The following is a 56,726-nucleotide window of genomic DNA, read 5'->3' as shown; positions in this document are numbered from 1 at the left end:
CCACTGCCGCGACCAATGTGAGTGTCGAACTGCATGGTGACACCGCCACGGTCGAGAACATGGCGGTGACCACCCTCGTCGGCGAGCGCGACGGCGTCCCGGCAATGCGCGTGCGGGGCCTGCGTTTCTATGACGAGGTGGTCCGTCGCAATGGGGAATGGAAATTCGCCCGTCGCCGTCACAGTCTGTTGTGGGCGTTTGCGCCGACGCCGACCGGCGCGGGCGAGTAGTAACGCTTCTTCACCGCTCCCCGAGCCGAATTTCGATGCGGGCCAGTGTATTCCGGCTCGTTCACCGGCATCATCGGATGCCTGCCGTGAGCACAGCCCCTTCACGCGCATCACGGCCCTGCAGGCGAGCCTACGTGATCGTGCTCGTCCAATCCCCACGATGTGTTTCACCGTGAAAACGACGACAGAATGTCGGCCACCGGAATTGGTTGGCCTGCATCGCATTTGGAGCTAATCATGACAGACATCAAGCCCAGCCTCGGCCGGTTCGGCGTATTCGTACCACAGATGACCCCCGACCAAGCGAAAGACATCGAGGCGCTGGGCTACGGCGCAGTCTGGGTGGCCGGGTCACCGCCTGCCGAGCTGGACTGGGTGGAACCGATCCTGGAGAACACCACCACGCTGCAGGTGGCGACGGGTGTCGTCAACATCTGGAGCGCGGAGGTGGGACTGGTCGCCGAGTCGTTTCATCGAATCGAGAAGGCCTATCCCGGGCGCTTTCTGCTCGGTATCGGCGTCGGCCACCCCGAGGCGGACCAGGAATTCCGCAAGCCTGTCGACGCGGTCGATGACTACCTCGACAAGCTCGACGAATACGCAGTACCGAAGGGGCGCCGCGTGCTCGCTGCGATGGGACCCAAAATGCTCGAGCTGTCCGCGAGCCGCACGGCTGGTACGCATCCGGCCAACACCACACCCGAACACACCGCACAGGCGCGTCAATCGCTCGGCCCCGACGCGTTCATCGCACCCGCACACAAGGTTGTGTTGAGCACCGACGGGGAGAAAGCCCGCGCAGTCGGCCGCAATGCACTCGATATTTACCTCGGCCTGAAGATTTACCTCAACAGTTTGAAGCGACTCGGCTTCACCGACACCGACCTCACCAAGCCCGGCAGCGACCGTCTCGTTGATGCACTCATCTTCCACGGCAGCGCTGAGGCGGTCGCGAGTCGGCTGACAGAGCACCTCGACGCCGGCGCCGACCATGTGCCTGTGCAAGTGCTCACCGAACCTGCAAACCTCGTCGCGGCCCTCGCCGAATTGGCCGGACCGCTCGGCCTGAGGTAGGTGGACGCCAGGTCGCGGTCAGCCGGGGTGGGTATCGGAACGTTGTACGGACACTTCCCGACCCGCCGCGCACTGATCGCCGCACTACTGACCGACCGCAACGATGCGCTGTTCGCCGAGGGTGACCGGCTGCTCGAAAGCCCGGCCGACGCCGACACCATCAAGACGTGGATCCGTAACGTCGTCGAGCACGCCGCCACCTACCGAGGTCTGGCGGCCGTGCTTGCCGACAGCCTCGACGACAACGCCAGCGAACTGCACGAGTCGTGCCTGCGCTTGAACCAGATCGGCGAACAACTCCTCGAGCACGCCATCCGGTCGGCAGCCATCGGACCCGATGTCACCGCCGCTGACCTGTTCACCCTTATCAACGCCGCAGCTTGGACTTGTGAGCACGGCGGCCAGAGCAAGCACATCGCCTGATCGCCATGACCGTCGACGGCATGCGCACGCACAACCCCTGGCCGAGGTCAGAATAGGGTGTCGCGGACGCGTAACGGCCGGTAGCCGGTCGGGCCCAGCTGGGCGAGTTCGGCGTCGATGTCGACCTCGATCGCGCCGAAGAAGTTGATGTTCTCGCTGTGCGCCGGACTGATGTGCGCCAGGACATCGTCATCGATCCGGCGTCCGGCTCGGCGCATCTGATCGACGGCGAGCCCGTAATACTCTGTGGTCCAGGCGATCACAGCATTGGTGGCCAGGGTCAGGGACCAGGCTTGCTCGGTTTGGTCATCGAGCTGGCGGGCGCGGATCATGCCCTCGTGCGCGTACAGCAGGTCCCGCCGGAGAGCGTGGAGGGATTCGCCCTTGTTGAGCTGGCGGGAGATCTTGCGCCGGTAGTCCGGGTCCGACAGGTAGCGGGCGGCGTAGACGGTACGGCGCAGGGCCCCGTACTCCTTGAGCGCGGTGGCGAGGGTGTTCTGGCGCCCGGAGGCGGACAGCTTGCCGACCAGAAGCGAGGCGGTGTCGTGCCCGAACTTCAGCGATCCCGCCAGCCGCAGCAGATCGTCCCAGTGCTCGGCGATCAGCTCGAGGTTGGCCCGCCGCGCCATCAGCGGTCCGGCGTGCGGGAACCGAGCCTCGGTGTCGCGGCGGGGGCCGGGCCGGTACAGGGTGATCTTCCCCAGATCCCGGATCCGGAGCGAGAGCTGCATACCGAGCAGGTCGAACAGCCCGAAATTCACCAGGGTCACGCCGTGAGTATCTGTTGCGTGTTCGGTGATCGGCAGATCCGTTGCGTTGCCAAGGATTTCATCCAGCACGTAGTGCGCTTCGCGTTTCGTGGCAACGATGATCTTCGTGCCGTACGTGGCGTGCTGATCGGTGACATGCGTGTAGGTCGACAGCACCCGGCCGCCGTGGATGACCATCTCCCGGGCCGAGGTCGACTTGCCCCGCACCGGGAACCGCTGCCCATCCGACGACGACAACGTGCCGACACCGAACACCGCGGTCAGCGGCAGCCGCTGGTGGTAGTCGATGATCGCCAGGTTCGCCGCGCGCAGGGTCTCTTCCCGCACATACCATTCCGCTGTCCACGCCAGAATGTCGTAGGAGATGCCGCAGGCTTCGGCCATACGGGTCAAACCGAGGTTCGTCGAGTGCGCCAGCAGCACCGGGATGAGATTGCGTTTGAGTTCCGGGGTGCGGGTCTGCTTGCCCGAGGCGTGAGTGAAACAGTCCAGGTAGCCGGTGCGTTTGTCCAGCTCGATCAGCAGCGACACGATCGGCGCGAACGGCAGCATCTCGGTCAGCTCCGCCTTGAGCGAAACCGCCTCCGCGGGAACGTCTTCGGCGGTCAACGGCGAGATCACCAGATCCCGGGTCTCGTCCAGGCGCACCGGCCCGTCCCCGTCGGCCAGCACCGCCTCCAGCTCACCGATCGTGCAGCTCGTCGGTCACCGCGGCCAGGGCCTCGCCCGGGTCGGAGGGTTTGCCGACCAGGCGGCAGAACTCGGCTCGCTGCGGCGTCCATTGTTCGGCGGTGAGCAGGTAGGCGGCCGGATCGGCGTAGCGGCGCGAGCCCGGCACGTACACGTCCCCACTGCGCAGTCCGTCCCGCAGCCCCAGCAGCACGCACAGCTCCCAGCAGTGCCGATACGCGGTGGCACTGCCCGATTTCCTGGCCTCCTCGAGGTAGCCGCGCCACTTGGCCGGAACGAACCCGTCCGGCGCTTCGTCGAACACCTTGCGGCGGCCGGTGGCGTTCATCTCACGCAGCATGTCCACCGCGATCAGCAACTCCGTCGCCGCGGTCCCACCCGCGAACCGCACCGCCGACAACACCGCCGGAGTGAACTGCCGCAGATAGTTGTACGACGAATCCAACGCGGCCAGATGCCCGTGATCACGCGGAAGCCGCGGCTTGGCCTGCGCGATCGCCGCCCGCAACCGATCCCACCCGATCGCATCGCCGCGGATCAGGCCACCGATCTCCTCATCGCCGATCTGCGGATCGGTGACAATGGCCAGCAGCTCATCGAGGAGGGCTTGACGGTCCTCACCGGATTTGCCGCGCTCGGCCAGCTCCTGTTGCATGCGCCGCTCCGCTTGGCCGAACTTCGCCGAGATCGCCTGATCGAACAGCGCCACCACCTCATCGAGCACGTCGGTGGCCGACTGCGCCAGCACCGTCAGCAGGATCGGATACCGGCGCTGCGGCTCTCGCCGCTCCAAAGCCTGCGGAGTGAGGCGGCGGCCCATCGTGGCCAGGAACCGGCGCCGCTCGGCAGGCAGCACCGACATATCGAGGCGATCCGCGCCCATCCCGCGCAGGAACCCCAGCTTGTCGACCTCGGCCTTCACCGCCTGCGCGGAAGCCTCCACCGGGCCGGTCGATAGCCACCGCAACCGCGATACCCCGAGCGAAGGATCGGTGACCACCAGCGAGTCCAGCTCCGTGCACCGCGCAGGGGTGAACTCGTGCGCGAGCCGGTCGTAAGTCTCGGTCTGGGCCTGATGGCGAGCATGTGCGACTCGTTCCACCACCGTCACCGGGCCCGGCCGGATCACCCGAGCCGAAATCAAATACTCACACGCCAGCCGGAACAGCAGCGTCGGGGAATCGTGCTCCATCGCCCGCGCCAACAGGAACTCGTCCAGCTCCTTCGACTCCAACGGCCCGGCCGGCCGCCAGCCCAGATACTGCGCGGCCAGCCGCACATGCTCGGTGCGGGTCTTGGCACGCTTGCCGTACGAGCCGATCTGGACTGGATCCACCCGAAGCTGCTCTGCGAGCCGGGCCACCGCCACGGGCGGTGCCGTGGTCAACCGGTCCGGAACGAAACCCAGCCACGGCAACGTGCACAACGCAATCGACAGGCCCAACCGATCCGCCGGACCCCGGCCACGGCCCGGATCCACGAACGCCAGATCAGCCGGAGTCAGCGTGAAATACCGGAACAACTCCTCCCGGCTGATCTCCGGGAACCCCCGCAGACGCTCCAACTCCTCGTCCGCGAACACCCGCGTCGCCACGAACCCCAACCTCCAGCACGCTGCCGATCAACCCTCATCGGCAGCCAAGCCAAGCACCAACCACCCGACCCCGCATCCCGAACGCGAAAACCCTGCCCTACCAGCCCACTACGCCATATCCGCCCGAAATTCGGCCGATACTACGGCGACCCCGGCACCCGAATCGAGAGCCTCGATTCGCCGCCGCCACGCCGTTCGCCGTCGTCCAGCAGCTGATGCGACCATGCGCTCGGTGCGTTTCCGCATCGACCGCAACACCCCAGTTAACAGTGCGCCGCTCCCCGCGACGAGAATGGTCTACCGTTCGGCTCACCAGCCGCGACCGACCGATCGTTCTCGTAAGGGAGTCATGACCACCGCATCAGCCCGGCGATGGCGCCGCCGCCTGCCCGACACGACTACCCAGGCAGGCGCGCCCACGCTGGCGCGCAGGCTGGGACGACTCGACCTCACCGCCATGGGCGTCGGCACCATCGTCGGCGCGGGAATCTTCGTGATCACCGGCGTGGCCGCCGCCGAGAAGGCCGGGCCCGCCATCATGCTGTCGTTCGCGCTGGCCGGAACGGTCTGCGTGCTGGTGGCGCTGTGCTACAGCGAACTCGCGGCCATGGTGCCGATCTCCGGCAGCGCCTACACCTACACCTATGCCACGCTCGGCGAAGGGCCGGCGTTCCTGGTCGGCTGGAATCTGCTGCTCGAGTTCGTGATCGCGGGCGCCGCGGTGGCGATCGGCTGGTCCGCGACCACCGTGTCGGCACTGGATTCACTGTTCGGCGTCACCATCCCCCACACCCTCACCGCAGGGCCCAGTGAGGGCGGCGTGGTGAACCTGCCCGCCGTGCTGATCATCGCCGCCGTGGTCGCGGTGCTGGTCGGCGAGGTGACGTTCACCGCGCGCATCACCAAGGCGCTGGTTGGCGTGACCATCGGTGTGCTCATGCTGGTGGTCGCCGTCGGCGCCCCACACGCGGACGTGGGCAACTGGACGCCGTTCGCGCCGTTCGGGATCGGCGGCGTCATCGGCGGCGCGGCGATCGCGTTCTTCGCCTTCCTCGGCTTCGACGTCGTTGCCGCCTCGGCCGAGGAAGCCCGCAACCCGCGCCGCGACGTGCCGTTCGCCATCATCGGCACGGTGCTCATCGCCACCCTGCTCTACTCCCTGGTCAGCGCCGTGCTCACCGGCATGACGCCGTTCGCGACGCTGAACAACAGCGCGCCGATCGCGACCGCGTTCAAGGCGGTGCGCATCGGCTGGATCGGCGACGTCATCGTGATCGCCTCGATCATCGCGCTCACCAAGGGCCTGCTGCTGATCGTCTACGCGCAGGTGCGGCTGATGTTCGCGATGTGCCGCGACCGGCTGCTTCCCTACGGGCTCGCGGCAACCGGAAAGCGCGCGACGCCCGTGCGGCTGACGCTGCTGCTCGGCGCGGTCGGGGCCGTCATCGCCGGTCTGCTGCCGATCGACATCGTGGTCGAGCTGGTGAACATCGGCGCGCTGTCTGCGTTCGCGGTGGTGTGCGTCGGGGTGCTGGTGCTGCGCCGCGTGGAGCCGGATCGTGAACGCCCGTTCCGCACCCCATTCGTCCCGCTGGTGCCGATCCTCGCGCTGATCGGCTGCGTACTGCTCGCAACTACCCTCGAAGGACTGACCTGGGTGCGATTCGGCGTGTGGGTGCTGGTCGGCATCGCGGTCTACGTCGGGTACGGGCGCAAGCGCTCCACGCTCGCGGGGGCCTAGATCTGCGCTGGGTCTGCAGCATCCACGTTGGACGTTGCAGACCCGCCACCCCGCGCATCGAATCCGCGTCAGTCCCACCACAGGCGCCACCACGGTCTCATCAGCGACTCGGCCAGTTCGTCCACCGAATCGCGATCCTGGGTCGCCGCGTCCGGGCAGTACAGGGATACACGATGTCGAGCAACCCTGATTGGGAACACTGCCCCGGCTCGAAAGACATCCCAGACTTAATCTTCTACGATGCTCGGGATACCGGCGACGACAGCCGCGCTACTCACCTCCGGCTGGCTTCCGTCCGCGATCTCCTCCCCGCTGCGCGCCGGAGAATGGCTCGCGGCGGCCCAAGCGGCAGACCGAGAGCTGACCCGCCCGGAGCTGGATGCCACCACACGTGGTCCGCTTGCGCTGATCGGCGCGTACTGCCTCGCGCGGTCCGGGCGACCCCTGGGCGTCCTTCGTGCACGCCTACTCCTGGCCGAGGCGATAGCCCACGGTGTCAGCGACGACATCGGCCTTGCCGAGGCGCTCGCACACGAACCCGCCGTGACCAAGAGTTGGGCACAGGCCGCAGCCTGGGTACGGTCCGACGACGAGAAGCAGACCCAGTGGGCTATCAATTTCTACCTTAAGCTGCTCGTCGAGCATGGTGACGACCCGAGCGGTGACCTGCCGTACACCGCGCTTCAAAGCGTCGGCGCGGAAGCGCTCGTCATTCATGACCACAACAAGCTTCTCGCGATTCCACTGCTGCGCGAGGTAGTTGCCGTGGTTCCCGCTCAGGTGCTGCCGTTCTCACTGCAAACGCTTATTCGTGACGCATGGATCGCGCTCATCGACGCGACGAGTCTGCATGAGCGCCACACCGAAGCGTTGTCGGTCCAAGCAGCGGCTCGAAGGTGGCTGCCGGAATACCTGCTCACCGGACCGCAGGCGTGCCACTTCACCGACCCGATCTCACTACGACCGCCCGACCCCGTCGACGACGACATAGCCGGCCCGGAGCCGTACGCGCTGACCGCGTTGATCGAGTCCGGTCGCCTGCCCGCAGAACTCGCCGCACTCGCCGACCGCGGCTGGGGTTATCTCGCCGAGGACATCGACGCAGCGCTGGCCGCACCCGACCTGGACCCGGACGTGCGTGGTCCGCTCACGCTCGCGGGCGCGTACGCCTACGCCTGCTTCGATTCGCTCATGAGCGGCGACACATACCTGCGCGCCTCCCGCGCGATGACCCTGCTACGGGCGGTGCCTCGAGGTGTGGACAAGGATGCGCCCGGCGACGGTCCCTCGCTGTACTTGAACATCAAGTGGCAGGTCGACAGCCGGCACCGAGAGCAGGAGTGGCCCGAGCTCCTCCACCGCGCCGACTCGGCGTCGGACGACGGCAACCTGCCACTAGCTGTCGATCTCTACAACTACGTGCTGCGGGCCCACACGAGTGATCCCGCACCGGAGGGCCTGCTCTACGGGACATTAGAGCACATCGCCAAGAAGGCAGAAGGGCTCCACTACCGCAACAAGGAACTGGCACGTCCGCTGCTGCGGGCGGTGGCGGCCGCGATGCCTGCGGCTACGCTCCCCTACTCGGTGCAGCTCGTCATCCGTGACGTCTGGGAGCGTCTCGACGACCCGGACGCAGCCCGCGCCTGGCTGCCCTCGCACCTGACGGCGTAGCTCACCGGACCATTCAGGCGGTCGAAGCATCGTAGTCATGTCAAGTGGTCGATCCCGGCTGGTGCACGTATTTCCATCGCCTCGGTGTGCCACGGGTCCGGCGCCGACTCGTCCACGATGCCGAGCAGTTCGATAGAGGAACCGCCGAACAGGGCGCATCGGTTGGCCGTACAGCCCTGCACGGGCGCTTCGCCCGGACGCACGCTCAGCAGGTGTCGTGAGCGTGGGCTCAGGGTGAATCCGAGGTCGAGGTAGCGACGTTCGAGATCGTCCAGATCGAGGGTCAGGATTCCGGTGTGGTGAATGGCATCAATCGTTTTCCGCACGCCGACGATGTTTCCTCGATGTGCCGGGCACAGTGCGTCACCGCGGGGAATGCACCGGATTCCGACACTGCCCTACCCTGACGTGGTGGATTCGGTCATCTTGGACGACGTCGACCGGAGACTGCTGCACGCATTGCAGCTCGACGGGCGCGCGCCGTTCAGCAGGCTGGCATCCGTGCTGGACGTCTCCGAGCGCACCCTGGCCCGTCGCTACCGGCGGCTGCTGTCGACCGGAGGACTTCGGGTGACCGGGGTCGCCGACAGCGAGCGCGCAGGCCACGCCGAATGGCTTGGCCGCCTTCGGGTGCGGCCGGATGCCACGGCCACGGTGGCACGCGCGCTCGCGCGCCGCGCCGACACCGCCTGGGTAACGGTTATCTCGAGCGGGGCCGAACTCGCCTGCCTGTTCCGCGTCCCGGCGGAAGCGCCGCTGCCCGAGCTGGCTCGCCACCCCGCCGTCCTCGCCGCCGACGCACACCGAGTGCTGCGGCATGTCATGCGAGGCCGCTGGCAGGGCCGGATGTCGGCGCTGTCGCCAGAGCAGAGCGCGGCGGTGTGCGCGCCCGAGGCGGACCCGCCCGCGCCGCTGGTCCTGAGTGAACTGGACAAGCGCCTGCTGCCCGTGCTGGCCGCCGACGGCCGCGTGGCGTATCCGCAGCTCGCGCGTGCGGTCGGCTGGTCGGAATCCGCGGTGCGGCGGCGCGTCGAGGAACTGCGTCGCGCCAGGTTGCTCGGGTTCGACGTCGAGATCGATCCAGCGCTGTTCGGATTCACTCTGCAGAGCCTGCTGTGGTTGACGGTCACCCCCGGCCGTCTCGTCGCCGTCGCGAACGCGCTGGCCGCCGATCCCGAAGCGGCCTTTGTCGGCGCGATTACCGGGCCACACAATCTGATGGCGTGCATCGTGTGCCGTGACACCGACGCCCTGTTCCACTACACCACCGAGCGGATCGGGGCGCTGAGTGGCATCGAACGGATCGAGATCAGCCCGATCAGCGGCTACGCCAAGCGCACCGCACCGCCACGACCAACCTGATGCCCAGTCGCACCCGACTCGTCACCACAGTCCGCCTGGATCGCGGTCGGCCTGGCCAGCCAGAGCGGGTAGTCGCTCACACTTCCCGACCGGTTGGCGAGCCGCGCAGGGAGCGCATCGAGCGCGAGACTCATGGCGAACTCATACTCTGCGGCACCGTCGAATCGGGCGAGGTGCTGCGCGGCGGTGGCAACCGCGGGTAGTCCACTGTTCTCCAGGATCGACTGGCGTCGGGCTATCCCGGCGGTGTCCGTGGTGCCGTAGGTGGGCCCGGCGTTGACCTCTCGGAGCAGAGTGCCGATGAGCGTGGCGACGAACGCTCGGAGGAGGTGGACGGACTCATCGGGGGGACAGCCGACGTCGCGTAGGACGACCAGGACCGCCTCTACCGACTGGAAAAAGGTCCAGGCCAACCACCGCCGACTCACCGAACTACGGCAAGCGGCCGACCCCGACCTGCTGCTCGTCAACGCCCACGACCCCAGCCTGCTGCACCTCGCCCAGAAACGTGGCTGCCCGACTCACACACATGAAGATCGACCTGCCCTGCGCCACCGATCAGCAGCCGAATCTGCGCGCGGCAGCACCGGCATCTAGGGTCGAGTGGTGACCTGGACCGTGGGCTTCGACCTCGACATGACGCTGATCGACTCGCGGCCCGGCGTCGCGCGGGCCATCGACACCCTCGCCGCCGAATTCGACCTGCCCCTGAGCGGTACGGCGTTCGCCGATCGGCTCGGACCACCGCTGGCTACGCTGCTTGTCGAAGCGGGCGCTCCCGAGAGCTTGGTCCCTGATCTGATCATCCGGTACCGCGCGCTGTATCCGACGCTGGTGTCGACCATCCCGCCTATGCCGGGCGCGGAGGCCGCGCTGGCGGCGATCGGGGCCCGCCGCGGGCGGGTGCTCGTGGTCACGGGCAAGCACGCCCCGCTCGCACGGCTGCACATCGACGAACTCGGTTGGCGGATCGACCATCTCGCGGGCGATCTCTGGTCGGCGGGCAAGGCGGCGACGCTGCGCGAGCAGAGGGCCGATCTGTTCGTCGGCGACCACGTCGGCGACATGCAGGGAGCACAGGCCGCGGGGGTCCTCGCGGTCGGCGTCAGTACCGGGCCCTGCACGGCGGACGAACTGCGTTCGGCGGGCGCCGACGTGGTGCTCGCGGACCTCACCGAGTTTCCCGGCTGGCTCGCAGCGGAGTTCGGCACGGTCGCCGCCGGTTAGACAGTGCTTGCCGACCGGCGGCTCGGTCGAGCAGCCTGCTCAGTCAGCTGATCAATTCGCGTCAGCGCAGCGCCTCGAAACGCAGCGTCAGCCCGTCCAGTAGCGCCTGCAACCCGGTGTCGAACGCGGCGTCATCGATCTCCCGCTGCCGACCCGCCAGCAGGTGCGCCTCGTCCAGGTGCGGATACGCGCCGCGGTAGACCGCCGCGTCGTCGGGGAATCCGCCGCGAACGACCCCAGCGTCGAGCCGGTGACGAAGAAGCGCAGCAGCGCACCGACCTCGGTGGCCGCTCGCCGTGGCCAGCCTGCCGCGACCAAGCCGCCGAACACCGCGTCGGCTTGGCGCAGCGCGTTCGGGCGGCGGCCCATCCCCTGGTTCAACGCGGGCACCAACCGGGGATGCCGTGCCAGCGCCGCGCGATAGGACCGCGCCCAGACCTCCAGCGCGCCGCGCCAGTCCGGCCCGCCGGTGAACATCGAGAGATCGACCTCGGCGACCACCGTGTCGACCATCGCGTCGAGTAGGTCGTCCTTGGTGGCGACGTGGTTGTAGAGCGAAGGCCCGCGCACCCCGAGTTCTGCGGCCAGTCGCCGGATCGATACCGCGTCCAGGCCGTCCGCGTCCACCACCGCCAGCGCGGCCGACACGATGCGCTCCCGGCTGAGCAGCGGTTGGCGCGGTCTTCCCACGCGACCTCCTCTGAAAAACTTGCACTGTTAGTTTATTTGCCGTTAGCCTACCGCCCGTGAACCTCGAACTCTCCGACGAGCAGACCGCGGCGCGGCAGCTGACAGCCGATTTCGTCGATCGCGAGATCGCGCCGCACGCCGCACGATGGGATCGCGAGGAGTCCGTCGACCGGGCGATCGTCGGCCGGTTGGGCGAACTCGGCTTCCTCGGACTCACCATCCCCGAGCAGTACGGCGGCAGCGCGGGCGACCATCTGACCTACTGCCTGGTCCTGGAGGAACTCGGGCGCGGCGACTCGGCCGTGCGCGGCATCGTGTCGGTCTCGCTCGGCTTGGTCGCCAAGTCGATTCACCACTACGGCACCGAGGAGCAGAAGCGGACCTGGTTGACGCGCCTCACCGCGGGCGAGGCGCTCGGTTGCTTCGGGCTGACCGAGCCGGGCAGCGGGTCCGACGCCGCCCAGCTGCGCACCCGCGCGGTGCGCGACGGCGACGACTGGGTGCTATCGGGCACCAAGATGTTCATCACCAACGGCACGTGGGCCGACGTCGCGCTGATCTTCGCCCGCACCGGCGGCGAAGGACATCGGGGCATCACCGCTTTCCTGGTTCCCACCGACTCCGTCGGCTTCACCGCGCGAGAGATCCACGGCAAGCTCGGGTTGCGCGGACAGGCCACCGCGGAACTGGTGCTCGACGGGGTACGCGTACCCGACAGCGCCCGGCTGCACGCCGAGGGCAAGGGCTTCACCGTGGCGATGGCGGCGCTGGCCAAGGGCCGCATGTCGGTCGCGGCGGGGTGCGTCGGCCTGGCGAAGGCGTGCCTGGACGCCGCGGTCGGCTACGCCACCGAACGCGAGCAGTTCGGCAAGCCCATCGCGGGACACCAACTCGTGCAGGAACTGCTCGCCGACATCGCGCTGGACGTGGACGCGGCCCGGCTGCTGGTCTGGCGGGTCGCCGACCTCATCGACCGCGGCAAGGAGTTCGCGGTGGAGTCCTCGAAGGCGAAGCTGTTCGCCTCCGAGGCCGCGGTCCGCGCGGCGGACCGGGCCGTGCAGGTGTTCGGCGGGTACGGCTATATCGACGAATTCCCCGTCGGCAAGTACTTGCGCGACGCCAAGGTGATGACCCTCTACGAGGGCACCAGCCAGATCCAGAAACTGCTCATCGGGCGCGCGCTGACCGGCGTGGCCGCATTCTGAGAGGACCACCGATGGAACGCTTCACCGATCGAGTCGCCGTCGTCACCGGCGCCGCCCAAGGCATCGGCGCGGCCACGGCGCTGCGCCTGGCCGCGGAGGGCGCGGCCGTCGCCGTGCTGGACCGCAACTCGCCCGACGAGACCGCCGCGCAGATCACCGCGGCGGGCGGCGTGGCGCACAGCTACGTCTGCGACGTCACCGATCGCGCGTCGGTCCAGGCAGCGTTCGACAGCGCCGCAAGCGATCTCGGCAACCCGCAGATCTTGGTCAACAACGCGGGCATCACCCGTGACGAGCTGTTCTTCCGCCTGTCCGAGGACGACTGGAACGCCGTGCTCGCGGTCAACCTGACCGGCGCATACCACTGCGCGCAGGTCGCGCAGACGTTCATGGTGCCCCAGCGGTACGGCCGGATCGTGTCGTTGTCGAGCCGGTCGGCGCTCGGCAATCGCGGCCAAGCCAACTACGCGGCCGCCAAGGCGGGCATCCAGGGCTTGACCGCGACGCTCGCCATCGAACTCGGCCGCTACAACATCACCGTGAATGCGGTAGCGCCCGGCTATATCGCCACGGCGATGACCGCGGCGACGGCGAACCGGGTCGGCATGTCCGCCGAAGACCATCAGAAATCCGTCGCGGAACGCACGCCGCTGGCCCGAGTCGGGCAGCCCGAGGAGGTCGCGGCGGTCATCGCCTTCCTCGCCAGCGACGAGGCGAGCTACGTCAGCGGCCAGACGTTGTACGTCAACGGCGGCGCGCGCTAGCTGAACTCGCGACCTTTGCGGCGTGGTCGTGGTCCTGCGGATTTCGATGCTCGCCGACTGGTGGGGGTCTTGCTGTGCGCGTCGCAGTGTGCTCGGGTGCTCACTGCGGCGACCGGGTGGTCGGCCGCTCCGGGGCAGAGGGTTTCGGTGCACTGGCTGACCCGCCGCATGTGCCGTTGTGGCGCAGCCGGTTACCCAGCAGCGGCATAGGCGGCGGCGTCATGATCGCGAGGTTTCGGGATTGCCCCGCTGGACAGCCGGGAGACGCCGAGGCGCCGAATTCCCAAGACTGGCAGGCGCGTTCGCCGGACGTCGATGCCCCTTGCTAACTTGTCGCGTTCTGATCCGACACAGCAGGGAGGCGAGTATGGCAATCGGGAACAACACCGATCTCGGTCCGTCCGAGGAGGTGATGCCCGCGCCGGTGCTGTGGAGCTTCCATTCCGGCGCAATCGCCTCCGGTATCGTCGTCGGCGAACGCGGCTGCTGGGTGGGCACTGAGAGCGGTGACGTGTTCACCCTGACACCGGAGGGCGTGGTCACCGGCCGCTTCCGACTGCCTGATGCGGTCAAATGCCTTGTGGCCGACGGCTTCTGGATCTACGCCGCGTGCGACGACAACCGAGTCTACGACCTGTCCGGCACAGTGCCGAGAGTCGCCTACGAAATTCCGGCCGAAATCGACATCTGCTCGCTCGATATCCATGAAGGCCTCCTCTGTGTCACCGACCGGAAAGGTGGCATCACCGCGATCGAGTGGGACGGGGAATTGCTGTGGAGTAATCCCGGCGACGAGGGCGGGGTGATCCAGATCGACTCGCACGCCGTCTACCACGGGCATTCCGCTGGGGTCACCGGATACGACGTGGAAGGCGGATACCGCGTGTGTCACGAGGACACCGATGGCGCGGTCCTGTCCGGCTGCCAGGACTCCAACGCGATCTACGCCGGCACCGATGACAACTGTGTCGAGGTGGTCGGCAAGAACGAATGGGCGGGGATCAGCTACCTGTGCGATGCGCCGGTACAGTCCTGCGCCACCTCCCCGGACGGCCGCGTCTTCGCCGGGGACGACTGCTCGTCGGTGTACTGCTGGGACATCTCGCGATGCGGTGCGTGGAAATGGGCCACCGGCTGCGGTTCGGCCTCTTCCATGCAGTACCACGACGACAAGCTGTACCTGGTCACCACCACCGGTACCCTCGCCTGTCTCGATGTCAGCGAAGCCGCCATCCGCGACGCCGAGCAGAGTGTGCTGCCCGAGACGGTGTCGGTGACGGCTCCAGAGATCTCCGCCGTGGTGCCCAGCAGCACCGTCGAGGTCACCTCCGACGCCGGGACCGGCATTGTCGTCGAATGCGTGCTGCAGAACGGCGAGCAGTGTGTAATCGCCGTCTCCCCTGATCACGTGTTATCCTTGGATGTCCAGTTCCCCAAGGACCTTTGGCGTTCCGGCGCCCGCTACGTGGTCGACGACGTGGACGAGCCTGAGCGCGGCTTTTTCTACCGACTCCGCGGCGACATCCGACAGTTGATCTGACCTCCTCGATGTGGCGTCTCGACTCACCACGGCACCGGTCCGGTGCGGTCGAAGAAGCCGCCGGTCGGACCGTCCGGTTCGAGGGTCGCCAGACGAACGATGGCGTCGGTGCCCTCGGTGACGGTTTGGAAGCCGGAGTGGCCGTTGAGGTCCGTCGCGGTGTAACCGGGGTCGGCGGCGTTCACCTGGATGCCCGGCAGTGCGCGGGAGTACTGGGAAGTGATCATGTTCAGCGCCGTCTTCGACGCCGGATAGGGCAGGCCGAGCAGGGTGGATTCCACCCGGCTCGGATCAGAAGTGCGCACCTGCGACCCCATGCCACTGGAAACCATCACGACGCGGGGCTGCGCCGCGGCGCGCAGCAGCGGCAGGAACGCATTCGTCACCTGGACCGGACCGAAGACGTTGGTCTCGAACACCGCGCGAAAATCGGCGGCATCGACCTGTTCCGGCGTTTTTCGCGTCCCCGCGATGCCAGCGTTGTTGACCAGCACGTCCAGCCGGGCCGTGCGCTGCCCGACCGTTTCCACCGCGGCCGCGATGGACGCGGCCGACGTGACGTCGAGCTGGACGAACTCGACCGCCAACCCCTGTCCGGCGAATTCCGCCGCCACTGCCTCACCCAGCGTGACATCGCGTGCGCCGAGGAACACCCGCCAGCTCAGAGCGGCGAGCCTGCGCACGGTTTCGCGTCCCAATCCCTTGTTCGCCCCGGTCACCAGGGCCGTTGTCGTATCTGCCACAGTCCTAGCGTCGCGTTCGGGGCACTGGCGTACCAGGGCCACCGACTCCTGGGAGCGCCGATCCCACCCCAACGGTATCCAGCTGCGGCATGATCGGGACGTGGATCGAACCGAACTGGCCGCGCTGCTCAGGCAGGCGCGCGGCCGGGTGCGGCCGGAAGATGTCGGCCTGCCCGCTGGACCGCGCAGGCAGGTGGCGGGGCTGCGCCGCGAGGAAGTCGCCCAGCTCGCCGGCGTCAGCGTGGATTACGTAGTGCGACTGGAGCAGGGGCGCGGTCCGCATCCCTCCAGCTCCGTGCTGGCCGCGCTCGCCCGCGCGCTGCGGCTCAACGACGAGGACCGCACGCTGCTGTTCCAGTTCGCGGACGCGGCGCCGCCACGGGAGGGCCGCATCGACATGGTGGTGCGGCCGAGCGTGTTACGCCTGCTGGACCGGATCGCGGACCTGCCCGCTCTGGTGCTGTCGGCGAAAGCCGACCTGCTGGCGTGGAATTCGATGGCGGCCGCACTGCTCGGTGACTTCTCCACCTGGCCGCCTGCTCAGCGCAATATCATCTGGCAGCGCTTCCTGGGCACGGAGCGCGGACGGGTCGCGATAACGCCCGCCGAGGCCGACAACGCCGCGGCGCTCTCCGTGGCGACCCTGCGCGGCGCACGCGCCCGCTACCCCGACGATCCGGGCTTGTTGCGGCTGATCTCCGAACTGCGTTCGCGCAGTCCGCGATTCGAGCAGCTGTGGACCGCCCGGCTGTCCGGGCAGTGGCGCAGCGCAACGAAGACGATCGATCATCCCGATATTGGAACGCTGCGCCTGGACTGCGACACCCTGCTTGTTCCGGACACCGACCAAGCGGTCGTGGTCTACTCCGCGGCGCCGGGCACCCGCGAGGCCTCGGCGCTGGAACTGCTGCGGGTCACCGGCACAGAACGGTTCACGGTGCCCGAGTCCGCCGACTAGCCCTATGCCGCCTTGTAGCGGCGCAGGTATTCGCCGGTCAGTGAGGTCGGGTGGGCGAGTAACTCGGCAGGCGTGCCGGTGAAGACGATCTCGCCGCCGTCCTTGCCCCCGTCGGGTCCCAGGTCAATCACCCAATCGGAGTGGGCGACCACGTCGAGGTTGTGTTCGATCACCACCACCGTGTTGCCGCGCTCGACGAGACCGTCCATCAGCGCCAGCAGCGTGTCCACGTCCGACATATGGAGGCCGGTGGTGGGTTCGTCGAGCACGTAGACGCTTCCGGTGTTCTGTAGCTGAGTCGCCAGCTTGATCCGCTGCCGCTCGCCGCCGGACAGCGTGCTCATCGCCTGACCGAGGCTGAGGTAGTCCAAGCCGACCTCGTTCATGGTGCGCAACTTGGTGTGCAGCGCCTTCTCCGCGAAGAATCCGAGCGCCTCCTCGGCCGTCATCTCCAGCACGTCGGCGATCGACTTGCCGCGCAGGGTGAGAGCGAGCACGTCCTCGGAGAAGCGGCGCCCGTCACAGGCGTCGCAGTGGGTGGTCACCGGATCCATGTACGCGATCTCGGTGATGATCACGCCGCGGCCCTCACACTGTTTGCAGGCGCCCGCGGAGTTGAAGCTGAACAGGCCGGGAGACTCTCCCGTCGCCTTGGCGAAGAGCTTGCGGATGGGATCCATCAGGCCGAGATAGGTCGCGGGCGTGGACCGGGACGACGCCGCGATCGGGGACTGGTCGACGAAGATCGCCTCCGGGTGCTCGACCACGAACACGTCCCGGATCAAGCTGCTCTTGCCGGAGCCCGCGACGCCGGTGATGGATGTCAGGATGCCGGTGGGTATCCCGACGGTCACGTTCTTCAGGTTGTGCACCGCCGCACCTTGGATGAGCAGCTCGCCCGTGGCGGGGCGGAAGCTCTCCTTGACGCGGAAGGGGCGGCGCAGTCCGGCGCCGGTTGGGGTGTCCGCCACGCGGAGGTCGGCGAAACTGCCCTGGAACACCACCTGTCCGCCGTGCACGCCCGCGCGCGGGCCGACGTCGACGACGTGGTCAGCGATCTGGATGACATCCGGATCGTGTTCCACCACGATCACCGTGTTCCCCTTGTCCCGCAATGCCTTCAGCAGATCGTTCAGCCGTCCGACATCCCGCGGGTGCAGCCCGACGCTGGGTTCGTCGAAGATGTAGGTCAATCCGATCAGCGTGCTGGACAGGTGCTTGATCATCTTCAGCCGCTGTCCTTCTCCACCCGACAGGGTCGAGGTGGGCCGATCCAGGCTGAGATACCCCAGGCCGATATCGGCCACGCGCCCCAGCGCGGTCCGGATGGCGCCGGCCAGACCCGCCGCGGCCGGGTCGGTGATCTCGTCGAGCACCGCCATCAGGTCGGTGACTTGCAAGCGGGACCAGTCGGCGATATTGCGGCCGTTGATCTTCGTGGCCAGTGCTTCCTGGTTGAGCCGGGCGCCCGCGCAGCTCGCACAGACGCCCTCGGTGAGGAATTGTCGTATCTGCTCACGGGTTTTCTCGCTGAGCGTGGAGGTGTCCCGCTGCAACCGGGTGCGGGTGAACTTGGTGGCGATGCCTTCGTAGTTCGCCTTCCAGGTGCCCTTGCTGAAGGTCAGCTCGACCTTGCCGCCGGTGCCGTAGAGCAGATCGTGGAATTCCTCATCGGTGTAGTCCGAGAGCCTCTTGTCCGGGTCGAAGCGGCCGGACTTGCCATACAGTTGCCAATCACCGCTGCCCACACCGTAACCCGGCAGGAGGATCGCGCCCTCGTTGAGCGACTTCGTCCGGTCGAGCAGCCGATCGGGATCGGCGCGCACGGTGACGCCGAGACCGTCGCAATCCGGGCACATACCCTGCGGCACGTTGAACGAGTAGTTGTAGACGAAACCCGCCGAGGGCGAACCGAATCGGGCGAACATGGCCCGCACCATCGAGAAGATGTCGGTCATCGTGCCGACGGTGGAACGCGGCCCGCCGCCGACCGGCTGCTGATCGATGATCACCGGCGCGGTGAGGTTCTCGATCGCTTCCGCGTGCGGGCGCTCGTAGCGGGGCAGGAAGTTGAGGATGAACGCAGGAAAGGTGGCGTAGAGCTGGCGCTGCGATTCGACGGCGATGGTGTCGAAGACGATCGACGACTTGCCGGAACCGGAGACACCGGTGAAGACCGTGATCTTGTTCTTGGGGATCTCCAGCGATACGTCACGCAGATTGTGCTCGCTGGCCCTGAGGACGCGGATGACGTCGGGAACTACGGCTGATTCGGCGAAAGACATGCCGAACACCTTGCCATCGAATACCGACAAAATGCGCGGTGCAATGTGATGAAGATCACATAATCTGCCAGGGAATGCTCGGCCGGCCGAGCAGCCCGTAGTGGCCAGTGGCATCAGCCGCCCGCGCTTCAGCGGACATGGCCGCCGAAGCTCCCCCTCTAAGGTGAAAAACGTGCGCGACGACCCCTACTGGAACCACAACACCCACTACCACCCATGGCTGCTGAAACAGGTTCCGCACTCGGCACGCACAGCGCTCGACATCGGCTGCGGTGACGGTCTGCTGGCGCGGAAGCTGGCCCGCGGCGGGCTCGCGGTCACGGGGATCGATGTCGACGCGGGTATCCTCGCGCAAGCGCCCGCCGCCACCGGCGTGCGGCTCCAAGAGGCCGATTTCCTGGATTATCCAGGTACTTTCGACGTCGTTACCACCGTGGCGACGCTGCACCACGTCCCGCTGCGCGCGGGTATGTCCGCGCTGCGGCGCCTGGTCGCACCGGGCGGCACCCTTGCCGTCGTCGGCTTGTGGAAAATGACGCCCCGTAACGACTTTCACTACATACCTTTGCTGCCCGTCATCCGGGCGATGGAGGTCATGCGCGGGAAGAGCGGTCCCGGCGCACGGATACGCCATCCCGAGGAGTGCTACGACGAAATCCGCTCGGCCGCAGCGGAACTCCTGCCCGGGACCCGGCTGCGACGGCGACTTATGTGGCGCTACACCCTGCTCTGGCGCAAGCCCGAGTGATCGACCCTCCCAGCGGGCGCGGCGCCGGGCTAAAGTCGTGGCATGCCGTCGCCACGGGAGCATAGAACGCGAAAGGTCACCGTCACGATGCCCGGCGACGCCGTCGCTCGGCCGCGTCGTGCGCACGCGCGGATCTTCGGCGCGCGAAGCTCTTTCCAGCTGATCCGCCGCGCCCAGAACCTACCCCTACTATCCGGGGAGGAGGTCGGCGAACCGCGTCCCGGCGCGGCGTGACCGCCCCGGCGCTGAGCGGCGTCGTCTTGGACGCCGCCGCGGTCGTCGCATTCGTTCATCGCGCCAGCTACGCCCAGGCGGTCGTCTGGGCGACGGTCGACGCGGGCAACACCATCATCGTGCCGAGCACCGTCCTCGCGGTGGCGCGCACCCACATTCCCGACGACCGGCTCGACATCCTGACCGTGCTGGTCGACCTGCCACACACCGTTATCCCGTCGTTCGATCGAGCGCCCGCACACCGGCTGCATGTGGCGCACGGCGCGGCAGCCTTGACCGCGGCGGGCCACGCCACCCGTGAGGCGGTCTGCCGGGACTGGCCTTGCCTGACCAGTCGCCCGAAGCGGCTGCGCCAGATCGACCCCAGGGTCATCATCGACGCACTGCCTTGACCCTCGCCCGCCCGGCGAGGCGGGTCAGCGCAGGAGTTCGATGACCGGCGCGAACTTCTCCATACTGTCCTCGAGGACGGTGATGTAGCTGATGCCGTAGCGGTCGCGACGATCGCGCAGGCGTTCGGCCATCTCCTCGGGGGTACCCATGAGCAGGATGGGGTGATCCTCGGGACAGTCGGCGACGTCCGGTGGCAGCGCAGGGCCGAAGACCTCCAGCACGCTCGCGCGTTCGGCGGGCGGAACCACACGCTGCACAAGGATGTTGAACTCGACCCGGTCCAGCCGCGGACCGAGCAGCTCTCGCACATAGGCGACGCGCTCCTCGGTTTCGGCGAGTCCGGCCATCTGCAGCGGTCCGCCGTTGCGTGCGGCCGCCGCGCCCGTGAAGGCGATGATGTCGGCGTGCCGCGCGGCCACGCCCAGCAATCGATCACCCCAGCCGCCGATGAGCACGGGCGGGCCCGACGGCTGCGCGGGCTGCGGCTGATACTCCGGGTCGCAGAACAGGCTGCGCAGCGTGATCACCGTGTTCTCCAGGTGCTCGACGCGTTTGCGGCCACTCTCGAACGCGATGCCTGCGGTCTCGAACTCGGCCTGCACGTAGCCCGCGCCAAGGCCGAGTTCGACTCGCCCGTCGGTGAACTGATCGGCACCGGCCACGTCCCGGGCCAGCAGCACCGGATTGTAGAACGCGGTGTTGAGCACGAACGTGTTCAACCGCACCCGCTCGGTCGCCTCGGCGGCCAGGATCATCGCGGGGAACGGCGCAGGCAGGCCGAGATGGTCGGCGACGCCGACCACGTCGAAGCCGAGTTCCTCTGCCCTACGGCACTTTTCGATCCACTTCGACCGGGACTCGGGGACCACCATGTTGACACCGAACCGGAAGGGGCGCTGCGCAGTCACGCGTCTTGTCTAGCGAACCGGGCAACGCGCGTTCACTCCGGCCCCCGCCTAGGGGTTGTTCAGCACTGAGTGATCGCGCCCGCGGCAACGGCGATCCCGAGCAGCGCCACGATGCTCGCGGCCAGGGGAACCGAACGGCGCAACGCCCGCCGGACCGGCCCGGCAGACCGCCGTTCGGCGGCGTTCGCGCCCACGGCCCGGCGTCCCAACCAGCGTCGCACCATGGCGACCGTGGTGATGATCAGTGCCGCGATCAGCATGACGTGCTCCTCACACGCGCGCGGCCGGCGCGGCCGCTGGGCGCGACCCGGTCTTCCGCTGGGTCGGCGCCCCGACGATCCCGTGCTGGAGCAGGCTTTCGGCGGTGTCCAACACCGTCTCCCGCACCGGGCGGGTGGTCCAGCCCAGGTCGCGGCGGGCCTTCTCGACGCTGAACCGTTCGGTGCGTCCCAGCATCGGCAGGGTCAGCCGAATGCCCTTGTCGAAGATCGCCACCGCGCGCACCACCCAGTCCGGCAGCTGCCTGGTCGGCACCCGGAACCCACGCGGGCCGAACTCCTCGGCGAGGATGCGCGCAATCTCTCCCATCCACAGGTGCTCGCCCGCGCAGATATAGCGGTTGCCCGCGGCCGCGGGCGTCTCCAGCGCAAGACGGTGTGCCACCGCGAGATCGCGCACGTCCACCGGAGCCCAGCCGACCCGGATTGTGCCGGGCATGCCACGGGCCAGCAGTCTGCGCACCGGTTCGTGCGAGGTGCTCGTCGCCGTGGACAGCACCGGTCCGAGCACCATGCCGGGATTGATGACGACCAGCTCGAATGCGTCGCCGGCGGGCAGCTTTCCGACGAAATCCCAGGCGGCCCGCTCCGCCAGCGTTTTACTTTTCGGATAGGCCGGGCTGCGTTCGACCACCGTCCAGTCCGCCTCCGTGCGCAGCGCGTTCTCTGCGTGCCCGTACGCGATCGCCGAGGTCGAGGAGGTCAGTACCACCCGGCGCACCATGTCCGCAGCGGCGCAGGCGCGCAGCACGCGCAGGGTTCCCTCGACCGCGGTGTCGATGAGCTCGCGCTCGTTGTCCGGCGGAGTCGCCGGGAACGGCGAGGCGACGTGCACCACCTCGGTGCAGCCGGAGACGGCGGCCGTCCAGCCGTCATCGCGGTCCAGGTCAGCCTGGATGAACTCCAGGTCGCCCCCGGTTCGCTCGGCCAGCTCGATCAGGTGCGCTCGTTTGCCGGTGGCGCCGAGGTCGCGGACCGTTGCACGCACGGCGTAGCCGTGCTCCAGCAACTCGGCGATGACCTGACCGGCGACGAATCCTGTTGCGCCGGTTATCAATACGCGTGTGCTCATCTGTTCATCCGTCTCGTGGCGTGGATACCGCGGCGAAAATCTGAGCGCCGCTCAGATCATCTAAGCACCGCATAGTTAGGTTGTCCAGGGCACGTCGAATACGCTCGGATGGTGACGCGGACCAGTTATCACCACGGCGCCCTGCGCGACGCGCTCTTGGCCGCCTGCCTGCGTTTGATCGAGACCGAGGGCATCGCCGCGGTCAGCCTGCGCCGAGTGGCACGCGAAGCCGGGGTGAGCACCGCCGCGCCGTACCATCACTTTCCCGACCGGGCCGCGCTGCTGGCGACGCTGTCCACCCAGGGCTACCAGTTGCTCGCCGTACGCCTGGCGGCCGCCCGCGCCGAAGCGACGACGCCGATGGGCGCGCTCACCGCGCTGGCTCGCAGTTACTTCCGGTTCTCCCGCGAGCAGCCGGCCTACTTCCGGTTGATGTTCCGGCCCGAGCTCTCCCAGCCCGACAAGCACCCCGCCGCCATGGCGGCGGGCGATGCCGCGTTCGCGGTCCTGACCGACGCGATCGCCGAATGTGTTCGTGCGGGGGTGCTGCCCGCCGACAAAGCCGACACGCTGGCCGTCATGTACTGGGGGCTGAGCCACGGCTTGGCCTCGCTGCGGCTGGACGGACAGCTGGAAAAACGCGCGGAACAGTTCGGCACCACCACGTCGGATCTGGCGGACGACGTGATGCGGACCTTCGCCATATTGATCGAGCCCGGCGCGCCGCCGCTGACCTAAAGTAGACGCCAGAGGTTTGCTGTCTGATTCTTCCCCCATCGATCCGAGAGGACGACACGGATGAACGCCCAGCTGGATCCGACGGTGCAGGAGTTCGTCGACGCGCTCAACGCCAACGATCAGGACCGGTTCTACGCGGTGCTCACCGACGACGCGACCATGTCCGACGACGGCGTGGAACGCAACCTCGCCCAGTGGACCGAAGCGGAGATCTTCGACAGCAACGCCCGCATGCGGATCGAGTCCATCGGCGACGACGGCACCGAACTGGTTGCCGACTACACCAATTCACGGTGGGGTTCGATGCGCACCAACTGGCGGTTCGTCGTGCGCGACGGCAAGGTGAGCCGCTTCGAGACCGGACAGGCCTGAATGCCCTTGCCATCCGGCCGCCGACGTTGACATCCTGACGTTCGTGTTCGTCGCGCCTCGTTACGGTACGGGTTCCCTGGCCGATCTGTTTCCCTCGGTTCTGGCCGGACTCGGCGTCCCGGGCGCCGACGACCGCCTCGGTCTCGGGCTCGGCGTCGACCGGGTCTGCGTCCTGCTGATCGACGGGCTCGGCTACGAGGCGCTCGCCGCGAATCCCGCCGCGGCGCCGTTCCTGTCCGGCCTCGCGCCTGTCTCGCTGACCGCCGGGTTCCCGACGACGACGGCCACCAGCCTGGGCTCGCTCGGCGTCGGCTCGCCGCCCGGCGAGCACGGGATCGTCGGTTACCTGCTCAACATTCCCGGCTACGATCATCTGTTGAATCCGCTGGCCTGGCGGCTGCACGGCGACCCGAGCAGAGCCGATCTGCGCACCGAACTCGTGCCGGAGGAGTTCCAGCCCCTCCCAACGGTTTTCGAACGCGCCGTAGCCGACGGGATCGCCGTCGCCCAGGTGTCGCCGCGCGATCAGGCGGGATCGGGATTGACCAGGGCGGTCCTGCGAGGCTGCGAGTTCCGCCCGCAGCTATCCTTCGGTGATCTCGTCGCCAACGTGGCCGACGCGCTGCGGTGCGGGCCGCGCTCGCTGGTCTACACCTATCACGGCGAGCTCGATCTGACCGGACACGTGCGCGGCCCCTCGTCCCGCTCCTGGGAATTGGAGCTCACCAACGCCGACCGGCTCGCCGCCGCCTTGGCCGAACAGTTGCCGCCCGGCGCCGCGCTGCTGGTCACCGCCGACCACGGCATGGTGGAACTGAACGGACGCGTCGATTTCGACACCACGGACGCGTTGCGCGAGGGCGTCCGCGAACTGGGCGGTGAGGCCCGCGCCCGGCACGTCTACACCCTGGCCGGCGCGGCCGCCGACGTCGCGGCGATCTGGCAGGACACGCTCGGTGCCGATTTCGAGGTGCTCACCAGGGACGAGGCGGTGGCCCGCTGCTGGTTCGGTCCGAGGGTCACCCGCACGATCGCCGAGCGCATCGGCGATCTCGTCGTGGTCGCCCGGGGGCGGCGTGGCGTCATCCGCAGCGGTATCGAGCCGATGCAGTCGCGGCTGGTCGGCCACCATGGTTCGCTCACCCCGGCGGAGATGAACGTCCCGCTGTGCGTCTTCCGCGCCTGATCGGCGCGGCCGGGCCTTAGGGTGTACTGCGATCGCGGCGTATGTCGCCGTGCCCGAACCTTCAGGAGGAGCCCATGAACGCCACGCTGTCAGGGACCGGCCGAACCGGCCTGGGGATCGCGGTGGTCGCCATGGTGCTCGCGGGCTGCACCGATATCGAGCGCGCTCTCAACCGCGGCGGCGACACCCCGTGCAGCGAGTACATCAAGCAGGATCAGGACACCAAGCGCACGACGATCACCAAGTTCGTCAAGCAGCAGAGCAAAGACGACCGCGAACCGGCGGGCACCGCGGTGGACGCCACGATGGTGTCGGTCGACCTGCTGTGCGGCGCTCAGGCCAACGCCGACACCCCGATCAAGAACGCCGATGTAGCAGGCATTTTCATCCGCAAGTGACCGGTGCGGGTCAGCGCGGCGGATGGGTGGCGAGCCAGTCCGCCGCGAAGCGGTCGCCAGGGACAGCAAGCTCAGGTCGCGGCGCGTGCCCGAAACCTATAGCGACCGACCGGTCTGTGACCATTCGACACACTCCTCACCGGCGTCCGCCACAATGAGAGAGCGAAGATGAGCTCACACGACGACGATGGGTCTTCCACGTGGCGCAGTTCCGCACCCTTACCGAGCAGCGGACCGAACTGGAACGAGAATGGGAGCGCTGGGCGGCGGCTCCACACACCACACCCCCACCCGCACCCCGAAATACCGTGCTCCGCAATGACGTGGCGCAATCCTGGCGGCGTTCGCTGCGCACCGTCGATCCCGGTCGCACCGTCGCACCGGGAGTGGACGACGTCGGAGACCGATGGGCTGCCTCCCCGCTGCGCGGACCCGTGACAACGCTGGCGAGCGAGCTGCGCGCCATCACCGAGGACTCCGGCTACCTGGCCGTGGTCACCGACCCCGACGGCACCGTACTGTGGTCCTGCGGTGATCGCGCGCTGCGCAAGCAAGCCGAGCAGGTGAACTTCGCTCCCGGCGGCTGCTGGGACGAAAGTCATATGGGCACCAACGGTGTGGGGCTCTCGCTGCACAGCGACCGCGCGGTGTCGGTGTTCTCCGCCGAGCATCTGGTCGCCGCGCTGCACGGCTGGGTGTGCTACTGCGCGCCGATCCACGGGCCCGACGGCAGAGTGATCGGTGTGCTGGATCTGTCCAGCTACTGGGACCGATCCCACCCAGCGGTGCTCGCCTCGGTGCGAGCGCTGGCCACGGCGGCGGAGACGATGCTGCGCAGCGCCGAGCCCGCGCCGGCGCCGGGAGTGCGGCTGGAATGCCTCGGTACCGCTCGCCTGTCGCGCGACGGCAGACCGCTGCGGCTGCCGCCCCGGCAACTGGAGATCCTTGCGCTGCTGGCGCTCCAGCCGGAGGGCTTCACCCCCGAGCAGTTGCACGACGTCATCTATGGTGACCGCTCGGTCTCCACCAGCACCCTGAAGGCCGACGTCTCGCATCTGCGCCGTGCCACCGGCGGCGAAATCAGCAATCGCCGTTACGTTTTGACCGGCGCGGTGACCTGCGACGCCGTCGACCTGCTGGCTGCCATCAGGGCGGGCGACACCACCTCGGCGGTCTGGCTGTATCGCGGTCCGCTGTTGCCCGGATCGGAGACCCCGGGCGTGCTTCAGTGGCGCCACTATCTCGACGTGGGCGTGCGGACCGCCGTGCTCGCCAGTGACCGCGCCGAGCACGCGGTGGCGTTCGGCGAGCGCGCACCGGGCGATATCGAGGTGCACGAGCACGCGTTGCGGTTGTTGCCGCCCGACGATGTCCGCCGTGCGGTTGTTGCCGCCCGGCTGCACACCGCCTTGCACGACTAGCCTTTTCGCACCAACCTCGCACCAACCTCGGCCGACCATAGTGGGCCCGATCCGAGAGATCTGCGAGGAATCATGACCTACACCAGAGCGGGGACGGGCCAGCGGCATCGTCGGCTATCCGACCCCCTACGCCCACGCCATCGACACCTGACGGACGGCGCGGCGATGGCGCGGCGAATCCGCCGGGTGGATATCACCGACCGCGCCAGGGTCGTGTTGCGCCGCATGATCGAACAGCACGGCGCGGTGCTGTTCCACCAGTCCGGCGGATATCGCGACGGGAATTCGCCGAGGTGCCTGCCCATCCGCCAGGCCCGAATCGGCAGCGCGGACATGCTGTTGGGCAGTCTGCCGTGGCACACCGAATTCTGGGTCAGCGCAGAACAATACGAACGTTGGAAGCACACCCATCTGACCCTGGACGTGGTCGAATGCGGCGGCCGCGCGACCGAGGACACGCACTTCGTCGTCAGAACACGGTTGCTCACCGACGAGGAAGCAGCGGCGCTCGCGGACGGCGGGCCGCCGCGCACCGGAGCCGACCGGTTGGCTTGAGCTGCGTCAGCGAACCGGCGGGGCGTCCGCCCGGGTGGGCACGACCACCCGGGCGGACATCGTGCCTCAGCGTCCGGGCAGGAAGCGCAGGATGCGGGCGATGATCATCAGGAACGGCTGCCACTTGCCCTTCGGGAACAGCTTCGGCGCATCGAGATTCAGGAACCGGGTCACCACGATGGACTGCGGTTCGGTGAACTTCAGCAGGCCATCGGGGCCATGGCGGCGGCCGACACCGGAGATGCCCATGCCGCCCATCGGAGCCGCGGTGCTGCCCCAGGCCGGTGCGTAGCCTTCGTCCACGCACACGGTGCCCGCGTGCAACCGCGCCGCGATGCGTTCGCCCTCGGACTTGCTCGCCGCCCAGACCGAGGCATTGAGGCCGTAGTCGGTGTCATTGGCCAGCCGCACGGCCTCGTCGACGCTGTCGACGGGGTAGATCGACACCAGCGGGCCGAAGGTTTCGTTGCGGCCGCACTCCATCTCGGCGGTCACCTCGGCCAGCACCGTTGGCTCGAAGAACAGCGGACCCAGGTCCGGCCGGGCGTTGCCGCCGGTCAGCACCTTCGCGCCCTTGCCGGTGGCGTCCGCGACGTGCTTGGACACCGTCTCCAACTGTGCTTCGGAGATGAGGCTGCCGATGTCGGCCGAAAAGTCATAGGATGCACCGAGTTTCGCGGCGTTCACGGCGGCGACGAATTTCTCGGTGAACGCCTCCGCGACGTCCCGCTCGACGTAGAGCCGCTCGATGGAAATGCAGAGCTGTCCGGCGTTGGAGAAGCAGGCGCGCACGGCGGCCTTGGCGGCCTTGTCCAGGTCGGCGCCCTTGGCGACGATCATCGGGTTCTTGCCGCCGAGTTCGGCGGAGAAGCCGATCAGTCTGCGGCCACACTGCTCGGCCAGGTGGCGGCCGGTGTGCGAGGACCCGGTGAACATCAGATAGTCGCACGCGTCGACGATCGCGGTTCCGACCACGGCCCCCGGGCCGGGCACGACCGCCAGCAGCTCACGCGGCAGACCCGCCTGGTAGAGCAATTCGGCTCCGGCCAGCGTGGAGAACGGGGTCTGGCTGTCGGGTTTGACCACTACGGCGTTGCCCGCGATGAGCGCCGGAATGGAATCGCCGATCGAGAGCAACAGCGGGTAGTTCCACGGTGCGATGACGCCGACCACGCCCTTGGGCTGGGAGCGAACGGACATGCGGTTGAGCACCGGGAAGGCCCCCGGTACCCGGTGGGTGTCCAGTAAGCGGGGGGCGACCTTGGCGAAGTAGCGGGCCGCGAACATCAGGCCCATGATTTCTTCCTGGGCCGCCCAGCGTGCTTTGCCCGTCTCGGCCTGTAGCACGTCCATCAGGAACTCGCGGTGCCGCACTACCAGCGCCCGATAGCGGTCCAGCACCGCGGCGCGTTCGGCCACCGGCCGCGCCGCCCAGCGCTCCTGCGCCACGTGGGCCTTGTCGAAAGCGGCCGTGACGTCGGACGCGGTGCCCACCGGCACGCTGCCGAGCGGGTTGCCGGTGAACGTCTCGGCGATCGTCTTGTGTTGCCGTTCGGCGGGTGCCTCGATCGCGGCCAGCGCGCTCAGGCGGTCGAATACGTCGGCTTCCGGCGCGGGCATCGTCGCCTCCTACTTGTGGGTAACTTAGGGATACACACAATCTACGCCGCCGTCGGCCAGATATCCGCGGTACGCGGACGGTCCACCGCGGCGAGCGCCGTGGGGCGGACGCTGCGGATCCGCGCCGCATATCGCATACTCCAGTTATGCGCTGAGGCAATCACTTTGGCGACCGAATCGAGCAGCGTCCACAATGACACGCCTTGAGTCAAATCAAGTCCCACTCACCGGGACAGGACGCCCGGATGGCCTGAATTGTCGATTACGTTGTTCCGATGTTCAGAGCGAGGCTCGGCGTCCGCACCCGGATTCTGGCAATCGCGCTCATCCCGAGCCTGACTCTGCTTGTCGTCGGCGTGGGCGCTGCGAGCTATCTGGTGGCCGAGGGAACGAAAGCGAAGGACTGGGCCGCGGAGAACCAGAAGGCCATCCCCTCCACCAGGGAACTAATGGAGGCGGTCCAACTGGAACGCCACCTCACGCTCACTCAGCTCTCCGGCGACGGCACCGTCGCGCCCGCCCTCGGCGCCGCGCGGATGCGCTTGGACGCCGCCCTGCGCGGCCTCGTCGAGGCTTCGGAGGGCCTCCGCGACGTCGACGACTCGAAGCTCGGCGACAACGTCGCCAATTTCACCACGCTCACGCAGAACATGACCGCGGTACGTTCGGGCGTCGACGCGGCCGCGCTACCGCCCGCGGACGCCTATATGTTCTTCAACCGGCTGCTCGACGTGATCTCGGTGGGCACCAAAGTCGCCGAGCAGACCGCGCCGGACAGTGAGATCGCCGTCCGCATCGCCACCGGCATGCGGTTGTTCAACGCCAGTGAGGCGATGGCGCGCAGCAACGCGCTCGGCGCGATATTCGGCGACGGCATCCATCCCTCACTCATCCCGGCGGAGGAATACCTCCGGCAGATCGGCTTCTACCACACCGAGATCACCGCGCTCAGCGCCGAACTCGAGGGCGCGGAGCAGCAGCACCTCCAAGCGCTGACCGCGGGGACGGCCTGGCAGCAGCTGACCGCGATGGAGAACGCCATCGCCCAGCGCGCCATGGCACCCGTCCCGGCCGCTGCCCCCACGCCAACCGGTTCGACCAGCTCGAGCACGTCCGGCAGCGGCGCGCGTCCCACCGGCCCGCCCCCATTGCCCTTGAGCACGCAGGAATGGCACAGCGCCGCCACCGAAGTCAGCCGGGGCCTCATCGACGCATGGACCGCGCACAACCGGGCCTCGCAGAAACTCGCCGAGGACAAGGCCGCAGCCGCCGCGACCAGGTCCGCCGTGGCGGGCGGCGGCGTGCTCGTGGTCAGCGGGCTGGCGTTTCTCGTCGCCGTGGTGATCGCCAACCGCGTCATTCGCCGGCTGAAGCGGCTACGCGGCGAGACACTCGCGCTGGCCGACGAGCGCCTGCCGGACACGATGCGCAGGCTGCGCAACGGCGAAGCCGTCGATCCCGCGGCCGAATCCCCCGACCTGGACTACGGACACGACGAGATCGGCCAGGTCGCCAAGGCGTTCCAGCACGCGCACTCCGCGGCCGTCGCCGCCGCGGTGGCCGAAGCCCGCACCCGCGAGGGCGTGAAGGCGGTGTTCCTGAACATCGCGCACCGCAGCCAGATCGTGGTGCACCGGCAGCTGGAGATCCTCGACGAGGCCGAGCAGCGGCAGGAAGACCCGGTCCTGCTCGACACCCTCTTCCGCCTCGACCACCTGGCCACCCGGGAGCGCCGCAACGCCGAAAACCTCACCATTCTCGGCGGCGGCAAGCCGGGCAGACAGTGGCGCAACCCCGTTCCGCTGGTGGATCTGGTGCGCAGCGCGGTCGGCGAGACTCTGGACTACGCCAGGGTCCGGGTGGCCCGGCTACCGGAGACCCGGGTGCTCGGCGCCGTGGTCGCCGACCTCATCCACCTGCTCGCCGAACTGGTGGACAACGCCACCTCATTCTCCCCGCCGCAATCGCGTGTCGAAGTGACCGGCAACGTGGTCGGCAAGGGCGTGATGGTCGAGATCACCGATCAGGGCATGGGCATGTCCGAGGACGAGGTGATCAAGACGAACGAGATGCTGCGCACCCCGCCCGACTTCGGTGTCGCCGCCTTGTCGGCCGACTCCCGGCTCGGGTTGTTCGTGGTCGCCCAGCTGGCCGCGCGCCACGGCATCGCGGTGCGGTTGTCGGATTCCGACTACGGCGGGATCAAGGCAATCGTGATCATCCCGACCGCGCTCATCACGGGCGAGCCCGACACGCCGCCGGCTCCAGCGCAGCTCACCGATCCGGGCAGTCGCCGCGGCGTCACCGCGACGCTCGCGGGCGCGGCGGATCCGACGTCGACCGGCACGTACTCGGTGGCCACGCTCGCCGGCGAGCCGGCGCCGCCGCGCTACGCACCTCGACCGTTCACCGAGGCGCCGCCCGAACCGGGCCCGGACGGCCGCCCCGCGCTGCCCCGGCGGAACCGACAGACCAATCTCGCACCGCAACTGGCGCAGCCGATCCAGGGGCAGGCCGCGTCCACGCAGCCCGCACGCTCCGCCGAACAGGCCCGCGATCTGATGTCCGCCATCGAGAACGGGACGCGGCAGGGCCGCCGCGCCATCATTTCCGATGAACAGGAAGGCTAGGGGTGTCCATTTCTCCCGCAGGTGATCTCAACTGGCTGCTGGACGATCTCGTCGACCGGCTGGCGGGCGTGCGCCACGCGGTGGTGCTGTCCACCGATGGTCTACTACTCGGCCGCTCCAGCGGCATGAGCCGCGAGGACGCCGAACACTTCGGCGCGATGTCGTCGGCGCTATACGGGCTGGCGCGCAGTGCGGGCAACCGGTTCGACGGCGGCGGCGTCCGCCAAGCTGTCATCGAACTCGACCGCGCGGTGCTGTTCGTCACCTCCGCGGGCGACAACGCTTGCCTCGCATTGCAAGCCGCCGAGTCGGCGAATCTCGGCATGGTCGCCTACGAGATGAACCTGACCGTCCAGCGCGTCGGCAGTTACCTGTCCACCACACCGCGGCAGGACCTCGTCGGACAGGTCGAGCCCAACCTGCCATGACCAACCCGCGTGAGCCCTGGTTCGACGAGGCGGCAGGCCCGCTGGTGCGTCCCTACGCGCTCACGCGCGGACGAACCACCGGCTCCGGACCCGAACTGGATATGCTCACGACCGTGGTCGTGGACAACTCCGCAACCGCCCCGCGACGTTTCGAACCGGAGTACGTGGATATTCTTCGGCTATGCCGGGTTTCACAGACCGTCGCCGAAGTGTCCGCCCAGTTGCGGTTTCCGCTTGCGGTGACCAAGATCCTCGTCGGTGATCTGATCGGCGATGGGCAATTAATCTTCCGCGCCCCCGTTCCGACGGAGGCCGGCCCCGATGACCTCAAGATATTGCGAGCGGTACTGGATGGAATCCGTAAAATTTGACCCGAGCGGCACACCGCAGCTGGCCGCGTCGGTCAAGATCCTCGTCGCCGGTGGGTTCGGCGTAGGCAAGACCACCATGGTCTCGGCGATCAGCGAATGCGCGCCACTGCGCACCGAAGAGCTGATCACCGAGATGAGCACCGGCATAGACGACCTCTCCGGCGTCGAGCAGAAGTCCACGACCACGGTCGCGCTGGACTTCGGCAGGCTCACCATCGACCGCAACCTGGTGCTCTACTTGTTCGGCACCCCCGGCCAGGACCGGTTCTGGTTCCTGTGGGACGAGCTGGCGCGCGGCGCGCTGGGCGCCGTGGTGCTCGCGGACACCCGCAGGTTGGGCAATTCCTTTGCCGCCGTGGACTTCTTCGAGCGCCGCGGCCTGCCGTTCATGGTCGGGGTGAACTGCTTCGACGGGGCACCGCACTACACGATCGATGAAGTGCGCGACGCGCTCGACCTCGACGCGGTCACTCCGGTGATGCTGTGCGACGCCCGTGACCGCGGCTCGTGCAAGACCGTGCTGCTCACCCTCGTCGAGCATCTGATCCAACGCGCGCAGCGCGTGCACCGCGCGCAGGTCACCACCTGAGCGGACCGCGCCCATCCTCGCCCGGTCTGTTGTCGAGTTGCCCTGGCGGCAGTGCTCCGGGGCTTCGGCTGAGCTTTCACACCTGCCGCAGCCAGGCCAGGAACAGCAGTGCGCCGCCCCCGGCCAGCACCACCGCGACCGGAGCGGGCCACCATAGACCATTTCGGCCGAGCAGGCCGCGGGTGAGCCGCACCTGGAACGCGCCGAGGCCGGCCGAGACCAGCAGCCAGACCGGCAGCAAACCGACGCCCAGAACGGCGTGCACCGCCCACGCACCCGCCAACGACGGACCGCCCCAGGACCCTTCGAGATTGTCGCCCGCGATCAGCGGATAGCAGATCCCCCGGATCGCGGCGACGACCGCGAGAAACGCCAGGAACCACGCCAGCAGGCCCATCGCGCCGCTGAGCACCGAGTGCGACACCGACCGTGCGACCGAGAATTTATGCGGAAGAACGGATTCGCCGAGCATCCGCCGCGGCACCCGCAACCGGGTCGGAATCCGCCGTATCGCCAGCGGCAATGCCCACAGCGCATACCCCGCATACTGAAGGAGTGCCCGAAGCCACGACATAGCGCCGACGGTAGCGCTGTTCGGCCCGCAATTCACCCCAGCAGACCGGCGTTCACCAGATCGTCGAACAGCAACTGGTCGACCGGCGGAACAAGAACGCGGTCGGCGTAGCGGAACCACGCGACCTCTTCGATTTCGCTACTGGCGGCGAGCGTTCCGCGATAGTCGGCGGTGTAGCAACTCATCCGCACCACCGCGGCGTCCGCGGGGCCGTCCGCGGCTTCGTAGGTACCCACGTGCGCGGCGGTCTCGGGCAGCAGCGCGACGGTGAGTTCCTCTTCGATCTCGCGTACCAGCGTCTGGATATCGCTCTCAGTACCCTCGCGTTTGCCGCCGGGAATATAGAAGACGTCCTTGCCGCGCGGTCTGGCGCACAGGATCCGTCCGTCCTCGATCCGCACCCACGCCACCGTGTCGATCAACTGCCGCACTCGCCCGTCCGCCACCGCCGCAGCCTAACGCCGCATCGCCTGCCGTGCCGCGCGGCCTGGCGATCAGCCGGACGGAAGCAGGGATGCGTCCTTGGCACCCGGCCCGAGGACCGGACGCAGATCGCGGGCGCCGACATGCTCTCCGCACTCGGAGCACACCGGCTCGATGGTCATGAGGTTTCCGCAACCGGTGTGCCGCGTCTGCACCGGCGGACCGTCCGGGGCGGCCCATTCGTCGCCCCATTGGCGCATCGCCGTGACCACCAGCCACAGCGAACGCCCTTTCGGGGTCAGGCGGTAGTCGTAGCGAACCGGGTTGTCCTGGTAGGGCTCCCGGGTGAGCACGCCGTGGTCGATCAGATGCTCCAGGCGCTGGGTCAGCACATTGCGGGCTATGCCGAGGCGGGCGCGGAAGTCGTCGAAGCGCGTCACGCCGAACAGCGCGTCCCGCACGATCAGCAGCGTCCACCACTCCCCGACCACCTCGAGGCACTGGGCCAGCGAGCAGTTCATGTCCTCGAAGCTCGTCCTGCGCATACCCGTCAGCATAGTCAGTTGCTTCATGGAACTCACTACCTTTATGGTTCGTTGCATGATGCAACTCACTGCGCGGACGCTCGCCGATGAATTCGCGCTGACCGAGACCGGCGACGGCTGGCAGGCGCGAGTCGACCGGACCTGGCGCGGCTGGACCGGACCACACGGCGGCGTGATCGCCGCTCTGCTCGTCGAGGTGGCACGCGAAGCGGCTACCGATCCGCTGCCGGTGCGGGCGGTAGACCTGCGTTTCCTCGGCCGTCCCACCGAAGGCGCACTGTCTTTCCACGCGACGGAGCACACGGTCGGCCGCAGCACCGCCGTATTGGAGGTGCGAGCCGATCAAGACGGCAGCCCGATCGCCGCGGCCTCCATCACGCTCGGACGCACGGTGGCGACGGGCGTCGACGACTACGCAGGCGACCCCGCACCGGAGGTGCCCGGCCCCGAAGCATGTGCGAAGTTCCTCCTGCCGCCGGAAATCGTGCCGGTAGGAGCTCATTTCGACATCCGCCCGTGCGCGGGACCGCTGCCGCTCACCGGCGCGGACGAACGCATGATGTGCGCGTGGATCAGCCTGGTCCCCGAGCTGCCGACGAATGCGGCGACGCTTGCCATCCTGGCCGACGCGCTGCCGCCCGCCGTGTTCCCCACGCTGCGCGCGCCCGTCGCCGTCCCCACCGTGGCGCAGTCGATGTACCTGCACCGTGAGCCCGCCGGACGCCAGCCCGTGCTGATGCGTGCCACGAACGCCTCCACCGGCGGCGGTTGGTCGGTGGACGACATCTGTATCTGGAACCGGGAGGGCAGGCTGCTCGCCTCGGCCCGGCAGACCCGCCGCGTACTCGGCTGAAAGGGAGACAATCGTGAATTCCCCTGCCGCGGCCGTGCATCGGCCCGCCGCCGACTTCCGGATCGTGCTCGCGCTTGTCTCGGTCGGCGTGCTGCTGTCGAGCCTGGACTTGTTCATCGTCAACGTCGCACTGCCGGACATGGCCGCCGACTTCGCCGGAGCGAAGCTCTCCGGACTGTCCTGGGTGCTCAACGCCTATGCGATCATGTTCGCCGCGCTGCTGGTCCCAGCGGGGCGACTCGGTGACCGCGGCAGCATCCGCACCACATTTCTGCTCGGGCTCGCGGTGTTCGTCATCGGATCGGCGCTGTGCGCGACCGCGTGGGACGTTGGATCGCTGGTGGTGTTCCGAGCGATCCAGGCGGTTGGCGGCGCCCTGCTGACCCCGGCATCACTCGGTTTGGTGCTCGCGGCGAGCCCGCCGCAGCGGCGAGCCGCCGCGGTTCGGCTGTGGGTTGCGTTCGGTGGACTCGGCGCGGCGCTCGGGCCCGTCCTGGGTGGCGTTCTAGTCGAATTCGACTGGCGCTGGGTCTTTCTGGTGAATGTGCCGATCGGGCTGGTCGCGGTCGTTCTCGGACTGCGGATGCTGCCCGACCCGCCCGGCGACGGAGGCAAGCTGCCCGATCTGGTCGGTGCGACGCTGCTGGTCGGTGCGATCGCCGCGCTCGTGCTCGGGCTGGTCAAGGGCGAGGACTGGGGTTGGTCGGCGGACGGGGTGCTGGGCGCCTTTGCCGTGGCGGCGATTCTGACTGTGGCGTTTGTCGTCTCCTCAGCCCGCCACCACAGTCCGGTGGTCGACCCGGCGCTGTTGCGCGCCCCCAATTTTGCGCTGATGACCGGCAACGCGGTGTTCTTCAATGTCGCCTTCGGGGCGATGCTGCTGTCGGTGGTCTTGTGGGCGCAGAACGTCTGGGGTTGGTCGGCCCTTCGCACCGGCTTGGCCATCGCGCCGGGACCACTGATGGTGCCGGTGGTGGCAGTCCTCGCCGGGCGCCTGATCGGCAGGATCGGCGCCGGGCCGGTCATCGCGGCGGGCGGGATCGTCTTCGGCGCGGCAATGCTGTGGTGGGCGCAGGCGATCACCTTGCAACCCGACTACGTGGGCGGGCTGCTCGGCGGCATGGCGGTCAGCGGCATCGGTGTCGGGCTGACACTACCGACCGCCTTCGCGGCGGGAACCAGCGGATTGCCACCCCAGCGATTCGCCACCGGGTCCGCGGTGCTGAGCATGGCACGACAGATCGGCCTCGCCGTCGGAGTGGCGGTCCTCGTCGCGGTGCTCGGCTCCCCCTCTGGGCCGGAGGCGACACTCGACGCCTTCCAGCGCGGGTGGTACGTGACAGCAGCGGTCGCCGTGATCGCGGGCCTGATCGGAACTGCCGCGCGGATGCCAGGATCCCCTGTCGCACAACATGATCCGGCCACCGAACCGGCCGCCACCTGATCTGCTGCCTATCGCGGTGTCGTGGGCGATGACACCTGGCCGGTTCAGCTGACCAATTTGCCGAATCACCAGACGACCTCCGGGCAGCCGGTCATCGGGCGTTCCTGGTACCTGGACACCGGCGTCACCATCACATAGCTGATTCGTCCCGCCCAGTTGCCCGAGGAGTCGCCGGCAGCGATGTCGCGGGGCCCGGGAAGCCGATCCGCCACGCCCCGGGTCGTGCAAGTCGACCTCGGCTCCGGGCGCATCGTTTTCACTTAGCAACGGCAGTGGCGTCCACTTCCCCTGAATTCACCGGGGTGACGACCCTACCGGGAACCCGCGAATATCGAATCGCAGGATTGGCCACCCGTTGTGGCGACATCGGCAGCCGGCTCAGCGCCCGATCTCCGGCGAATGCTCCCTTACCCCGTCAGCGTCAGAGCCGATGTCGGCATATCATTGAACAAGTGCGGCACAGTTGTTGTCGAACGCGGCGCCGTCGAAGCCAGCCTGCAGGAAGCTCTGCGCGGCCGGCGGGAACAGGATTCCGTCCACGAGGTGATCGGCGCCCGGATATTCCATGAAGCGGACCGCGACGTTGCGACGGCAGTAGTCGGCGGCCAGTTCGCGGGTGTCGGCGGCCACTATTACCCTGTCGCCGGTGCCGTCCGCATTACCGGTACCGAGGAGGAGCGGCCCCTCCCGGGTGCCCGTGCTACCTATTCGCATTCCGAGCCGTCACTATCACGGACTCATATGTCTTCATCGTGTCGCTGCTACTGTGCTGATGACATGGTTGATGGTCCGCGACGGATTCCGCGGCAGCAGCGTTCCCGGGAGATGGTGGATACGTTGCTGGAAGCGGCCGCGCAAATGTTTTCCCGGGAGGGCTTGGCCGCAACCACCAACCGTATTGCCGAACGGGCCGGGGTTTCGATCGGGACGCTGTACCAGTACTTCCCGAACAAGCACGCTCTGTTGCGTGTCCTGGCCGAACGGCATGTCGCGGAGGCCGGTGCCCGACTCGACAGGGTGTTCACGGAGTTGCGGACCGCCAGGCCATTGCTCGACGAGACCCTGCGGGTGATCCTCGACGCCGTTGTCGAACTGCACCGGGACCGGCCCGCGCTGCACGCGCTCATGCACCGGCTGGCACCGCAGGCAGCGGCAGACCTGGACGCGCTGCGGGCCTTCGAGGACCACCTTGTCGATGAGGTTGCCTTCCACCTCGACCGGTGCGGGCGCGGCGGCGAGAACATCGAGCTGACCGCGCGAATGCTCGTGCACACGATCGACGCCCAGGTGCACAGAGTGTTGCCTCGGCACACCGGTTCGCGCTCCAGCGCCCGCCCGGTGGCTGGATGCGCGGCGGGTGAACCACGACCTGGTCACCGGTGGCTGGCAGCGCCTGGTCTACCCGCCCGATCGGCCCGAAGGGACGGTGGACCGTGCCGCCTACACTCTGTACCTGTTGGAGCATTTCCATCGGAATCTCAAGCACCGCAACATCTTCGCCGAGCGCTCTTCGAAGTGGCGGGATCCGCGAGCACATCTGCTGTCGGGGGTGGCGTGGGAACAGGCCCGCGAAGCGGGCATGAACGCGCTCGGTCTGCCCGACAACCCGCACCCGCTGCTGGTCGGCCACGCCGCCGCACTCGATGCCGCCTACTGTGAGCTGGCCGCCCGGCTCGGTGACGATGCCCCGGCCAGCGTGGACGCCGACGGGAAACTGCATGTCGCCGCGTTGACCGCGACACCGGATCCGCCGTCACTGATCGACCTGCGAGTTCGGGTGGAGGCGATGCTGCCGCGGCTGGATCTGCCGGAGTTGGTGGTGGAGGTCATGTCGTGGCATCCGGAGTTCATCGAGGCGTTCACCCACGTGTCGGGCAATCCGGCCCGCGTCGGTGATCTGGGGTTGTCGGTGGCCGCGGTGCTGTGTGCGCACGCGATGAACGTCGGCTTCAAACCGGTTGCCTCCCTCGGGGTGGAGGCGCTGACCCGCGACCGGCTCCATCATGTCGATCAGCACTATCTGCGGTTCGATACCCTCGCCGCCGCCAACGCCGTGCTCGTGGACGCCCAGGCCGACATCGGCCTGGCGCGGTTGTGGGGCGGCGGCCTGGTCGCCTCGGTGGACGGGATCCGGTTCGTGGTGCCGGTCCGCACCCACCACGCCCGACCGAACCCGAAATATTTCGGCAGGTCGAAAGGGGCAACTTGGCTCAACATGATCAACGACCAAGCGGCGGGCCTGTCGGCGATGGTGCTGTCGGGCACTCCCCGCGATTCGCTGTACGCGGTCGATGTGGTGCTGCGCCAGCAGAGAGGCAAACTTCCCGACCAGATCATCACCGACACCGGTAGTTTCAGCGATATCGTGTTCGGGCTGCTGCACTTGCTGGGCCGCACATACCGGCCCCAGCTGAAAACCTTCCCGACCAACGGTTGTGGCGTGTCGACACGGCCGCCCACTACGGGCCGCTGGACAAGGCCGCGCGCGGACGCATAGACCTGGACCGGATCTCGCAGCATTGGGAAGACATGTGCCGCATCGCGGTATCGATGCACGCCGACGAGGTGTCCGGGCACGAAGTTACCCGCATGATCTCCCGCGACGGCAACCCCACCTCGATCGGCCAAGCCATCGCCCACTACGGGCGCATCCACAAGACCCTGCACATCCTGCGCCTGGCCGACGACGAACCCTATCGGCGCGAGGGCAAGGCCCAATCCAACCTCACCGAAGGCCGCCACGACCTCGCACGCCGGATCTTCCACGGCCGCAAGGGCGAAATCTACCGCGCCTACCACGACGGCATGGAAGATCAACTCTTGCTCGGCCTGGTCCTGAACTGCGTGGTGCTATGGAACACCGTGTATCTCAACCGCGCACTCAACGAGCTGCGTAACCAGAACTATCCGGTCGACGATGCCGACGCGGCCCGGTTGTCGCCGTTCGTGCGCGAGCACATCGGACTGGACGGGCACTACAGCTTTCACCTGCCCGACCTCGGCGGAGAACACCGGCCCTTGCGTGATCCGGATGTTGCCGACGAAACCGAATGACGTGGTCAGCGGCCTGGTCGTCGGCGAGGCGGCCGGGCCGCTGTCGGCTTGATACCGGCGCAACCCACCGTCGGACACCCTTGCGTACTTCGCGAGGCTGCGCACTGAGGTATGCCGTATATCCGTGTTGCGTGCCACCTCAACCACCGACCGACTCTCCTACAGAACGAACACTACCGTCTACGCCTTGGGCTCCTCGGTGGAGATACGGCGCGCCGTAACTAACTATGAACCCCATACTACTGGGCGACTCCAAGCTTATTTCTACTCAACCCGGGGAAACGGGTCCAACTACTAAATAGCTAGGTGTTTCTATTGGCTCGGATTGGTGCGGCGGTTGCCTGAATTCGGATTGGACCTTCGCTGTGGAAAGTTTGGGCTTCGTCGATTCTGCCCCTGCCTTTGCCGCGTTTCAATTCGATCGATTGTATCTGAAACATCCTCGATTTTGGCATCGACACATACGACCTTATGCTCAAGTCGAGCGATTCGTCCATCGATTCCTTCGACCTGCTCAGCGCTAGAATTTCTCCTACTTAGTAGCGATTGAAAGAGAGCAAAAGTTACCGCAGCGCCAGCGAAGCCAGCACCAAGATTGATGAAGGAATCGGATAAGAACGAACTTGGAGACGCGCCTTCTGCGCGCGCAAAGAAGTATCCGATACCGCAGGATACGATACCGGCCCCGAGGGTGACGCTGATGATTGAAGCATCAAAGATACGGGGATGTCGCGCAGCTGTATCCTGAAGTCTTTCACTCCCAGTCCAAAGAGTTATGAGGAGCATCGAGAATGCTGTACCCAGGACGAATAGTGATTCAAATATCCCTGCGATAGTCGCTGATGAGGGTTTTAGATAGTCGCTCCTGATGAATCTTGTCGAGTCTCCGTACTTTACTTCTGACCATTCTTGGTCGGTATCAGATTTGGCTCTTCCTACCACGGTGACCTGTTGCCCGGGCGAGTATAGTCCGCTTGAGGCACACTCGACCGAGGGGCAACTTCGTATGTTAGCTTCACCGCTCAGGTATGAGACCTCTTCGCCTCCCACTAGTGTGTCGTTCGTGGTCTCGTAGAACAAGATTCCAAAACCGCCAAGTAGCAAAACTGGAAGAAAGCCCGCTCCGAGGTAAATTGCAATCCGTCGCAACATCGATAGTCTATTTTCTCTCTCGGTCCACCTTGTGTCAGGCGTCACCTACGTGCGATGTGATGTATATGGCAAATGAGCTTTGCCGGCGGGCAGCCGGGTCGCTGTCGGCTTGATACCGGCGCAAACCATCGTCGGACACCCTTGCGTACTTCGCGAGGCTGCGCACTGAGGTATGCCCCGACAGCTTCATCAACACCGGGGTCGACGCGCCCTCCTCCGCAGCGTGTGTGAGCCGGGAATGACGCAGTTGATGCAGCGTGTAGGGGCCATCGGCGTAGCCAGCGGTGTGGGTTTCGAACAATTCGGCTGCGCGCCGATATGACAGGCGCGCCCGCCCTGAAGCCGGGTCGATGTCGTTGGTGGCCACCGACGGGCGGGCTTTGCGGTCGGTCAAGAACAGCGGCCCGGACTTGCGGCCAGTCAGCATCCGTGGCAGCAATCGGGCGGTGCCGGTCTGCCATGCGATGACCTCCCGCGCGCCGCCTTTGCGGGTCACCACCGCGCACCGGTTCGTCGTATCGAGGTCGGGCACATCCAGCATCAGCACTTCCTCGGCGCGGGCGGAGGATTCGTAGAGCATGTGCCACAACACTCGTTCCCGCAGCGGCGCATCCGATCCCAGGATCTCGGCGACCCGATCCCTGCGCAGCGCCCGGCTAGTGTCCGGCGGCGCGGGCCGGGCCCGCAACCGCACCAAAGGATCACCGGTCAGCCAGCCCTGCTCGCGCCAGTACCCGCACGCCGAGCCCAGTGCGGTCAGCCGGATGTTGAACGTCTTGGCCGATTTCGCGCCCCACACGAAGGTGAACCAGCCGCTGACCCGGTCCGGCTCCCGATCCAATTGCGCCACATCGGTATCCGCACCGAAATCGGCGACGAGGCGGTCCAGCGCCGCCGCATACGTCGCGCGGGTGTTCGCCACCGTGATCGTGCCTAGATAGATCCGCACCGCATCGGCCAGCCGCACACCACGCGCGGCGGCCGGAAGCACATGAACCCGGCCCATTCACCGGCCGCCGGTGCCGGGCTTGGGTGAAAGTGCGTCGATGACCGCCGATCCGGCATCCCACGAGCGGCGCATCTGGCCGAGCAGTTGATCGTTGCGTTCCAGGCCCGCGCCCACGATGCCCTGCAACTCCTGGATGACCGCCTCGGAGATCGCGTCGAACTCGGCATACGTGGCGTCGCATCGCTTCCGGGCCTCCGCGATCTTCGCCGCGTCCCCGTCCTTCTGCGCTTGGGTGAGTCGGCCCTTCGCTGCGGACCACCGCCGCCGCGCCGCGGTCTGCCGATCCGCGAGTTCGGACCCGCGCACCTTCGACACCGTGCCCTCGGCATCGCTCACCGCCGCCAGCGCCCAGAACTCGTGGTGCTCCCGGTCGGCGAGGTAGATGAGTCCATCGACCTCAGGGATACCGGTCCGGTCCGGCTCGCTCATGACCACCCTCCTCGGCTACCGCAGATAGTTTCCCGAGTCGCCACCACCGGAACGGTGCATCACGCCAGGACGACCCTTAGATTACCGCACATAGTGCGCGGCTATATGCGGTAAACCCTTAGCGCCGGATCTCGCGCGAATGTTCATTCCAACGCCAATTCTGCTGGTGGCGGCGGGAACTGAGGTAGCGTACCGGGGTGCCCATCGAGTCGGCAGTGTGGACCCAGCCCGCTGCCATCCCCCGGCGCCGGCCCGATCATCGCTATGGACCCGCGCGAGCCCGTGGTCCTCAGCGGCGTCGATGGTGAGGACGCCATCGACGCGCTCGGAGTATTCTTTCGCGACCACGGGGGCGCGGGCGTCACGATCGGCCCGTTCCCCGAACAGGTCACATCCGCCTGGACGGTCACGCTGACCGGGCCTCACCTGCACATCACCGCAGGAGACGACCTCGTCTACGACGGCAGGACCAGACCCCGATCCGCAGTGGCGATCAGCCTTGAGGTCGGCGGCCGACGAGGGCATCCTGCTCGTCGGAACCTCGATCCCTCTGGGCCACAACAGCGCTCAGAGTATCGGCGCGGCGATCATCGCGGGCCGGGCAGTCGCGGTCCGTGCGAAGCCTTACCTTGGGTCGCCGCCGTTGACCGCGTTCTCAGCTGGCGGCCGTGCTCGTGAGAATGTCAGCACTGGAACAACAGCGAGGCGACTGCCTCACGGCAGGTCTCTGACGCAATCCGGCTGATTCCCTAATCAGATCCCCCAGGTATCACCACGTTAGCGCCGGATCCGGGCCAGTTACACCACTACCCCCTACGACGTGCGCGACCGCGCGGGTGCGTGCCGCTGCCTCGTAGGCGAGCATTCCACCCATGCTGGCACCGAACAGCACCAGCGGCCGATCATCGGATTCGGTTTCAGCGCAGACGAATTGGGTCAGCAGATCCACCCAGTCGCGGTATCGCACCGTCCTGGGCCGCGGTTCCACCGTGTCACCGTAGAGCGGCAGATCCACTGCCATCGCTTCGACGCCCTCGTGCGCGGCCACCGCGGCGAACGGCCACAGCAGACCGGCATGACCACCCGCACCGTGAATCATCAGTACACGTACCCGCGCCTCGGGAACCTCGGCGCGCGCGAGTGCACACGCCGGCTCTGCCACGACCACCACGTGCGGGTTGGCGCAGGCAAGGACAACGAACGGTAATCGGCCTTTGATCAGCGGAGACCCGTGCCCGTAGGACATCTCGGCGGTGGGTACTCGCATTACCGATCGAACTCACCGAACGAGCCGTGCCGAACGAGACTCCTGAACCCATCCGTCCCTGCCCAGCGGGCGAAATGCCTGGTGCCCCGCGAATCCCTTCTGGCACCGACGAGGTGTCCGACACGGATGCAAGTCTCCGACCGAATACTTTCCCGGCAGCCACGGGTGTGCGTTACCAGACGTATCCCAAACCTCAGGACTCCGTTGTGCTGTAACACCACAGAATTTTCGCCTCGAGTCGCGCCGGTCGCCCCGCCTGTAAAGAATCTGGCGAGTACGAAAGTGATTGTCCGCCATGGCATAACAAGCTATATGGCACGGACGGGGATGACTGGAGAGAAGTAGCGGTGGTACTGCTGTGGGTCGTTATCGTTGCCATCGTCGTGGTTCTGCTCGGCGGTGCGGCCGCAGCCATGGTGTGGGATCCGAACTCCCGTCGCAATGCACGGGGATCAGGCAACCGCTCCGCGATGCCGGTCTCGAACACGCAAGCGCAGTACCACAATTGGCCCCGCCAGCCGTGAGGAATCAGCCACCGTGATCGCTCGCCGAGTACCGCACTACGCGAGTTTTCTTGTCTGCGCGAGCAATTCGTTCAGGCAGTAAAAATTCAGCTGTCTACGTCCGTATACGCATTGCGTCTAGCCCCCGGCCGCTGCGAGCGCGGGACCGCGCGAAGGCCGCGTCGGCCCAGTGGGCTGGGGGTGGGTGCTGGGTCAGTGTGGCGTGTTGCGGCGAGCATGCCCGCGGGCGAGTTGGCCGGCGGTGAAGTCGGCGGTCCACACCGGTTGCAGCATGTGCCAGTCGGCCGGGTGCTCTGCGATTCCTGCGGCGAACCGGTCGGCCAGTGCCTGAGTCGCGTGCTGCACTCCGCACGCGGTGTCGATCGGCGTGCCGACGCGGAATCCCCAGCCCTCGGGAGTGAACCAGCAGTGCACCGGCAGCAGTGGCGCACCGGTGTCGATCGCCAGCCGGGCCGGACCGGCCGGCATGCGGGCCGGTTCGCCAAAGAAGGTGACCGGCACGCCCGTGCCGGACAGGTCGCGTTCACCGAGCAGCCCGACTATCCGCCCCTGCCGAAGCCGTGCGATCAGCTGCTCGAATGGTGGTATCGCGGCACCGGTGAGCGGGACGATCTCGAAACCCAGACTCTCACGGAACCGGACGAAGCGCCGGAACAGCGATTCCGGGTTGAGCCGCTCGGCCACGACGGTCGGTGAGCCCACCCGCTGCACCAGCCAGACTCCTGCCATGTCCCAGTTGCCGCTGTGCGGCAAGGCCAGCACCGCCCCGCGTCCGCGCTCGACCGCCTCGTGGATGTGTTCGAGCCCGGTGGCCGAGGATTCGATGATCTCGGCCAGCCGCACCGGATTCATCGACGGCAGCCGGAACGCTTCGCGCCAGTAGCGAGCGTAGGAGCGCAGGCTCGCGTGCACGAGATTGTCGGGTACCTCCTCCGGAACGGTGGACAGTACCCGGGCCAGATTGCGCCGCAATTGGTGCGGTCCCCCGTCGCGGGCCGCGCGATCCGCCGCGATGTCGAACATGCGGATCGCCCACCGCTGCGGCAGAGCACGCACCAGCCGCCAACCGGCCGCGTACCCGAGATCCCAGGCTCGGGCCTTCGGGTTCACTGATCACTGCCGGCCGCTGCGGCGGCATCATCCGCGGCCGCGGCACCCGACACGGCGCTGCTGAACACCGGTCGGCACACCACGCCCGCACCGGCCTGTTCGGAGGTGGCGGCGGGTTCCTCTAGGTGACTGAACAGGCTCAGCGACGGGCGATATTTGCGATTCATCCCTGAAGTGTCCTCCCATCTACCGCAAACAGCACAATGCACGTCCTGGATCGTTAGCGTGTCGACGTAGACCAGCATGGGCTTCGTCATCGGATCGGTCGATGACGGTCGGGTAAATCTGCTGCGAACCAGCTCCGGGCGGATCAGCACCGGGTGTTCTTCGGGCGGGCGCGGGAGGCAGCCGAGATCGCGGAGCCGAGTTCGTTGCAGCACAGGCGATCCGCTCAACGTTCGACGCTCTTGCCGTCTGCCTGCTGCGGCGAGGTACCGGCTGGAGAGCGAGTAGGGTGGTTCGCTTGCCAACCCAAACCCGCGAGGACGATGCCCAGGCCGGCACGGAATTCGATTTCGGGATCGCTGTCGAGGGCAGCTCGGGCAATCTCGATCAGCTTCGCGAACCGGTCGGACGGCAGCGCCGCGATTCGGTCGGTGATGGACGTGAGGTCTTCCCCGCGCTCGGTCGAGAGCGGACCGGTGAGTTCGACTTGCGCGAATCCGGTGATGAACGCCGACACCGCGCGGAAGGCGACGAGTAGTTCCCCGCCTGATCGGCCACTACGGGCCAGAGCTCGTAGCAACGCCTCCGAGGGTGCGAGCGTCGTTTCGTCGATACTGCGCCGGGTCAGTATCAGCGGGATAGCGTGCGGGTGGGCACGCGCGCTGCGCCAGAGTCCTTCCGCGATCGCCGTTACCTCCTGCCCCCAGTCCGCGTCCGGCTCGATGGACCATCGTGCTTCGGACATTACGGCTTCCGTGACGAGATGCTCGAGCCCCTCGCGCCCGTCGACGTAGTTGTAGATCGTCATCGCGCCGGTGCCCAGCACGGCAGCGAGGCTGCGCATCGTGAGCCCGGCGAGTCCGTGCTGGTCGACCAACGCGAGAGCCGCGGCCCGCAGCTGCTCATGGGTGAACTTTCTGGGCGCAGGCAATACCCCTCCTTGTTTAAGTACGTCGTACGTGTTTAACTGTCTTCGTTAACGTACAACGTACTTGAATCGAGATATGATGACCATCCGTACCAGCTTTCCGTCCGGTCGTGACGAGTGCGCCGCCTGGCTGACCCTGCCCGATGGGCCGGGCCCGCATCCGGTGGTCGTGCTCGTGCACGGCGGTGGCGCGACGCACGAGATGATGCTCAGCCAGTACGAGAAGCGGTTCTCCGAGGCCGGGCTGGCCGTGGTGGCCTTCGACTTCCGTCACCTCGGCGAATCGGGTGGCCGACCGCGGCAGCTGGTCAGCCACCGCCGTTACGCCCGCGACGTCGACTCAGCACTCGCCTTCGTCCGATCCCGCCCTGAACTCGACTCGGCGCGCGTAGCGCTGTGGGGAACGTCTTTCGGGGCCAGCCACGTGGTCGCTGCCGCAGCCCGCCACCCCGAGTTGGCCGCGGCGGTCGTGCAATGTCCCGTTCTCAGCGGGCGAGCCGTCGTCGCCCGAGCGGGCCTGCGGCATCTTCTACGGTTCACCGTGCCGATCCTGTCCGATCTCGTTCGCGCCACGCTGCGCCTGCCCCGGCGGTACGTTCCGCTGGTCGGCAAGCCGGGCGAGTTCGCGTTCGTCAACCAGCCGGGGGCGTTGGAGGGCTGGCTGTCGGTGACCCCGCCGGGCTACCGGTTCGACAACCGGATCACGGCCGCTTCGGGATTGGGCATGCTGTTCTACAATGCCGCGGCCGTGGCTTCTCGCGTGCGATGCCCGTTGCTGATTTGCGCGTGTGACCGCGAGAACCTCATCGACCCGGCGATCGTGGAACAAGTCGCCGCGACCGTGCCCGGGGCCGTCCTCGAGCACTACGACGCCGACCACTTCACCGTCTACCATCCGCCGATCGTCGAACGGATCGTCGCCGATCAGATCGCTTTTCTTCGCACCCACCTGCGGCCGAGCGCGTAACGAGAGGAGATGACCATGCGACGGGTTCATGATCTTCTCGCGAGCGCCGCGGATGCCGCATCGTCATCCGTGGGATGGGTCTTCAAGGATCAGGAATTGTCCTTCCGCGAGATGCAGGAGCGGTCCGATCGGATCGCGGCAGGACTGCTTCGCAACGGGATCAAGCCCGGCGACCGCGTTGCCGTTCTCAGCACCACGACACCGGACTGGGTCGCCGTGTACTTCGCGACAGCCAAGATCGGTGCGGTCCTGGTCTGCCTGAGCGTGCGCTACCGGGAAACCGAACTCGCTCATATCATCAGCGATTCGGGTGCACGCATGGTGATCACCGTGCCGTTCCATGAGAGCACCGACTTCCTTTCCATCCTCGCAAAGCTTCGTCGCGGCCTTCCCCAGCTGGAAACCGTGGTGACTTTCGGCAGAGGAGGCGACTCGACGTTCGATGAGCTGCTGGACGCATCAATCGACAACCGACGACTCGCCGAAGCCGAGGCGGCAGTCACCCCGCGCGACCCGGTCATGATCATCTACACCTCGGGAACAACCGGAAAACCCAAGGGCGCAACGCTCACCCACGGCGGTCAGCTGGCCGCGGCGCAAGCCCAAGCGCAGCACATGCGGCTGCACAACCGCGACGTGCTCCCAGCCGCCGTCCCGCTCAACCACGTCAGCGGGATAACGTGTTGCGTGCTGGCCGCCCTCGTCGCACATGCCCGCGTGATCCTGCTCGAGACCTTCGATTCACGCGAGATCGCGGCTCTCTTCGGAACTGCTGACCTCACCCTCTGGGTCGGTGTGCCCACGATGCATACGCTGCTGCTCAACCGCCCTGAACTCGACGTGGCCGACACCTCGAAGGTGCGGTTGGTCGTCACCGGTGGTGCCAACGCCGAACCGGCCTTGCTCGAGCGGCTCACCACGAGATTCCCGAACGCGACCGTGATGAACCTCTACGGGCTGAGTGAGACTTCCGGAGCGGTCGTCATGACCTCTTGGGACGATGACCGCGATACACTCGCGCGCTCGATAGGGCGGCCGCTCACGGGTGTGGAGATCAAAATCGCGGACACCACCGGAACAGAAGTTCCGATCGGGCAAACCGGCGAACTCATGGTCCGTTCCCCGTCGCTCATGGCCGGTTACGGCAACATGCCGGACGAAACTGCCAATGCGCTCGACCAAGGCTGGCTGCACACCGGTGACATGGCCTGCATGTCAGAGCACGGCTCCATCACGCTGAGTGGGCGGGCCAAAGAGATGTTCGTTCAAGGCGGATTCACTATCTACCCGATCGAAGTGGAGAACGTACTGACGACACATCCCGACGTCGTCATGGCAGCCGGAGTCGGCGTTCCCGACCCCGTTCTGGGCGAGATCGGCCGCTACTACGTCGTTCTCGCTCCGGACGCCGAGACCACCGAAGAGGATCTCGAAGCCTTCTGTTCCACACGAATCGCCGACTACAAGGTCCCGAAAGAAGTCGTGATTCGAGCGGAGCTGCCGCTCACTCCCGCCGACAAGATTCAGAAATCCAGCCTGGACAGCAACCCACGAGTCCCGGACGCGAAGGGGCCCGAGAAATAGCATGGCGCCCGGCATCCGTGCGATGCCGGGCGCCGAACGGGTTTACCCGCGACCGCGGATCAGCGGCTCAACCGCTGGAATCGCCGCACCGCCAGCGGCAGGAAGATCGCGGTGATGATCAACGGCCACACCACCGCCATCAGCAGCGAGTGCTGCTCCACCCAGGAGTCACCGCTGCCCACCGGCGTGCCGAACAACTCGCGAGTCGCCGCTACCGTGGACGAGATCGGGTTCCATGCCGCGATGACGCCCAGCCAGTCCGGCATCAATTGCGGCGCAACGAAAATGCTCGAGATCATGGAGAGCGGGAAGGCGACCGCGAACAGTCCGCCCGCGGCCTCCGGGTTGGGGACGAGCAACCCGAGCCACACGCCCACCCAGATCAGCGCGAAACGCAGCAACAACAGCAGCCCGAATGCCGCCAGGCCGCGCAGCACGCCGCCCTCGGGTCGCCAGCCGATCACCAAGGCGGTCAGCATCAGGATGGTCAGCTCGGCGCATGCGACGATCAGATCGGTCACGCCGCGCCCGGACACCACCGCCGAGGACGCCATCGGCATCGAGCGGAAGCGGTCGATGACGCCGTTGGTCGCGTCGTAGACGACTACCGTCGCGGTGTTGACGAACCCGAAAGCCATCGTCATCGCGAACATCCCCGGCATGAGGAAGCTGCGGTAGTCGCCGCCACCCGGCACGCTCATCGCGCTGCCGAACACGTACCCGTACATCAGCACCGACAGAATCGGGAACCCGAGCTGCCACGCGATGTTCACGGGCTGACGCTGGTAGTGGGTCAGGCCGCGGCGCACCATGTTCCAGCAATCGGCGACCGCCCAGTAGGCGCGCGACCGCGAGCGGGTCGTAGCCGGATCGATCGTGCCCATCAGGCCGCCTCCCCGGTGGTAGTGCGGTGTCCGGTCAACTGGAGGAAGACGTCATCGAGGCTCGGCCTGCGCAGGCCGATGTCCTCGACCTCGATTCCCTCGTCCTGCAGGGTGCGCGCGACCTCGGTGAGCGCCGCCACCCGATCGGTGACCGGCGCCGACACGCGCAATTCGACGTTGTCGGTCTCCGGCTCGCCCTCGCACACCCGCGCCACCACTTTGGCGACAGCGGGCAGGTCGGCGACGTCCGCGGCCACCACCTCGATGCGGTCGCCGCCAACCGCGCTCTTCAACCCGTCCGGGGTGTCGTCGGCGATGGCGCGGCCGTGATCGATGACGGTGATCCGGGAGGCGAGTTTGTCCGCCTCCTCGAGGTATTGGGTCGTCAGCAGCACCGTGGTGCCATCGGCGACCAAGGCGCGGACGGATTCCCAGACCTCGCCGCGGCTGCGCGGGTCCAGACCGGTGGTGGGCTCGTCGAGGAACAGCACATCCGGCGCGAGGATCATCGACGCCGCCAGGTCGAGCCTGCGGCGCATGCCGCCGCTGTACTTGCCGACGCCGCGGTCACCCGCCTCGGTCAAGTCGAAGCGCGCCAACAGTTCGGTGGCCCGTTGCTTGGCACGCCGACCGCCGAGATGGAACAACCTGCCGAACATCTCCAGGTTCTGCCGTCCGGTGAGCACCTCGTCGACGGCCGCGTACTGGCCGGTCAGCCCGATGCGCGCCCGTACCTCGCGTGGATTGCGCGCCACGTCCAGCCCCGCCACGCCGGCGCGACCGCCGTCCAGCCGGACCAGCGTGGAGAGGATGCGCACCGCGGTGGTCTTGCCCGCGCCGTTGGGGCCGAGCAGTCCGTGCACCGTGCCGCGGCGCACGGTCAGATCGAATCCGTCCAGGGCCCGCTTGTCCCCGTATCTCTTTTCCAGTCCTTCGGCGAGGACAGCGAAATCGTTCACCACTTACCTTCCCCGTGACGTACGCAAAACTGAGTACAACGTACTCGATTCAGAGTACAACGTACCCAGTTTCTTGCCAAGCGGATAAGCTGACCTCCATGACCAGCGCGGAGACCAGCGGCGGCGGCGACATCGCCCGCACCCTCGACCTGCTGTGGGGCTCGGGCCCCCGGCCGAGTCGCGGACCGAAACCCGGTCTGTCCCTGGATCGGATCGTCGACGCGGCGATCGCGGTGGCCGACGCCGAGGGGCTCGGCGCGGTGACCATGCGGCGAGTCGCGACCGACCTCGGCACCGGAACCATGTCGCTGTACCGATACCTGCCCGGCAAGGCCGAACTGCTGGATTTGATGCTCGACAAAGTGCAGCGTCCCGTCGACGGCCCGGCCGAAACCGTCGGCGGATGGCGCGCCGCGCTGGAAACCCTTGCCTACGAGTCGCTAGCGCTGTACCGGCGGCACCCGTGGCTGACGGGTGTGAACCAGTCGCGGCCGGTGCTGGGACCGGGCGCGGTCGAAGGCATGGAGAAGGTGCTCGGCGCGATCCGGCCGATGGGTTTGCCCGATCGCGAACTCGTCTCGGTGGTCATCATGATCTCCGGTTACGTGCTCGGCGTCGCCCGCACGCAGCTGTACGAGCAAGAGGCCGAACGCACGTCGGGCATGACCGACGCGGAGTTCTGGCAGGTGCAGGTGCCCGTGCTGGACCAGGCCTTGGCCAGCGGCCGCTACCCGGTCATGGCCGCCCTGTCGGACGACGCGTTCTCCCCCGATTTCGATCACTTCGGCTTCGGCCTACAGCGGATCCTCGACGGGCTGGAACATTATGTCGCACAGCGTGATAGGGCTAAGCCGCCCGCACCATAAGCGTCTCGCGCCCGGCGGCGCCATGCGCGGCGGCGGCGAGCCCCTTGCTTCGGCAGTGGTGCACCGTCACTCCCATTCGCAAAGTTCTAGTACTCCCTTGCCGACGACTGGATCGGCCCGCGGTGACCCTCAGTGTGGCAAGCTACGTTCGTTGGCCGTGGCTTTCACTGGCTTCTTGGGGAGGAGACGATGTATGTCGTTCGAGGTCAGTCCGGACAGCTTGCGGCGGGCGGCGGGCGTGTTGGTAGCGCTTCCAGCAGAGATCGACAGGGCCCCACAGCTAGGCGCGGGTCCGGTTGCGGATAAGTTGAAAGGATCTGCTGTCGGAGCCTCACTGGGGAAGTCGGATCCGCTGAGCGACCGCACCATGGACGTTCTCAATGCCCGGTACAATCAGTTCGCCAGTTTGCTGGCTTTGTCGGCGGAAACCTTCCACGGCACTGATCTCGACGCCGCCAAAAGGATAGCCGCAGTCCCGGACATCAACTCCGCCGCGGGGAAGTGACGCCATGGCGACTCCGAGCGACGTGCTGGGTTGGGATTTGGCGGGGCTGCAGGAGGTCGCCGACCATGCCACCGAGATCGCCGACGTAATCATCAAAGCATCCAACACGATGCATTCCACGATTCACGATGAGCTGATGTGGAAGGGTGATGCTCGGCGAGCCGCAGAGGATAAAGCCGATCGCGAGCGGACCCAGATGCGGGCGATCGCAACCGCTTACGATGACCTCGGCGCCGCGGCGGCCGGTGCGACGCGCGACATAGCGCACCCGCTGACAGAAATCCGAGCCATCTTCCAGCACTACGTCGTTCCACCGGTCAGCATCGCCCACAACTGGGTGATCAGTGGAGTGGAGGACTGGGATTCCGAGGCTGGAGTGCAGCTTTCGAGGCTGGCCGGCCTGGTCGCGACACTCGAGAGTGCCGATGCACAGTGGGGTGCGAAGATCGCGCAGGCCAATGAGGATCTCGAGGCATTGGCGCCGGGATCGGTGCTCACCGCGGCAACTAAGGCGATCGAAGACGCTAAGCGACAGGATCCCAGGTCGGACCCGGATCGTTTGCGTACGTCCGCGGCAGCGTTCCAGCAGCTTTTCGGGCGAGCGCCATCCAGTCCGACGGACTGGAAGACCGCGGAAGCGTTGAATCCGAACAGTTATGATCCGAAGTATCAGGGCGTGCCACCGAGCATAAAGGTTGCGCGAATCGAGCCGGTGCCGGGGCAAGGGATCGTACGCGCCGCCGCATACATTCCTGCAGCGCAGGTGTTCAACGTGCCGGAAAACGACCTGGGCGACAATCGGGCTGAGGATCCCGACTTCGATCCCGAACATGCACGCGTGGTTACCTATGTCGACTACGAGAACGGACTCATCATCACCCGACAGAACCCCTCGGTGACTATCTCCGGTGAGGTGAAGGTCGGCGAGCCTGAAGTGCAGGCGCAGCAGCTTCCTAACGGTTCGGTCATGATCCAATACGACGCGGCCAACCCGTTTGCGCCGCCGGGATCGAACCTCAGCGGGCACAGCGTCAATGGTGAGCTTGTGATATCACCGGCCAGCGGGAACCCCGGCACACCGCGGGTCATCGCAGGTGGGGAGATAACCAACTACCCGTCGATGGAGATCTACCAGGATAATTCCGCAGGAAACGGCCGACCTGTCTTGATCGATCCGGCGGACTCGGGAAGTCAGTGGGGTCCATTCGCGAACCTACCGTCCTTTCACGAGGTAGGAGGAGGCAAGGACATGTTCGAGCCGTTCAAGGCTGACTTCAGCGATCCGAACTGGGAACGGAACAAACCGACCTCTTTAGGTGGTCCGAGTAATCCACCCACGACCGTGGTTGTCCGCTAGTGGAGCCAAGAAGCGAGGCAGACAAGCGCCATGTGCTGTTCGACTCGGACTTTTGGCAGGCGGCCACGGTTACAGTGCCTCTCGCCGCCGCCGCTTCTGTGCTGATCTTTGCACTGGTGGTCAGCGTTGCCGATGGGGGTGCCCCGTCGCACGACCTGTCGAAACATTGGGTTTACGCCGCCGTGGTCTTCGCGATGACCGTGGTTGGCGCATTCTCCGCCTGGCGGAGGACGCCTAGGACTCTGGGCACAGCCGCCGGTGTATCGGCAGCTGGCTTGCTGGTCATTTTCGTATGGTTGGCGACGGCATGAGCAGACTACCGTCGAAGTATGTACGGCAGGACTGGTTCGGTCCCGAGTCCTTCGTAGCCGCAGTCGTCGGTATGGTCTGCATTTCGCTGCCCTACACGGGTCTGGTTGCCCGAGACGCTGTCTGGCTCATAGCGGGACCTCCGCTCGCTGGAATCCTCCTCATCGCCCTCAGCGCTACCGGACTTCCGCTCAGTGATAGCCTTCGCCGTACCGGTGTCGGGTTGCTTTCCTCGTTCGCCGGATTTCTGCTGGCAGTCCTGGGACTTCTTGCCGGTATCGCTGTCGGAGCGATGTTGACTTAACGTCGCCCGCGCGTGACCTTGATGCCGAATGCTCGTGGTGCAGACCCCCCACGTTCAGCGTGAACATCGGCGCAGGACCGGTTCAGGGTCTCCATCCTTGAGAACAGGTTACTCATCAGCCCACCTGATCGGTGGTATTCGCGATCTGTGTCGCGTTCTCGATATCCTCACCGGTGATGCGCTTGAACGAGATCGCCATGACCTCACGCATATTCTTCACGGTTTCGATGTGTTCGAGGATGACGTTTTCGATCGAATTGTCTTCGCCGGTGGCCTGCTTCAGGAACTTCTTTTCCAGATCATGGGCCATCTTGAAATCACCGAAACCCGATACGTTTGCGGTATCACGAGCCAGGGCGAGCATTTCTTGCAAGTCTTTGATGCGCTGATCGCATGCCTTCGCGCACTGGTATGCGGCGTTCTCATCGTCGAGGTACAGTTCTCCGGCTCTCGCTTGGGCGACAAGCCGACTCCACTGCGTCGCATTGTCCTCGCTCACGCGATTCCCCTCCCTGATCAGTGCGGTAGCGAAGGAACAATCGACTCGCCGACGCGATACAGGACTTTGCACGGGTCTTCGAGACCGTCCATGCCGGCCCGATTCAGAATCCTCAATTGCACAACACCCTGGGACGCGGCGAAAAGGACGTCACAACCGAGATTCTTCGATGCGCCCTCTACCTCGAATTGCCGGCCTTGGCGGCCCGCAACCGTGACGTCCTGGAAGTCGACGTTCCCGGGCTTTCGCTCGAACTCTGGCACTGTGCGACCGGTTGAAAAGACTGTGATGAAGTACTTGGGCCCATCCCACCTACAGATCTCCCAGCCGGACTGGTGCACTCCACCGATGCCAGTCTCCTCGGTGCCGGGATCGACTCCCGCCTCTCGCAACGCATCGTCGGGAATGCCTGTGCACGGGTTGAACAGGGCCTTGGCCGCGGTGGTAGTTGTGAGGGGCGAATCGTCCGTGGTGGCCCCGCAGCCAACCGCACTCGATATAAGCAGAAAACCGAGCAGCGTCAACGTGATTCGGCGCCCCATCCCCACCCTCTCCACCTGCGACGGCTCAGAATGCGACCACTCTAGCAGACGACCCACGGACTCACTTTCTCACGACCATGGCATCGTTCTGCGCGTACCGTGCAATTCGGAGGTCAGTGAGAGGAAGGCCCCGACCTTGGCCCATGGTAGGCCCTGATCGGGGCTGTCCTCTGTTGCCTGCGTGGTTCGATGAGTCAGGCAGACCAGGTGAATTCGTTGTCTTTCACGCCTGCGGTGAAGGCGTCCCACTCGCCCGGTGCGAACACCAATGCGGGTCCGGCCGGGTCCTTGGAATCGCGCACACCGACGCCCCCTTCTACGAAGGCAACTTCGACGCAGTCCCCACTCGGCTGGCTGTGACGACTCTTAAACCACTTCGCCCCGGACAAGTCCTTGCTCACGCGGCGTACTCCTCTGCAATATCCTGCACCAGAACCCTGGTGTCATCCTCGCTCAATGCCACCTGCCGGAGGCTTGCCAGCGCCGCCTTGTGGCGCTCGATCACACTATCGTCTTCCAGGAACAACGCGCCCGTGAAGCCCTCCACGAACACCACGGGTGGTTCTGCCATCCGACTGGCATGCAGGGGCGGGAAGTCGAACAGCGTGAACGACTGGACCACCAATCCGAGGTGCCCACCGGCATCGAATGGGATAACCCGAATGGACACGTTCGGCAGACGCCCGATCTCCACGAGGTGCTGCGACTGCTCGCTCATCACCTCTCGGCCTCCGACTTGATGCCGCAACACCGACTCGGACAACAGCACTTCGAGCGAAAAATCTGGGTCTTCCACAAGCCTGCGCTGGCGCCGCGCGGCCAATTCGAGTCGTCGCTCCACATCCACCGCGGACATCGCCGGGTCGGCGGTCGCCACAAGCCATCTGCGGTACGCGGGGGTTTGCAGAAGGCCGGGCAGCAGCGTCAGCTGAAAAGTAGTCATCCGCCGACATGCCTGCTCGAGGCTCATGAAGTGATCGAAATGCGGGTTCACCACGTCGGCGTAGGCGCGCCACCAGCCGCTGGACGAATCGCCTTTGGCGGCTTTGACTTCCTGAAGGAGGCCGAGTACCTCCGTCTTGGCATCCTCATCGGCTCCGTAGAAGTCGAGCAGGTCGCGGAATTGCGCTGTGCTGATTCTGACGACTTGCCCGACTTCCAGTCGTCCGATGCCCTGTTTTGATACCTCAATCGCCAAGCCCGCCGCCAGCTGGCTCTTCTTGGCCTTGGTCCGCAATTCGCGGAGCCGACGACCGAGCGCCCGTCGAGGAAGGGTTGAACCACCGACCATTGTTTAGCCTCGCTATCTGATTCGGCCCAAACTGGACCTATCTACGAACAACCGCCCCACAGTGGACGCCCAGTGTATTCGAAGGAAAGTCCGCTGTATTCCGTCCAGCAGCAATTTTTTCGGGTCTACTTGGAGTCGCCCCGATGACCGGGAAACCTCGGATCCACTAGCTGCACTGAGGAGCCGGAAAGCTTTCGGACAGCGAGTTTTTGGTTTCCTCAAGCTGCCTTGTTCCGTTCGAACCATTCGGACTCTACCTCGTTCGGTGTCC

At 66.8% G+C, this 56,726-nt stretch carries 56 protein-coding genes and 3 pseudogenes (1 of these 59 running past the window's edge); 32 read left to right on the top strand and 27 right to left on the bottom strand.

Features of this window, described 5'->3' with window-relative positions; all coding sequences use genetic code 11:
* The 3 genes from AB0M45_RS22835 to AB0M45_RS22825 all read left to right on the top strand — a co-directional run.
* A protein-coding gene (locus AB0M45_RS22835) for a nuclear transport factor 2 family protein (RefSeq protein WP_364332564.1) crosses the window boundary here: on the top strand, nt 1-230 show its 3' portion. It extends 247 nt beyond the left edge of the window; 230 of the gene's 477 nt are visible here — the last part of the coding sequence; its start codon lies beyond the left edge, outside the window; it ends in the stop codon at nt 228-230.
* 237 nt (nt 231-467) lie between these two features.
* Entirely contained in the window at nt 468-1,304 is an 837-nt protein-coding gene (locus AB0M45_RS22830) for an LLM class F420-dependent oxidoreductase (protein ID WP_364332785.1), read from the top strand.
* A gap of 27 nt (nt 1,305-1,331) precedes the next feature.
* The gene (locus AB0M45_RS22825; protein ID WP_364332561.1) at nt 1,332-1,727 is read left to right on the top strand and encodes a hypothetical protein; all 396 of its coding nucleotides are present in this window, start codon (nt 1,332-1,334) and stop codon (nt 1,725-1,727) included.
* A gap of 47 nt (nt 1,728-1,774) precedes the next feature.
* On the opposite strand, the pseudogene AB0M45_RS22820 reads toward AB0M45_RS22825, so the two are convergent.
* Nucleotides 1,775-4,781, bottom strand: a pseudogene (locus tag AB0M45_RS22820) (Tn3 family transposase).
* 349 nt (nt 4,782-5,130) lie between these two features.
* On the opposite strand from AB0M45_RS22820, the gene AB0M45_RS22815 reads away from it, so the two are divergent.
* Complete coding sequence (locus tag AB0M45_RS22815; protein ID WP_364332559.1) at nt 5,131-6,522, top strand: amino acid permease; 1,392 nt, start codon at nt 5,131-5,133, stop codon at nt 6,520-6,522.
* 240 nt (nt 6,523-6,762) lie between these two features.
* Nucleotides 6,763-8,196, top strand: coding sequence for a hypothetical protein (locus AB0M45_RS22810; protein ID WP_364332556.1), 1,434 nt, complete (start codon nt 6,763-6,765; stop codon nt 8,194-8,196).
* A 35-nt stretch (nt 8,197-8,231) separates the two neighbouring features.
* Here AB0M45_RS22810 and AB0M45_RS22805 read toward each other — a convergent pair whose 3' ends face one another.
* The gene (locus AB0M45_RS22805) at nt 8,232-8,522 is read right to left on the bottom strand and encodes a VOC family protein (RefSeq protein WP_364332553.1); all 291 of its coding nucleotides are present in this window, start codon (nt 8,520-8,522) and stop codon (nt 8,232-8,234) included.
* A gap of 85 nt (nt 8,523-8,607) precedes the next feature.
* Here AB0M45_RS22805 and AB0M45_RS22800 point away from each other — a divergent pair, with 85 nt between their 5' ends.
* Nucleotides 8,608-9,558 (top strand): AsnC family transcriptional regulator, encoded by a 951-nt coding sequence (locus AB0M45_RS22800; protein WP_364332550.1) that lies wholly within the window; start codon nt 8,608-8,610, stop codon nt 9,556-9,558.
* Here the strand turns inward: AB0M45_RS22800 and AB0M45_RS22795 are convergent.
* Nucleotides 9,522-9,986 (bottom strand): hypothetical protein, encoded by a 465-nt coding sequence (locus AB0M45_RS22795; protein WP_364332547.1) that lies wholly within the window; start codon nt 9,984-9,986, stop codon nt 9,522-9,524. The two genes, AB0M45_RS22800 and AB0M45_RS22795, sit on opposite strands and share 37 nt — an antisense overlap.
* A gap of 178 nt (nt 9,987-10,164) precedes the next feature.
* On the opposite strand from AB0M45_RS22795, the gene AB0M45_RS22790 reads away from it, so the two are divergent.
* Nucleotides 10,165-10,785 (top strand): HAD hydrolase-like protein, encoded by a 621-nt coding sequence (locus tag AB0M45_RS22790; RefSeq protein ID WP_364332544.1) that lies wholly within the window; start codon nt 10,165-10,167, stop codon nt 10,783-10,785.
* An 87-nt stretch (nt 10,786-10,872) separates the two neighbouring features.
* On the opposite strand, the gene AB0M45_RS22785 is transcribed toward AB0M45_RS22790, so the two are convergent.
* Nucleotides 10,873-11,475: a TetR family transcriptional regulator gene (locus tag AB0M45_RS22785; protein ID WP_364332541.1), complete on the bottom strand. Its 603-nt coding sequence runs from the start codon at nt 11,473-11,475 to the stop codon at nt 10,873-10,875.
* A 56-nt stretch (nt 11,476-11,531) separates the two neighbouring features.
* On the opposite strand from AB0M45_RS22785, the gene AB0M45_RS22780 reads away from it, so the two are divergent.
* From AB0M45_RS22780 to AB0M45_RS22770, 3 genes are all read left to right on the top strand, one after another.
* A complete protein-coding gene (locus AB0M45_RS22780; RefSeq protein WP_364332538.1) occupies nt 11,532-12,680 on the top strand; it encodes an acyl-CoA dehydrogenase family protein in 1,149 nt (382 codons plus the stop codon).
* A gap of 11 nt (nt 12,681-12,691) precedes the next feature.
* The gene (fabG, locus tag AB0M45_RS22775; RefSeq protein ID WP_364332535.1) at nt 12,692-13,444 is read left to right on the top strand and encodes a 3-oxoacyl-ACP reductase FabG; all 753 of its coding nucleotides are present in this window, start codon (nt 12,692-12,694) and stop codon (nt 13,442-13,444) included.
* A gap of 367 nt (nt 13,445-13,811) precedes the next feature.
* On the top strand, nt 13,812-14,984 hold the full coding sequence (locus tag AB0M45_RS22770) for a PQQ-binding-like beta-propeller repeat protein (RefSeq protein WP_364332532.1): 1,173 nt from the start codon (nt 13,812-13,814) through the stop codon (nt 14,982-14,984).
* A gap of 23 nt (nt 14,985-15,007) precedes the next feature.
* Here AB0M45_RS22770 and AB0M45_RS22765 read toward each other — a convergent pair whose 3' ends face one another.
* A complete protein-coding gene (locus AB0M45_RS22765; protein WP_364332529.1) occupies nt 15,008-15,727 on the bottom strand; it encodes an SDR family oxidoreductase in 720 nt (239 codons plus the stop codon).
* A gap of 100 nt (nt 15,728-15,827) precedes the next feature.
* On the opposite strand from AB0M45_RS22765, the gene AB0M45_RS22760 reads away from it, so the two are divergent.
* Nucleotides 15,828-16,685, top strand: coding sequence for a helix-turn-helix transcriptional regulator (locus tag AB0M45_RS22760; RefSeq protein WP_364332526.1), 858 nt, complete (start codon nt 15,828-15,830; stop codon nt 16,683-16,685).
* Between the two features lie 2 nt (nt 16,686-16,687).
* Here AB0M45_RS22760 and AB0M45_RS22755 read toward each other — a convergent pair whose 3' ends face one another.
* Entirely contained in the window at nt 16,688-18,970 is a 2,283-nt protein-coding gene (locus tag AB0M45_RS22755) for an excinuclease ABC subunit UvrA (RefSeq protein WP_364332523.1), read from the bottom strand.
* A gap of 172 nt (nt 18,971-19,142) precedes the next feature.
* On the opposite strand from AB0M45_RS22755, the gene AB0M45_RS22750 reads away from it, so the two are divergent.
* Complete coding sequence (locus AB0M45_RS22750; RefSeq protein WP_364332520.1) at nt 19,143-19,718, top strand: class I SAM-dependent methyltransferase; 576 nt, start codon at nt 19,143-19,145, stop codon at nt 19,716-19,718.
* A 230-nt stretch (nt 19,719-19,948) separates the two neighbouring features.
* The gene (locus tag AB0M45_RS22745) at nt 19,949-20,344 is read left to right on the top strand and encodes a hypothetical protein (RefSeq protein WP_364332517.1); all 396 of its coding nucleotides are present in this window, start codon (nt 19,949-19,951) and stop codon (nt 20,342-20,344) included.
* A 24-nt stretch (nt 20,345-20,368) separates the two neighbouring features.
* Here the strand turns inward: AB0M45_RS22745 and AB0M45_RS22740 are convergent, their stop codons facing one another.
* The 3 genes from AB0M45_RS22740 to AB0M45_RS22730 are packed head-to-tail and all read right to left on the bottom strand — an operon-like array spanning nt 20,369 to nt 22,603.
* Entirely contained in the window at nt 20,369-21,253 is an 885-nt protein-coding gene (locus AB0M45_RS22740) for an LLM class F420-dependent oxidoreductase (protein WP_364332514.1), read from the bottom strand.
* Nucleotides 21,254-21,312: 59 nt separating this feature from the next.
* The gene (locus AB0M45_RS22735; RefSeq protein ID WP_364332512.1) at nt 21,313-21,513 is read right to left on the bottom strand and encodes a hypothetical protein; all 201 of its coding nucleotides are present in this window, start codon (nt 21,511-21,513) and stop codon (nt 21,313-21,315) included.
* Nucleotides 21,514-21,523: 10 nt separating this feature from the next.
* A complete protein-coding gene (locus AB0M45_RS22730; RefSeq protein ID WP_364332509.1) occupies nt 21,524-22,603 on the bottom strand; it encodes an aldehyde reductase in 1,080 nt (359 codons plus the stop codon).
* A gap of 108 nt (nt 22,604-22,711) precedes the next feature.
* Here AB0M45_RS22730 and AB0M45_RS22725 point away from each other — a divergent pair, with 108 nt between their 5' ends.
* The 6 genes from AB0M45_RS22725 to AB0M45_RS22700 all read left to right on the top strand — a co-directional run bounded on the left by AB0M45_RS22725 (nt 22,712) and on the right by AB0M45_RS22700 (nt 27,273).
* Complete coding sequence (locus AB0M45_RS22725) at nt 22,712-23,341, top strand: TetR/AcrR family transcriptional regulator (RefSeq protein WP_364332506.1); 630 nt, start codon at nt 22,712-22,714, stop codon at nt 23,339-23,341.
* A gap of 60 nt (nt 23,342-23,401) precedes the next feature.
* A complete protein-coding gene (locus AB0M45_RS22720; RefSeq protein ID WP_364332503.1) occupies nt 23,402-23,713 on the top strand; it encodes a nuclear transport factor 2 family protein in 312 nt (103 codons plus the stop codon).
* Between the two features lie 43 nt (nt 23,714-23,756).
* Nucleotides 23,757-24,899, top strand: a complete 1,143-nt coding sequence (locus AB0M45_RS22715) for an alkaline phosphatase family protein (protein WP_364332500.1) — start codon at nt 23,757-23,759, stop codon at nt 24,897-24,899.
* A gap of 74 nt (nt 24,900-24,973) precedes the next feature.
* Nucleotides 24,974-25,297: a hypothetical protein gene (locus tag AB0M45_RS22710; RefSeq protein WP_364332497.1), complete on the top strand. Its 324-nt coding sequence runs from the start codon at nt 24,974-24,976 to the stop codon at nt 25,295-25,297.
* Between the two features lie 200 nt (nt 25,298-25,497).
* Nucleotides 25,498-26,718, top strand: a complete 1,221-nt coding sequence (locus AB0M45_RS22705; protein WP_364332494.1) for a GAF domain-containing protein — start codon at nt 25,498-25,500, stop codon at nt 26,716-26,718.
* Between the two features lie 165 nt (nt 26,719-26,883).
* Entirely contained in the window at nt 26,884-27,273 is a 390-nt protein-coding gene (locus AB0M45_RS22700; protein WP_364332491.1) for a DUF779 domain-containing protein, read from the top strand.
* A 66-nt stretch (nt 27,274-27,339) separates the two neighbouring features.
* Here AB0M45_RS22700 and AB0M45_RS22695 read toward each other — a convergent pair whose 3' ends face one another.
* The gene (locus AB0M45_RS22695; RefSeq protein WP_364332488.1) at nt 27,340-28,893 is read right to left on the bottom strand and encodes a succinic semialdehyde dehydrogenase; all 1,554 of its coding nucleotides are present in this window, start codon (nt 28,891-28,893) and stop codon (nt 27,340-27,342) included.
* Between the two features lie 275 nt (nt 28,894-29,168).
* On the opposite strand from AB0M45_RS22695, the gene AB0M45_RS22690 reads away from it, so the two are divergent.
* From AB0M45_RS22690 to AB0M45_RS22675, 4 genes are read left to right on the top strand one after another with little or no spacing between them, the layout of a single operon-like run.
* Nucleotides 29,169-31,523 carry an ATP-binding protein gene (locus tag AB0M45_RS22690; RefSeq protein ID WP_364332485.1) on the top strand — a complete coding sequence of 785 codons (2,355 nt, stop codon included), beginning with the start codon at nt 29,169-29,171 and terminating at the stop codon, nt 31,521-31,523.
* A 2-nt stretch (nt 31,524-31,525) separates the two neighbouring features.
* A complete protein-coding gene (locus AB0M45_RS22685; protein ID WP_040778785.1) occupies nt 31,526-31,951 on the top strand; it encodes a roadblock/LC7 domain-containing protein in 426 nt (141 codons plus the stop codon).
* The gene (locus AB0M45_RS22680; RefSeq protein ID WP_364332481.1) at nt 31,948-32,322 is read left to right on the top strand and encodes a DUF742 domain-containing protein; all 375 of its coding nucleotides are present in this window, start codon (nt 31,948-31,950) and stop codon (nt 32,320-32,322) included. The genes AB0M45_RS22685 and AB0M45_RS22680 overlap by 4 nt, the downstream gene beginning before the upstream one ends.
* Nucleotides 32,303-32,911: an ATP/GTP-binding protein gene (locus AB0M45_RS22675; RefSeq protein WP_364332478.1), complete on the top strand. Its 609-nt coding sequence runs from the start codon at nt 32,303-32,305 to the stop codon at nt 32,909-32,911. The genes AB0M45_RS22680 and AB0M45_RS22675 overlap by 20 nt, the downstream gene beginning before the upstream one ends.
* A gap of 76 nt (nt 32,912-32,987) precedes the next feature.
* On the opposite strand, the gene AB0M45_RS22670 is transcribed toward AB0M45_RS22675, so the two are convergent.
* The 3 genes from AB0M45_RS22670 to AB0M45_RS22660 are packed head-to-tail and all read right to left on the bottom strand — an operon-like array spanning nt 32,988 to nt 34,453.
* Nucleotides 32,988-33,485, bottom strand: coding sequence for a hypothetical protein (locus tag AB0M45_RS22670; RefSeq protein ID WP_364332475.1), 498 nt, complete (start codon nt 33,483-33,485; stop codon nt 32,988-32,990).
* A gap of 32 nt (nt 33,486-33,517) precedes the next feature.
* Nucleotides 33,518-33,931, bottom strand: a complete 414-nt coding sequence (locus tag AB0M45_RS22665) for an NUDIX domain-containing protein (protein WP_364332472.1) — start codon at nt 33,929-33,931, stop codon at nt 33,518-33,520.
* Nucleotides 33,932-33,979: 48 nt separating this feature from the next.
* Nucleotides 33,980-34,453: a helix-turn-helix domain-containing protein gene (locus AB0M45_RS22660; protein ID WP_364332782.1), complete on the bottom strand. Its 474-nt coding sequence runs from the start codon at nt 34,451-34,453 to the stop codon at nt 33,980-33,982.
* Between the two features lie 55 nt (nt 34,454-34,508).
* Between AB0M45_RS22660 and AB0M45_RS22655 the strand changes: the two genes are divergently transcribed.
* Entirely contained in the window at nt 34,509-35,306 is a 798-nt protein-coding gene (locus tag AB0M45_RS22655; RefSeq protein WP_364332469.1) for a thioesterase family protein, read from the top strand.
* Between the two features lie 13 nt (nt 35,307-35,319).
* Nucleotides 35,320-36,750 (top strand): MFS transporter, encoded by a 1,431-nt coding sequence (locus AB0M45_RS22650; protein ID WP_364332466.1) that lies wholly within the window; start codon nt 35,320-35,322, stop codon nt 36,748-36,750.
* Between the two features lie 441 nt (nt 36,751-37,191).
* On the opposite strand, the gene AB0M45_RS22645 is transcribed toward AB0M45_RS22650, so the two are convergent.
* Nucleotides 37,192-37,380 carry a hypothetical protein gene (locus tag AB0M45_RS22645; protein ID WP_364332463.1) on the bottom strand — a complete coding sequence of 63 codons (189 nt, stop codon included), beginning with the start codon at nt 37,378-37,380 and terminating at the stop codon, nt 37,192-37,194.
* 147 nt (nt 37,381-37,527) lie between these two features.
* On the opposite strand from AB0M45_RS22645, the pseudogene AB0M45_RS22640 reads away from it, so the two are divergent.
* Both AB0M45_RS22640 and AB0M45_RS22635 read left to right on the top strand, forming a co-directional pair.
* Nucleotides 37,528-38,058, top strand: a pseudogene (locus tag AB0M45_RS22640) (TetR/AcrR family transcriptional regulator); the annotation flags it as partial.
* A gap of 271 nt (nt 38,059-38,329) precedes the next feature.
* Nucleotides 38,330-39,804 (top strand): annotated as a pseudogene (locus tag AB0M45_RS22635) (transposase).
* A gap of 312 nt (nt 39,805-40,116) precedes the next feature.
* On the opposite strand, the gene AB0M45_RS22630 reads toward AB0M45_RS22635, so the two are convergent.
* The 7 genes from AB0M45_RS22630 to AB0M45_RS22600 form a co-directional block, all read right to left on the bottom strand.
* Nucleotides 40,117-40,956 (bottom strand): SH3 domain-containing protein, encoded by an 840-nt coding sequence (locus tag AB0M45_RS22630; protein ID WP_364332460.1) that lies wholly within the window; start codon nt 40,954-40,956, stop codon nt 40,117-40,119.
* Nucleotides 40,957-40,990: 34 nt separating this feature from the next.
* Nucleotides 40,991-41,962 carry a site-specific integrase gene (locus AB0M45_RS22625; protein WP_364332457.1) on the bottom strand — a complete coding sequence of 324 codons (972 nt, stop codon included), beginning with the start codon at nt 41,960-41,962 and terminating at the stop codon, nt 40,991-40,993.
* The gene (locus AB0M45_RS22620; RefSeq protein WP_364332454.1) at nt 41,963-42,394 is read right to left on the bottom strand and encodes a hypothetical protein; all 432 of its coding nucleotides are present in this window, start codon (nt 42,392-42,394) and stop codon (nt 41,963-41,965) included. It lies immediately after the preceding gene.
* 769 nt (nt 42,395-43,163) lie between these two features.
* On the bottom strand, nt 43,164-43,661 hold the full coding sequence (locus AB0M45_RS22615; protein ID WP_364332451.1) for an alpha/beta fold hydrolase: 498 nt from the start codon (nt 43,659-43,661) through the stop codon (nt 43,164-43,166).
* Between the two features lie 716 nt (nt 43,662-44,377).
* Nucleotides 44,378-45,295 (bottom strand): phosphatidylinositol mannoside acyltransferase, encoded by a 918-nt coding sequence (locus tag AB0M45_RS22610; protein ID WP_364332448.1) that lies wholly within the window; start codon nt 45,293-45,295, stop codon nt 44,378-44,380.
* Entirely contained in the window at nt 45,292-45,540 is a 249-nt protein-coding gene (locus tag AB0M45_RS22605) for a hypothetical protein (protein WP_364332445.1), read from the bottom strand. Before AB0M45_RS22605 ends, AB0M45_RS22610 begins: the two co-directional genes overlap by 4 nt.
* A 146-nt stretch (nt 45,541-45,686) precedes the next feature.
* Nucleotides 45,687-46,391 (bottom strand): TetR/AcrR family transcriptional regulator C-terminal domain-containing protein, encoded by a 705-nt coding sequence (locus AB0M45_RS22600; protein ID WP_364332442.1) that lies wholly within the window; start codon nt 46,389-46,391, stop codon nt 45,687-45,689.
* A 73-nt stretch (nt 46,392-46,464) separates the two neighbouring features.
* Between AB0M45_RS22600 and AB0M45_RS22595 the strand changes: the two genes are divergently transcribed.
* Both AB0M45_RS22595 and AB0M45_RS22590 read left to right on the top strand, forming a co-directional pair.
* Nucleotides 46,465-47,355: an alpha/beta fold hydrolase gene (locus AB0M45_RS22595; protein WP_364332439.1), complete on the top strand. Its 891-nt coding sequence runs from the start codon at nt 46,465-46,467 to the stop codon at nt 47,353-47,355.
* 15 nt (nt 47,356-47,370) lie between these two features.
* The gene (locus tag AB0M45_RS22590; protein WP_364332436.1) at nt 47,371-48,939 is read left to right on the top strand and encodes an AMP-binding protein; all 1,569 of its coding nucleotides are present in this window, start codon (nt 47,371-47,373) and stop codon (nt 48,937-48,939) included.
* A gap of 59 nt (nt 48,940-48,998) precedes the next feature.
* On the opposite strand, the gene AB0M45_RS22585 is transcribed toward AB0M45_RS22590, so the two are convergent.
* Entirely contained in the window at nt 48,999-49,823 is an 825-nt protein-coding gene (locus AB0M45_RS22585) for an ABC transporter permease (RefSeq protein WP_364332433.1), read from the bottom strand.
* Complete coding sequence (locus AB0M45_RS22580; protein WP_364332430.1) at nt 49,823-50,785, bottom strand: ATP-binding cassette domain-containing protein; 963 nt, start codon at nt 50,783-50,785, stop codon at nt 49,823-49,825. Before AB0M45_RS22580 ends, AB0M45_RS22585 begins: the two co-directional genes overlap by 1 nt.
* 95 nt (nt 50,786-50,880) lie before the next feature.
* Between AB0M45_RS22580 and AB0M45_RS22575 the strand changes: the two genes are divergently transcribed.
* The 3 genes from AB0M45_RS22575 (at nt 50,881) to AB0M45_RS22565 (ending at nt 53,510) form a co-directional block, all read left to right on the top strand.
* On the top strand, nt 50,881-51,648 hold the full coding sequence (locus AB0M45_RS22575) for a TetR/AcrR family transcriptional regulator C-terminal domain-containing protein (RefSeq protein WP_364332427.1): 768 nt from the start codon (nt 50,881-50,883) through the stop codon (nt 51,646-51,648).
* Between the two features lie 193 nt (nt 51,649-51,841).
* A complete protein-coding gene (locus AB0M45_RS22570) occupies nt 51,842-52,153 on the top strand; it encodes a hypothetical protein (protein ID WP_364332424.1) in 312 nt (103 codons plus the stop codon).
* Nucleotides 52,154-52,157: 4 nt separating this feature from the next.
* Nucleotides 52,158-53,510, top strand: a complete 1,353-nt coding sequence (locus AB0M45_RS22565; RefSeq protein WP_364332421.1) for a hypothetical protein — start codon at nt 52,158-52,160, stop codon at nt 53,508-53,510.
* 728 nt (nt 53,511-54,238) lie between these two features.
* Here AB0M45_RS22565 and AB0M45_RS22560 read toward each other — a convergent pair.
* From AB0M45_RS22560 to AB0M45_RS22545, 4 genes are all read right to left on the bottom strand, one after another.
* A complete protein-coding gene (locus tag AB0M45_RS22560) occupies nt 54,239-54,622 on the bottom strand; it encodes a hypothetical protein (RefSeq protein WP_364332418.1) in 384 nt (127 codons plus the stop codon).
* Between the two features lie 17 nt (nt 54,623-54,639).
* Nucleotides 54,640-55,164, bottom strand: a complete 525-nt coding sequence (locus AB0M45_RS22555) for a DUF3558 domain-containing protein (protein ID WP_364332779.1) — start codon at nt 55,162-55,164, stop codon at nt 54,640-54,642.
* Nucleotides 55,165-55,358: 194 nt separating this feature from the next.
* A complete protein-coding gene (locus AB0M45_RS22550) occupies nt 55,359-55,565 on the bottom strand; it encodes a DUF397 domain-containing protein (protein WP_364332415.1) in 207 nt (68 codons plus the stop codon).
* Nucleotides 55,562-56,455 (bottom strand): helix-turn-helix transcriptional regulator, encoded by an 894-nt coding sequence (locus AB0M45_RS22545; protein WP_364332412.1) that lies wholly within the window; start codon nt 56,453-56,455, stop codon nt 55,562-55,564. Before AB0M45_RS22545 ends, AB0M45_RS22550 begins: the two co-directional genes overlap by 4 nt.
* Nucleotides 56,456-56,726: the final 271 nt, after the last annotated feature.

This window comes from Nocardia sp. NPDC051787 (genome assembly GCF_040681325.1).
In the GTDB taxonomy this organism is placed as follows: domain Bacteria; phylum Actinomycetota; class Actinomycetes; order Mycobacteriales; family Mycobacteriaceae; genus Nocardia.
This window is presented reverse-complemented; position numbering and strand designations above follow the sequence as displayed.

Bases quoted from the DNA above. Each gene is read 5' to 3' on its own strand.
- AB0M45_RS22675 (WP_364332478.1), top strand. From the start codon at position 32,303: ATGGAATCCGTAAAATTTGACCCGAGCGGCACACCGCAGCTGGCCGCG.
- AB0M45_RS22565 (WP_364332421.1), top strand. From the start codon at position 52,158: ATGGCGACTCCGAGCGACGTGCTGGGTTGGGATTTGGCGGGGCTGCAG.
- AB0M45_RS22700 (WP_364332491.1), top strand. From the start codon at position 26,884: ATGGCGCGGCGAATCCGCCGGGTGGATATCACCGACCGCGCCAGGGTC.
- AB0M45_RS22655 (WP_364332469.1), top strand. From the start codon at position 34,509: ATGATGCAACTCACTGCGCGGACGCTCGCCGATGAATTCGCGCTGACC.
- AB0M45_RS22670 (WP_364332475.1), bottom strand. From the start codon at position 33,485: ATGTCGTGGCTTCGGGCACTCCTTCAGTATGCGGGGTATGCGCTGTGG.
- AB0M45_RS22815 (WP_364332559.1), top strand. From the start codon at position 5,131: ATGACCACCGCATCAGCCCGGCGATGGCGCCGCCGCCTGCCCGACACG.
- AB0M45_RS22755 (WP_364332523.1), bottom strand. From the start codon at position 18,970: ATGTCTTTCGCCGAATCAGCCGTAGTTCCCGACGTCATCCGCGTCCTC.
- AB0M45_RS22575 (WP_364332427.1), top strand. From the start codon at position 50,881: ATGACCAGCGCGGAGACCAGCGGCGGCGGCGACATCGCCCGCACCCTC.
- AB0M45_RS22590 (WP_364332436.1), top strand. From the start codon at position 47,371: ATGCGACGGGTTCATGATCTTCTCGCGAGCGCCGCGGATGCCGCATCG.
- AB0M45_RS22730 (WP_364332509.1), bottom strand. From the start codon at position 22,603: ATGAGCACACGCGTATTGATAACCGGCGCAACAGGATTCGTCGCCGGT.
- AB0M45_RS22690 (WP_364332485.1), top strand. From the start codon at position 29,169: ATGTTCAGAGCGAGGCTCGGCGTCCGCACCCGGATTCTGGCAATCGCG.
- AB0M45_RS22545 (WP_364332412.1), bottom strand. From the start codon at position 56,455: ATGGTCGGTGGTTCAACCCTTCCTCGACGGGCGCTCGGTCGTCGGCTC.
- AB0M45_RS22585 (WP_364332433.1), bottom strand. From the start codon at position 49,823: ATGGGCACGATCGATCCGGCTACGACCCGCTCGCGGTCGCGCGCCTAC.
- AB0M45_RS22680 (WP_364332481.1), top strand. From the start codon at position 31,948: ATGACCAACCCGCGTGAGCCCTGGTTCGACGAGGCGGCAGGCCCGCTG.
- AB0M45_RS22725 (WP_364332506.1), top strand. From the start codon at position 22,712: ATGGTGACGCGGACCAGTTATCACCACGGCGCCCTGCGCGACGCGCTC.
- AB0M45_RS22695 (WP_364332488.1), bottom strand. From the start codon at position 28,893: ATGCCCGCGCCGGAAGCCGACGTATTCGACCGCCTGAGCGCGCTGGCC.
- AB0M45_RS22555 (WP_364332779.1), bottom strand. From the start codon at position 55,164: ATGGGGCGCCGAATCACGTTGACGCTGCTCGGTTTTCTGCTTATATCG.
- AB0M45_RS22830 (WP_364332785.1), top strand. From the start codon at position 468: ATGACAGACATCAAGCCCAGCCTCGGCCGGTTCGGCGTATTCGTACCA.
- AB0M45_RS22720 (WP_364332503.1), top strand. From the start codon at position 23,402: ATGAACGCCCAGCTGGATCCGACGGTGCAGGAGTTCGTCGACGCGCTC.
- AB0M45_RS22810 (WP_364332556.1), top strand. From the start codon at position 6,763: ATGCTCGGGATACCGGCGACGACAGCCGCGCTACTCACCTCCGGCTGG.
- AB0M45_RS22660 (WP_364332782.1), bottom strand. From the start codon at position 34,453: ATGCGCAGGACGAGCTTCGAGGACATGAACTGCTCGCTGGCCCAGTGC.
- AB0M45_RS22615 (WP_364332451.1), bottom strand. From the start codon at position 43,661: ATGCGAGTACCCACCGCCGAGATGTCCTACGGGCACGGGTCTCCGCTG.
- AB0M45_RS22625 (WP_364332457.1), bottom strand. From the start codon at position 41,962: ATGGGCCGGGTTCATGTGCTTCCGGCCGCCGCGCGTGGTGTGCGGCTG.
- AB0M45_RS22735 (WP_364332512.1), bottom strand. From the start codon at position 21,513: ATGCTGATCGCGGCACTGATCATCACCACGGTCGCCATGGTGCGACGC.
- AB0M45_RS22630 (WP_364332460.1), bottom strand. From the start codon at position 40,956: ATGTTGCGACGGATTGCAATTTACCTCGGAGCGGGCTTTCTTCCAGTT.
- AB0M45_RS22770 (WP_364332532.1), top strand. From the start codon at position 13,812: ATGGCAATCGGGAACAACACCGATCTCGGTCCGTCCGAGGAGGTGATG.
- AB0M45_RS22595 (WP_364332439.1), top strand. From the start codon at position 46,465: ATGATGACCATCCGTACCAGCTTTCCGTCCGGTCGTGACGAGTGCGCC.
- AB0M45_RS22710 (WP_364332497.1), top strand. From the start codon at position 24,974: ATGAACGCCACGCTGTCAGGGACCGGCCGAACCGGCCTGGGGATCGCG.
- AB0M45_RS22570 (WP_364332424.1), top strand. From the start codon at position 51,842: ATGTCGTTCGAGGTCAGTCCGGACAGCTTGCGGCGGGCGGCGGGCGTG.
- AB0M45_RS22605 (WP_364332445.1), bottom strand. From the start codon at position 45,540: ATGCTGGTCTACGTCGACACGCTAACGATCCAGGACGTGCATTGTGCT.
- fabG (WP_364332535.1), top strand. From the start codon at position 12,692: ATGGAACGCTTCACCGATCGAGTCGCCGTCGTCACCGGCGCCGCCCAA.
- AB0M45_RS22620 (WP_364332454.1), bottom strand. From the start codon at position 42,394: ATGAGCGAGCCGGACCGGACCGGTATCCCTGAGGTCGATGGACTCATC.